This window comes from Clostridium sp. Marseille-P7770 (assembly GCF_902143525.1).
Taxonomy (GTDB): Bacteria; Bacillota; Clostridia; order Lachnospirales; family Lachnospiraceae; genus Pilosibacter.
On sequence record NZ_CABFVC010000004.1, the window covers coordinates 287,946 to 345,616 of the forward strand.

The following is a 57,671-nucleotide window of genomic DNA, read 5'->3' on the forward strand; positions in this document are numbered from 1 at the left end:
GCTAACATACGGGCTGCCTTTGCGCTTTTAATTGCTGGAAGCACATCATCAAACACAATACAGTGTTCAGGTGCAACCCCTAATTTTCTTGCGGCCAATTCAAAGACATCCGAATATTCTTTTCCCCGCTGAACCTCATCTGTTGAACATAGAGCGTCAAATAATTCTAAAATAGAATTGTTCTTTAAGCATGGAATATAGAGCTTTTCCGGCACCCCCGTAGCAACTGCAAGTTTTATTCCATGTTCTTTTAAGCGCAGAAGATAATCAAGGGCATGGGGCAGCAGCCCGACATGGTTACTGTATTCCTCGACCGCCATATTATTCCATTCCTCAATAATTCCCTCTACCGTTTCCTGCAATCCAAAAAGATCAATGGTATATTGTGCGGCTTCCTCAAAACTCCTTGCACATATTTCAGTTACATAATTTTCCGGGACGGGAAGATTTCTCTTTTTCAAAAACTGAATATCTATATGCTCCCATACATCCATTGAATCCAGAATTGTTCCATCTAAATCAAAGATTGCCGCATTAAAATCCATGTTTCTTTTCCTTTCCGCAAAATAAATCTTTCAGTTCCGCAGCAGCAGCTTTTATATCAGACTGCGCTATGATGGCAGATACAACAGCCAGCCCGTCAATTCCCATGGGCTTGAAACGCCCTGCATTTCCCTTATTGATACCGCCAATAACAACTATCGGCAAAGAAACGGCTGCGCGGATTTTCTGTAATTCTTCCATTGATACAGAATCAGCGTCGGTTTTAGTTCCAGTAGGGAACATTGCGCCAACTCCCAAATAATCTGCACCATCCTGTTGTGCCTGTATTGCTTCTGCAATGGAAGATGCAGATACTCCCAACAGCATATTTTCCCCAATTACTTTGCGGCCGGCAGCCGCAGGTAAATCATGCTGTCCAATATGTACCCCCGTAGCCTGCACAGCCATTGCAATATCTATCCGGTCGTTTATGATAAGGGGAATATGGTATTTATCCGTAACCTGTTTCACGGCAACAGCCTGATTGTAAAATTCTAATGAGGACAATTCTTTTTCTCGGAGTTGTATCATTGTGCAGCCTCCTAAAATTGCCTGTTCTACCGCTTCTGTCAGGCTATCGCAGCTCATTAGTTGACGATCAGTAACAAGATAAAGTGTATAATCAAAGTTCATTTTGCACCTGCCTATTCTTTAGATAAACCATGCTGATACAATTCGTAGAAATGGTGCGTCGGGCCACAGCCTTTTCCAATCGCAAGAGAGTGTTCGATTGCCATTGTGACATAAGCCTTTGCAGATTCGACTGCAAGCGGAACACTTTTTCCCTTTGCAAGCTGGGAAGCGATTGCAGAAGAAAAGGTACAGCCTGTCCCATGAGTATTTTTCGTATCAATGCGGGATGTTTCAAAATGGTAGAAATTTTCTCCATCAAATAGGACATCAACAGCATTTCCTATATGATGTCCACCCTTGACAACAATCGCCTTACAACCCATGGCATATATTTTTCTTGCGGCAGCCTCCATATCTGAAACTGTGGAAATCTGCATATCCGCTATTTTCTCTGCCTCTGGAATATTCGGAGTAAGTACATCGGCCAGTGGAATTACTGTGTCTATCAAGGTGGAAACCGCCGTAGGATTCATCAATGGGCAGCCATTTTTGGCATACATAACCGGGTCGATTACGACATTTTGGGGCTTATATTGTAATAGTTTCTTTGCCACCGCTTTCATACATTCTGGTGTAGAAAGCATACCGATTTTTACTGCGTCCACTTCAATATCTTCAAATACGGCGTCAATCTGTTTTTCAATCATATCCGGGGTAATATCTTGGATGTCGATAACACGGCTGGTGTTCTCTGCAACAACAGAAACAATAACACTCATTCCAAATACACCGTGAGCAGAAAAAGTTTTCAAATCAGCCTGAATACCTGCACCTCCGCTGCAATCTGATCCGGCAATGGACAATACTTTTTTCATTTTGCATTTTCCTCCATTCTCTCGTTCCGATAGGCCATCTTCCAAAAAGCAAGCTCTAACAAACTTGCTTTTTCAAAAATATCAGCCAGATACTTTTTATTTGCTACTGATAACCCGGCACATTTATGCTCTGCAAAAGCAGACCATTCTTTGCAGCTTTCTGCATATTGTTCATCCGCATAATCTTTGATAAAGTCCCAATATCTTGACTGTCTGCTTGTAGGAACAGCCGCCAATTTGCGGAATATATAGCTGTAACTTAGCATACAGGGAAGAACCGCCATTAAAATTTCTTCATTCTTTCCATGTGACGCAATCTCAAACATGAAATCAATGTAATTTTGATTTTCAGGCAAAGGGGCGATCAGTTCAATATCATCATCTGTTATGCAAAATTGCTTTAGATAATCCAGCCGCACTTCCGATTCCGTATCATTTACAAAGTTCAGCATGGAGTAGTAAAGCTGAATTTCTCTTAATGTAGCAGCATGAAAAATTGCCTTTCCGTATATGCGGGCATAGTTTTTCAGATAGATACTATCCTGAATCATATATCTCTTGAATTTTTCAAGAGGTAGCTTTCCAGTTTGCACTTCCTGCACAAATGGGGTAGCTGCACATTCTTCCCAAATGGGGATGTTGTGGGTTAAGATGTCTTTCATAAATGCCATGTTTGATCCTCCTAAGATAAAAAAATAGAGCCTCTAAAACAATTAGAAGCTCTTTCAGACGCAATACGAGCGTAAGAAATTGCTTCCCTACGCCGGTATTAGCCGACAGGTCCAGAGGTCAGGTCTTACCTTTTTCAACTTGTTCAGTTCCCTCGCAAACACATATCATATCTTATTCAATTAAAAAAGGACATTCCCAAAACAGAGAATGTCCAAAAAATACGAATCTGTATTCTTCAGCTCCCTGCGTTGGTATTAGCCAACAGGTTCAAAGGGTCAGGTTTTAACCTTCTCAACTACAAGGTAGTCCCCCTGCTTGAGTATTATTATAGTTAAGAAGTCCCCAAAAGTCAAGTCTACGCATTTAGGGCGATAAAAGTCCACGGAAATCAAGGGTTTTTCCGCATGGTCGGCAGGCAGGTGGATAAAGTTATCCTGTTCCCCTCAAAACGGGGTTCTAAATGCGGAAAAATGGACAAAAAAGAAGCGCCGGACGCAGAGGCTTTGACACCTCCGCGCCCGGCGTTTTGCTTATTCGTCTGTGAAGTGGAACCGCTGCGCCGCAAAGTCGGCGTCACTCATGGTGTCCAACTTATCGGCGGTCTGGCAGGCCAGCGCTGCCATTTTCTTGTCCATGTCCGGCAAAGCTGCCCGGAGATTTGCCGCCGTCCTGCGGCGGTCGGCGTTGTGGTACAGACAGATCAGGTTTTCTTCTTCCACGGTGAAATACATTCCTCATACCTCCATTTCTTTTGATTTTTCCCGCGCCGGGGGCTTCTTTTTCTGCTCCTCCTTGGCGGCGGCAAGCTGCGCCCGGATGGACGGCTTCTTTTGTTTCTGCGTTGTCTTTTGGGTCTGCTTGGGCTTTTTGGCCTCCGCCTTGGTTGCCTCGGCCACATCCAAAAGGGAAATCTGTTCCCCGGCTTTTGCCCTTGCTTCCAGTTCCTCCATAGACGGGGCGTTGTTCATCATGCCGTCGATCATGTTGTAGTTCTGCTCGGTGGACATTTCCGCCGTCTTGATATGGCTTTCTGGCTGGGCGGGGATGGCAAAGGCTCTTGTGCCGTTTGCCATAATAAGATACCTGCCGTCCTCCGACTGGTGGTGGAATCCATACCCGGCGGCCTCCATCTGTTCCCGGCTCCTGTCGGTCAGATAGAAACGGCCTCTCGGCGTCTGGATTTGTTCGCCGGTCATGCACTCGTCCGGCGTGAGCTGCTTTTCCGGCTGGGCGAAAAACTCCGGCACCTGCCGGTAGTCGGCCCCCTCGTCCACATAGTAGGCGGTCTGTTTTCCATCCTGCCGGAACACCACAATATCCCCCATCGAGAGGGAATGTCCCTTGTAATCGGCGGGATGTTCCATGTTGAAGCGGCGGTAAATCTCGTCCAGTGTGATGTCCTTGTCCAGCGGCGCGGAGTAGATAAGCTGGTAATTCTTCCTGTCCACCGAAAGCCCATCCGCCTGCAATTCCTCATAGGAACGATAGCGGAAGTCGCGCCCCTCCGGGCCGGGCGGCACTTGGTAGATGGAAAAGTTGGGCTGCGCCGGGGCCTCATAGTCAGAGGCAACATATTCCTCCACCGTCAGCCCGGCAGTGGCGGCCTCCTGTTCCAGCTCTGCCTCGATCTGTTTTTTGTAGTCCTGCAAGCTCTGGTCGAAGTCGGCAAGCTGCGGCGGCTCCGGCAAGTGGTACTGGCCCTGATTGAGAAGCGGGCGGCACTCTTTTACATAGTCCAAAACCGCGTTGAAATAAGCGGTCTGTTCCGGCGTCAGGGTTTCCCCGGATCGCAGGGGACGCCGGGCCTCCTGCTCCATAGTGGCCAGATTGCAATGCAGCTCCATATATGGGACGAACTCATGCAGCAGCATATCCCGCTGGGCCTTGTCCGCCTCCCATGCCTCCGGCCCCTCATGGTGCAGCACATGGTTTTTCCAGCTTTCATCCTGTGCGTAGTATTCGTGATAGCCCCGGATATGCTGGATCAGGGAACCGTCCCCGTCGCCAAAGTCCTGCCGTCCCTCGTAGCTGTCCGGCTGGCCCTGCATGGTAAAATCAATGCGGAACTTGGTCTTGTCGTACCAATGGCCCGTATAGCCCGGCTGCTCCCGTTCATGGCGTCTGGCGCTGTCCAGCTCCTTAAAAACGGCCTCGGCTTCATGCAGCGGCATTTGCTGGCCGTCTTTCAGATGGGGGCTTTCACTCCAAAGGATCGTGACAACTGGCTCCGCTGCCGGATTCTGGGCGATCTGCCGCTTGGCGTTTGCAACGGCAATCTCACTTTCGATCTCGCTTTTCACAAAGGAATCCATCTGGCCCTTTTGCAGCTCATAGCCCTGTTCACACAGGCGGTTGATAAGCCCGATTACCTTGTCGTTATCGCCCACGGCCTCGGCATAGGCCACGATCAACTGCCGTTCCTCGCTGCCCAAACGCGGGGCGTTTTTCTCTGCCAGTTCAATCAGAGCGGCAGCCCGGTCAGCCGGGGACGCCTCCGGCATGAACGGCTTTCCATTCAAAAGGCCGTCGATCCCATTCCACGCCTGCGGCTGGGGAATGGCGTTGGCCTGTTCGGTTGCTTCCAGAAAATCATCCAGCCCGTCGCCGGTCAGGGGTTCTATTGTCCCAGCCGGTCGCTCATGGATGGCAAGGATTTCTTTTCCGGCTTCCGCAAGGGACAGGTCGGGATTGTCAAGCTGGCCTCCGTCCAGTTCTTTGTAGTCGGGACCGTACAGCGTGTAATCGTAGCCGGTTTCTGATGTCTGGATATACAGATATTCGCCGCTTTCCAGACGGTAGGCGGCCTCCTGCGGGGCTTTGGCCTGTTCCAGCGTTCCATCCCCGGCAATGGTAAAGCCCTGCGCCTGCGCCGCCTCCTTGGTTCCCTGCGACACTTCGCCGGTGGATTTCAAATCCGCGTCAATGAGGGTTTGCAGCATGGCTTTTACGCTGGCGGTCATTTCCTGCTGTTGCTCCGGGGGCAGCTTGGAAAATACGCTGTCCGGGTCTGGCTGCTCGGCGGCCTGTTCCAGCGGTGCGGCCTGCGGCTGCTCCTGCTGGGCCTGCCGTTCTTTCTGAAGCTGGGCAAGGTGGCCGTCAATGGTGGTAATCAGTTCATGGGCGGTGGCCCGGATGGTTTCAAGGGAGGCTTTCAGCTCTTTCAAGTCCTTGCCGGAACTCCAACCGGCCACATAGCCAAAGGAATAATCGGAGGTGTCCAGCCCGTAGTGCTGGCAGACGGCATAGGCCACGCTTTCGGCCTGCACTTCGCGGGTGCGGCTGTCGGGACGGTCGGCCTGCTCAATGGCCGGGGCTTCCGGGTCGATGGCGTGGAGCTTGGAATGGGCGATCTCGTGGATAGCCGTCTTTAGGGTCTGTAATTCGCTCATGCCCTCCTGAATGGCGATCCGCTTTTCCGTCAGGTGGTAGTAGCCGTGGGAACCGTTCGGAATGTCCTCAAAACCAATGGGAACCGGGGAGGTCTGTTCCAGCGCCTTAAAGAATTCCCCGTAGCGTTCCACGCTGCCGGTCAGTTCTTCCACGCCGATAGAGGGCAGCGGTTCTCCCTCGGTCTGGCTCACATCAAAGACGGAAACGATCTTAAAGGCCGGAACCTGTATTTCCTGTACTTCGGTAACAGGCTTTCCGTCTTTTCCCATCACCGGCCTGCCCTGTGCGTCCAGCTTTTGCACTTCCTTTTTTGCCTTGAACGGGGCCGGGGCCAGTATCTTGATGGCCTTTTCGCCTTTCTTCACATTGCGGTGAAAATCGTCCCGCCACTTGTTGTAGCCTGCCACAAGCTGTCCGCCCTGCATGGCGATCAAGAGGGTATTGTTGAAGCTGTAACTGTGGAACTTGGACATGGTGGTGAGATAGGCTTTGTAGCGTTCACTCTCGAAAAGCTCCTGTATGCCGGTTTCCAGCCGGTCGGTGATCTCTTTCATGCGCTCAGCGCTGTTCTGGCCGTTTAAGAGAATGGGGGTGACAGGCTGCGGGGCCTTTGCGGGGGTTGCCGCCTCCGGCTGCACCTTGCTTTCCTCCCGCAGAATTTCCGGCGCAGGATAGGCCATCACCCGGTATTCCTCCGGCACTGGCTGACCCTCATGGACGCGCTGCCATTCGTCGCTGGTTCGCAGGATATAGCCGTAATCGGTAAAGGTTCCCTGTTCCTCGTTGGCGATAAAACTTCCCAGCCGGTCGGTGTCAATGGCCGGTTTCCACGGGTCGGGAACGACAAACAGCCCGGAATCATTCAGATAATATTCCCCCAGACTGCGGTTGTCCTTGGCGTTGATTAAGACAAAACAATCGGTGTTTTCAGCGTAGTCCAAAAGCTGCCCGATGGTCTGCATTTTCGCCGGGGACTGCATGACGGCGTTCAGCTCCGCAAGCTCCACGGCGTCCAGCTTTTGAAGCTGGGCAGCAAGGAAGTTCAGTTCGTCCACGCTGGCTGTCTTGATTAAGTCCTCCGGCAGTTCCAGCGGTTTTCCCTCCGGGGCGGAAAAGTCGCCAATGAACAAGTCCTGCTGGTTGTCGGCGGTGATATGGATTTCCTTTAAGGTTTCCTGTACCTGTTCGGCGGAAGTCGGCAGGGAAAGCCAGTACCCATGCGGCCCGCCGGTCTGCGCCTCGGCGCGGTTATCAAGAAAAATGGAAAATACTTCGTTCACGGGTTCCCTCCTTTCCGGGGTGGCTGTGGTCTGTTGCGGCTGTGCGGCTTCCTCCTGTGTGGGAAGTGCTGCGGCTTTTGCCGGTTCCTCCCCCTCGATGGTATAGCCGGGGAGCAGGCAGCCATTGACCTTAAAACAGTCGGCGTATTCCTTGGGGATGGCCGGGGAAATTTCGGTAAAGTAATGGTCGTGGGCTTTGATCCGGCCATTCAGGTACTTGTCCAGTTCTTCCCGGCTGGAAAAGACTTTCCGTTCCTGTCCGGCGATCTTTTCCATCGGGTTTCCGTGGGGTGCGTTGGTATAAAGACCCCAGCGGAGCGTCCACGAGTAGGGGACGGATTTTTGGGCGGCGCTGTCATACCGGGTGTTCTCGGAAATGGAGTAATCCATCTGGTAAACCATGTTGCTGCGGATATGGCGGTATTCGTCCGGGGCCTCCCACTGGTTTGCGGTGTGGGTGACGGGAAGCGTCCGGGCATATTCAAGGGCTTTGTCCAGAAACAGGGTTCTTCCGGCCTGTTCCTCCCATGCGGCGGCCTGTTCTTTCAGGCGGTCAAACACTTCCTGTTCTGCGGCGGCGCTTTCCGCCCGCAGGGAAAGAAGCTCCGCAAGGGGCAGCTTTACCATTTCGGAAAGATCGGCCTTGCCGCTTTCAAAGTAAATCCGACGCTCGATCCGCATAGTGCTGGCCGGTTCTAAATCGTCGTGGTCGTAGGAGCTGTAAGACATTTTGGGTTCACATCCTTTCTATGGCGGTGATCTGATACAAGGGGTTTGGGGCTTCCCCAAAGAGAAAATCCCCGGCCCGGCAGGTGCGCCGGGTCAGGGATTTTGCCGGGAGTGTGGCTACACTCCCTATGCTTGCTGTTTTTAGTTCTTGCCCCTCTGTTCCACGCGGTAGTTTACATACTTGCCGCCGGTATCGGCCAAAAGCACCGTCCCGTCATAGGTTTTGCCGGTTTTCATGGAGCGCAGGCCCTTTACCTTTGCCTTTCCGTCTTTAAGGAGCGCGGCGGCGATTTTCGGGGTGAACGCCTTGCCCCGTTCCTCAAAAAATCGGTCATTCTTCCACATGACAAACTGGCAGCTTCGGTTTCCGCAGTAGTAGTTCTTTTTGCCCTCGTAGACGCTTTCCCCGCAGCGCGGACATTTGCCGATAACCACACGCTCGGCTTGAAACAACTTCTGCGCGTCCTCGCTGATCTGAGAGTAGTTTGCGATCAGGCCCCTTGTCATTTCTGCAATGCCAGCCATGAAGCCCTCCGGGTCGGCCTGCCCCTTGGCAATGGCCGTCAGCTCTGTTTCCCACTGTGCCGTAAGCTGGGGAGAGGTCAGCACCTCCGGCAGCACGCAGGCAAGGTTGTGGCCGTCCTTGGTGGGAAGTAGCTGTTTGCCCCTGCGCTCCACAAAGCCCATCTGCACCAGCTTTTCTAAGATGGAGGCGCGGGTGGCCGGGGTTCCCAAACCTTGGCGCTCGGCGTCCTCCGGCAGATCGTCCGCACCGGCGCGCTCCATAGCGGAAAGGAGGGTATCTTCTGTGTAGGATTTTGGCGGTGCGGTGAAATGCTCGGTGACTGTGGCAGTTACCTTGTCAAAGGTCTGTCCCTCGGTGATCTCCAGCAGTTCCCGCGCAAGCTCCGGGGCGGTGTCGTCGGCGTCTGTTTTGAACGACGCCTTAAATCGGCGGTCAAGCTCTTTCCAGCCGGGGGTCAGGATGGTCTTTCCCTTGGCGGTAAAGGTTTTCCCGGCACAGGTGAATGTGGCGGTGACAGCCTCGTACACATGGGGCGCGGCCACGGCGCACAGCAGCTTGCAGCACACAAGGGACAGCAGTTTCTTTTCCCCCTCGGCCAGCCCGTCAAAGCCTTTCTGCACAAATTCCATCGTCGGGACAATGGCGTGGTGGTCGCTTACCTTTTTGCTGTTCAGCACCCGGCCAAACTGCGGGGACAGGTCAAGCCCCGCCGCAAAGGGAAGCAGCGGCCACAGGCCGGACACAAGGCTTTCCGCCGTTGGCAGCATATCATCGGTCAAATACTGGCTGTCGGTGCGGGGATAGGTCAGCAGCTTCTTTTCGTAAAGCTGTTGGGCATAGTCAAGGGTCTGCTTGGCGGTAAATCCAAACAGCCGGTTTGCCTCCCGCTGCAAGGTGGTGAGGTCATAGAGGCGGGGCGGCTGCTCCGTCTTTTTCTCCCGTGTTACCGACACACAAACGGCCTGCGCCGTTTCACAGGCGGCTTTCAGGGTCTTGGCGTCGTCTGCGTTTCCCATGCGTTCACTGGCCGCCTCCATGCCGCCCGCCGCGATCTGAACAATGTGGTATTTCTCTTTCTGAAAGCTGCTGATCTTGGCCTCCCGGTCAACCAGCATTTTGAGGGTCGGTGTCTGGACACGGCCCACGGTCAGGGTCTTATGGTAGAGGATGGAGAACAGCCGGGTCGCGTTGATCCCCACCAGCCAATCCGCCTGCGCCCGGCAAAGGGCCGACTGATACAGGTTATCATAATCGGTTCCCGGTTTCAGGTGGGCAAAGCCGTCTTTGATGGCCGCGTCCTCCATGCTGGAAATCCAAAGGCGCTGAAACGGTTTCTTGCAGCCCGCCATCCGGTAGACGAAACGGAAAATCAATTCCCCCTCGCGCCCGGCGTCGGTGGCACACACAAGGCCGGTAACATCGGGGCGCTCCATCAAAGAACGCAGGGTGTCAAACTGCTTTTTCTTATCGTCGGGAATGATGTACTGCCATTCCTGCGGCAGAATCGGCAGGTCGTCATAGCGCCATTTTTTGAAACGCTCGTCATAAGTCCCAGCGTCGGCAAGGGAAACAAGGTGGCCGATACACCAGCTCACCAGATAGCCGTTCCCCTCCATGTAGCCGTCCTGTTTCTTGTCCGCGCCGATCACGCCCGCAATGCTGCGGGCTACGCTTGGTTTCTCTGCAATTACTAACTGATAGCTCATACTTCGTCCTCCTTATTTCCATCTTCACTTGTCATATCCTCGTCCGGCTCCGGGGCTTCGTCCTCGTCGTCCTCGTCCTCGCCAAAGTCATACTCGGCCAGATCGTCATTTCCTGTGGTGTCGGCTTTTTCCTTTTTGAATTTCAGGAAGTAGAGGGCTGCGCCGCCGCCCAGCAGCACCACCACAAAGAACACCACAAGGCCGCCCATGCCGCTTGGCTTTTCCTCCTGCGGCTTTTCTTCCTCCGGCTGGGGTTTAGGCTCCGGCCCGTTGCAGGCGGTCAGGTTGTTTTTACAGACCGGGCAGGCCGTATTGACGGCCCCGGCTTGACACTTGGCCGTACAGTTGCAGACCTCCGGCTCTTTTTTCCCGTCCTCCAACAAGGCTTGCAGGTCGGCGTCGTCCACTTGGTTGAGGAAATGCACCGCCGTTTCCTTGTCCTCGTTGGCCCGGTCGATCAGGATATAAAAATAATTCCCGGCCTTGGTGGTGACGGTGATAAGCTGCTTATCCCCGAAAAAATCATCCACCAGCGTAGCGTTGCCCTGCGGGGTGACGGGTACGCCCACCGGCTCCATGCCGCCGGTGGTAGGTTCTTCGGTTTCCTCCGGCACTTCTGCGGGGGCCTCGGTGGTTTCCGGCAGCGGCACAGGGTCAGGGTCAGCGCCCCCGGCGTAGGCGGTAACGGTCGTGGTCGCCATGCAGAGCGCAGCGGCCACAGCCAGCGTCAAGGTGCGGAACAGTTTAGATTTCTTCATGGGCGCTGTCCTCCTGTTCAAAGTCCGGGATCGGGGCCGGGGCCGCCTGCAACGCGCCGCCGCGCACAAAGGCGGCGAACTCCTGCGGGGTCATGTTGAGGCCGCGCACAAGCTGGACGATCTGCAAGTTTTCCTGTTCGGTCTTGGCCGCTTCCAGCTCCCGAAGCTGCTTTTGCAGCTCCGCGATCTTGCCCTTGGTTTTCTCAATATCCTTTTCAATGCGCTCCAATTTGTTCATTGCCATAGTGATTTACTCCTTTCTGGCGTTTAAGGCAACCGCCCGTAACAATAAAAATGCTGCTGCCAGTAGCTTGAATTGAGGTTTGTGTAGGAAATGGGGTCTCCGCAGTGCAGCATGACCGAATTTCCCACATACAGCCCCACATGGGACATCCCGGCAGTGTCATAAGTGCCGACGAAAAATACAAGGTCGCCGGGCTTGGCCTGCTCCGGGGAAACGGGAGTGCAGATGTTGTAAAGCCCCTGCGCCGTCTGGCGTCCCACATTCCAGCCGGAATGATTGATAACCCAGCTAATGAAGCCGGAACAATCAAAGCTGGTGCTTGGGGAGCTGCCGCCCCACACATAGGGATAGCCCACATACTTTTCCGCCTCGGCGATCATGGCGGCAAAGGCTTCGTCCTTTAGCGCCTCCGGGGGGATTTCATAGTAGGTCGGCTCTTTCGGGGTGGAGGCGTGGGGATAGCTGCCGTTGGGGAACAGGTCTGGCCGGTTGCCCAAAGTCTGCATATAGGCAGCATAAAAGCCCATCTGTTCCTCGGTGAGAATGTAGATGGGCAGGTGGGACAGGTCAAAGTTTTCCAGCTTCACATTGCAGATGTAGTAAGTGTAGGGTACTTCCACGGTGTAGGTGTTTCCCTCGCTGTCCGTCCTCGTTTCGGTGCGGTAGCGGGTTTCCGTTTCGATGGTCTGGGTCAGGATGTACTGTTTTTCAAAGAGCATAGCAAGATCGCCCTGTACCTCCCCCAAAGTGAACACGCCGTTATGCAGCGCGGAGAGGATGGAGGTCAGCACATAGGGGTCATGCTTGATCTCGTCCAGATCGAAACGGTATTCGTCATAACCGGGGTGCAGGCTTTCGTAGTTGTCAAGTTCGTGCTGCAAGTCTGCTTCCAGCGCGCCATAGGCGGCTTCGGCTCCCAGCATATCGCTGTCCTCGGAGAGATAGGAGGTGGCGGCAAGGCCCGTCCCGGTGCTGCCAAACATGGCGGTGCAGGATTGCAAGCCGCCCATCACCAGCAGGAGCATAAGGCCTACGCCGCCGACGATCAGCGCCCCTTTCCAGTGCCGGGCGGCAAAGGACGCGGCCTGTCTGCTTTTCTCTGCGGCTTTCTTGGCTGCGGCAGCCGTGGTCTTGGCGGTGCTTGCCGCCCCCTGTGCGGTCTGGCCCGCCGCCCTTGCTGCCTTGGCATATTCCCGCTTGATGTGCTGTTTCTGCCAGAAGCGGGAAACGGGGTTCTTGGTCGCCTGCGCCAGCTCCGGGTTGTCCCGCAGGGATTTTTGATACGCAAACTCGGCGTTGGCGGCGATGGACTTTCGCTCGGCCTTGGCTGCGGCCCGGTAGGGTTTGAGCTTGTGGCGGTGGACGCCGCTGCGGATCATGCGGCCCGCCTGCCGTTCCGCCCGTTCCTCCCCCTTGTGGCCGCCCTCCACGCCCACATTTTCGTGTTCTACCTCATGGATTTTTCCGTGGAGGTAAAGCCCGGCTTCCTGTATGGGGCGGCTGGCCGGGTTTGGTTTGAGCTGGGGAGGGGATTTCTCCACCTTGTCAAAATACAGCCTGCTTTTGGCCTTGCCCTTGGCCTCGTCATAAACGGTTTCCTTGGTGACGACACGCTTTTTCGGCAAGGCTTCTTTGGCTGCTTCCAGCTGATCCGCCCGTTTTTCTGCCTTTTTGATATACGGGGCCAACTCCGGGGAGGCCCGTTCCTCGGCGGTAAACTGCAACCGGGAAACAGGGCCGGTGGCCTGCGCCACGGTTTCCCCGGCGTCCTTGGCCGCTTTCTTTGCCTTGTGGCGGTCGTGCAGTTCGTCCGCCCGTTCCAGTATTTTTTCCGCCGCGCCCTCCGGCTGGGCGGTGTATTCCTGCTCGGCCTCCCGGCTGGACACATTGACGCTTTCGCCGGTGGTCTGGTTATCCAGTGTCAGGCCGTCGCGGGTCATGTGCTGCGTTACCTTGTCGCGGGGTTTTAAGGGTTCCATATCCGATCACCTCCTTGCTGTCTGTTCCGGCAGCGCCCGGTTTCAATCTCTGCAATATAGCGCAGGATGGGGTACACCTGCGGGGGAACAACTGCGTTTCCCAAAGTCTTTAACCGCTTTGCCACATTCGCCGGTGGGTCGCTGATTAAGTACGGGATTTGCGCCGGTTCTTTGGCCCACATGGAATGTCCGTCCATCTCCGGGGGAATCCCATCAGCCATTCCACCCAGTCGGGATTCAGTTTCACATCCCCCGGCGGGCTGCCCAGCAGTTTGTAAACCGCCCATGACAGCCGCGCCGTCCATACGGTTCCGCTGGGATTGTATTTTCGGAAGCTCCCAGTCGGGGTCATCCGCACATCGACAGTTTTCCCCACATCCCCCGTGTCGCTGGCAAGGGGCGTGGGAAGCAGCATGGCCGATGATGAAAGTTCTTTTGCGCTCATGCCATGCGCCGACGGCGACAGCAGGAAGTACGAAAACCCTAACGGCGTAGCCTGCCTGCTCCAAGTCAAAAACCGTCTTGTCGAGCCCCAGATGGATGAAGCCAGCAACATTTTCTCCAAGCACCCAAGAGGGGTGCAGTTCCCGGATAACGCGGAGCATTTCGGGCCATAAATACCGTTCGTCCTCAAATCCCCGTTGTTTCCCGGCACTGGAAAAGGGCTGGCAGGGGAATCCCCCGGAAATAAGTGTGGTGGTTTCTCGTCCTGTTTTTTCAAAAAATGCCTCCTTTGTCACTGTGGTAATGTCCCGGAATTTTGGTACCTGCGGCCAGTGCTTTTTCAAAACTTCCATCGGGAAATCCGCCCATTCGCACTGGCATACGGTGGTAAACCCTGCGGCTTCCGCCGCAAGGTCGATCCCGCCGATCCCGGAAAACAGGCTGAAATGTGTTAAGGCGCTCATACCGTCGCCCCCTCGCCTAACCGGGTCGTCATGATCTGGTAGAGCTGGGTGTTTTTCGGGATGGGGTTCTTAAAGGGCAGGATCACATTTTCGTAAATGAGAAGCCCCTCGCCGGGTTCGGAATTGTCCACATACCGTAATTGCTGGGGTGAAATGTTCAGCCGTTCCGCAAGGATTTTGCGGTCGCCGCTGGCCTGATTGAGTAGGCAGATAAAGTCGCTGTTTTCCAAAATGTTCTCAATTTCCGGGGAGGAAAGCAGGTCTTTTACATTCTGCGTTGCACCTGTGGGAATCCCGCCCCACTTACGGAAACGCTTCCAAATCTCACAGGAAAAGGCCGCCGTCTGTTCCTCTCGCAAAAGTAGATGGAACTCATCACAAAAATACCATGTCGCCTTGCCCTTGCTGCGGTTTTGGGTGACGCGCCCCCAAATCTGGTCTTGGACAATGAGCATACCGATTTTCTTTAGCTGCTTGCCCAGTTCCTTGATGTCAAAGGCCACAATGCGGTTTTGAATGTCGATGTTGGTTCTGTGGTTGAACACATTTAAGCTGCCGGACACATACAGGTCAAGGGCCTGCGCCACCCGGTCGGCCTCCGGGATATGCTGGTCTAACAGGGCTTTGTGCAGGTCTGCAAGGATGGGCATATTTTCCGGCTTGGGGTCTGCCAGATAAGGTCGGTAGATCACCTGTACCGCCCGGTCGATCACCGTCTTTTCAATGGCTTCCAGCCCGTTCTTGCCGCCCATGACAAGCTCACAGAACGACAGCACAAAGTCGGATTTCAAGGCCAGCGGGTTTTCATCCTCGGAGTAGTTCAGGTTGATGTCCAGCGGGTTCACATAGTTTTTGCTGGTAGGCGACAGCTTCACCACCTGCCCATGCAGCCGCTTCACAAGGGGGTAATACTCGGCTTCCGGGTCACAGATATACACATCGTCCGGGGTGCAGAGGAACACGCTCAAAATTTCTGATTTACAGCTCATACTTTTGCCGCTTCCCGGTGTCCCCAGCTTTAGCCCGTTGGGACACCTCGCCCGTTTGCGGTCGAGCATAATCATGTTGCCGGTTTTGGCGTTGATCCCGTAATACATGGCGTCGCCGCCCTGAAAAAGCTCCTGCGTCACAAAGGGGACGAACACGGCCACGCTGGAAGTCGTCAGGGAGCGTTCAATCTGGATGTGGCTGGCCCCCAGCGGCAGGCTGCTCATAAGCCCCTGTTCCTGCTGGTAGTCCAGCCGCACAAGGGAGCAGTTGTACTTCTGGGCGATCCCGGCAGCCCAGAACACATCGTTTTCCAGCTTTTGCCGGGTGTCTGCGGTGTTCAGCACCAAAAAGGTAAGCTGGAACATCCTTTCATTCCGGCTCTGCAAGGTCTTTAGTAGCTCCTTGGCGTCCTGCCCGTAGGTGGCAAGGTCGCTGGGAAGTATATCCATGTCGTAACCACTTCTTACCGCCCGTTTCTGTTCCTGAATCTTCATGGCGTCAAGGTCGGTGATCTTGCGCTTGACCGTCTTAATGGCGTCGCTCTGGTCGATGGCCTGCACATGGAGGTTCACCACAATGCCGTTTTCTGTGTTGAGGAAGTCGGCCAGCATTTCATCCGACAGCTCCGGGGAGAGGATTTGCAGGAAGCTCACCGCCCCGTATTTGCCGCCCAGCCCGAACATCCGGGCATTGCCGAAGCGGAACGAGGACGGGGCGATAAAGTCCTTGGTGGAAAGCCCCGACGGGGCAAGCCACTTCCAGTCAAAAGAAAACGGCTCCCCGTCCGGGTGGAAAATGCTGTGCATGACTTCCAGCCGTTCCTTGGCGTCCAGTCCCCACGCGGAGGCCCCCATGCTCTTGAAATAGCCCAAAAGGTCGGTTTCGATCCGGCGCAGTCTGGCGCGGGCCATTTTCAGGCTGTCCGCCTCGATGGTGTAGGTCATAAATTTCCGCTTCATCAGGCCGTTGTTCCCGTTCACAAGCTGGTCTTGCAAAATGTCGGAATACTCGCTGCGGATGTCGTCGAAGTCGTCCCCCTGCGCCCGGATTTCAAAGCTCTTGGCGTACTGCTTGGGGTCGATCTTGCGGTTGATAAAGGAAAACTGCACATGAATGGAGGCGTCCAGATAGTTGTAGAGGTCGCACAGGTTTTCAAAGATGGCGGTCTTGGTGTCCGCCTGCGCCAGTTGGTAGCTGATGTCCGTAAACTCAATGCACTTGGAAAAGGTGCGGGGCGTTACCCGGCATACGCCGTCCTGATACATGGCCTCATAGGGAATACTGGCCTGTGCCGAATGGGGCTTGCCGTCGCCCTTATACTTTCGGATGACGGCCTGAATCTCTTTCTTTTCGGCGCGGGTGAGCTTGACCGGCGCTTTTGCGCTCGTTTCGTTCTTTTGCTTTTTGGACAATGGCGTTGACCTCCTTTTCCATTTGGGATTGCCGCACAAGGGCGGTATAAGCGTTGTTGGTCTGATAGGGCCGTTCCTTGGGCTGGATGAAGCAGCACTCGACGATCTGGCGCACCACCACTTCAAGGGGCTGGCCGTGTTTTTCGTAAAGCGCCAGCAGAAAGCCCGGCAGCATGGCAAACACCATAATGAGCGCCGCCGCGCTGGTCGGGACGCGGCCCCGGATCAAAAAGAAAAGCGGGACGCCTACCAGCAGCGCACCGCCAAAACAAATGAGCTGGCGTTTCGTCAGCCCGAATACTACCTTGGATTTGACCTTGGTTAAATCCTTGGGGACAGTTACATAAGCCATAAAAAGTCACCTCGTTTCTGGTACGGACAGGGAAAAATCGCTGTCCAATTCATTGCCCCACACATCCCAGCCGGGGGTTTTCTGTCTGGCAAACAGTTCTGCGCGGGGCAGGTCGCCCGCAAGGGCTATGATTTTCTCGCGGGTAATGTCTGGTTTCTTGCTGTGTTCCTCCACCGGGGAAATGATAAACTGATGGACGCTTTTGGAGTAACGCTTGGGATGGCCCCGCTTGGCAAGCAGGCAGATTTCCGCGTTTCCTCTCGTCCAATAGCCCAGTCCGTAAAACCATGTGGGGCTTTTGCGGTTCAATTTCAGCCAGACAAAGGCCACGGTCTTAAAGGAAAAGCCCCACGCCTTAATCAGACGCAGCGCCTCCGGGAGCTGTGGGAAAGTCGCCCACAAAAACAAGAGGCAGTCTTTTCCCGCCAGCGTTTCCACCGGCAGGGCGCACAGATCGTCAATGCTCATGGTGGGATAGTGATGTTCCGCCGCCCCTGTCCGTTTGCACTCATATCTCCACGGCGGGTCGGCGTAAAGGATGTTGTAGGTTTTCTTTTGTGTTTCCTCGATGGTTGGTATTCCTCCTGTCTGTCAATGTGCGGTAAATACGGCTTTCGATATGCTGCCGGTCTTGAACAGACAGAAGCAAAGCAAAACGGTATAGCCCATACAGCCCCAGATCGCGCCGGATATGTCGTCGGCGGTTCCGATCTGCTGGATCAGCACCGCATAAATCCCGACAACCACCATGATTAAAAAGGCTTGGAAGCCCAGCGCAAGCAGGGATTTCAAGTAGTTCTGGCCCATGCCGCGCCACTCTGCATTGCCCAGCGTGGCAAGGGGGATCGGCCCCAATGCGGTCACGGCGTAAATTTCAATCATTCTTCCATAGGTCACAAGGAAAATGCAGATGGAAAGAATGTTCATCGTCAGCCCCACAACAAGGGTCTGGAACCACAGGCCCAGCAGCGGCCCGATGTCCATTGCTTCAAGGCGGCTTTCCAGATCGGGCAGCAGCGTGTCAAAATCAATGCTGGTATCTCCGATAATCACCCCGGCGCTTTGGTTGACGACCTGCTGGGTGGCGTCAAACACGCCCATGACGATATTCCATGTGTTCGTCACAATGAGAATGGCAAAGGCGCTTTTGAAAATCCAGCGGAAGAACATGGAGCTGTCGAAGTCGTGCATATTGTTCTTTTCCACGATCATGTCGATCAGCTCATAGCACATCACAAGGGCGAGAATGGCCGCCGCAATGGGGACGATCACCGTTTCGGACAGGTTTTGCAGCATGGAGAAAATGCCGCCGTTCCAGTCCTGCGGGGTACTGCCCACATCCGACGCGATTTCCCCGACTTTGGTATTGACTGTGTTAAACAGGCCGGACAGGTTGCCCATGATACCGTCGATCAGGATTCCTTTGATCCATTCCCCGATTAAATCACCAATCATGTGGGGACACCTCCTTTCCCGCGCCCTCCCAGATCAGAGAGGGCGCGGAGGGTTTTCTAACACACATGGGGTTATCCCAGCAGCCCGGACAGCAGCGGAACAAGGGTCATGCCGATCAGGGCAACGCCTCCTCCGGCGACAAGCTGCTTGATTCCTTGGCTCTTGCTCGCCGGGTTGTCCGCCCCGTATCCCTCCAAAAGATTGACGCCGCCCCATACGCAAAGCGCTCCGCCGAGGCCCACAACGATGGTCTGCAAAGTATCAACTGCACTATTGAAAAATTCCATAAATTTACCTCCATAAATTCAGATTGTGATGGTGTTTGGGTGCAAAAAAAGCCGCCGTACACAGCGGCAGCCTCACAATCCGCAGACGGCCCGGAGTTACTGGCCGTCCCGCCATTCCAGCACAGCCAGCGAAAAAATTTCGCCCCATGCTTCACACAGTCTGCGGTCTATTTCCCTTGCAAGTTCTTCGGCTTCCCCGTCCGTGGGCGGGGTATCATGTTCTGCGATCCACTGGCACAGCACCGCAGCGGAAATGATTGCCCGGTAGATTTCTTTCTCATACTTGAAATAATCCGCAAATGTCCATTCGTCCGAGTGTCCCATCGGTCACGCTCCTTTCTCTATGGCCGCTTTATTCTGCGGAAAAATCTTCCTCCGACAGCTCAATGTCGTAGAGGTCAAAGGGTTCGTCCTCCGTTATCACGCGCCGCCTTTTCCGGCGCAGGGACGACAGGTAGCTGTCCACATCAAAGGTGTTCTTTTTGTCAGCGTCCGAGAGGTATTTATAGCGGGGGTGGCGGGTGATGTCGTATTTCTCACTGAAAAACGGCCTCACGCCGCGCACCTGCAAAATACACTTGCCTCCGTCCATCGTTGCAATTTCGTCTTGGCTCATCAGCTCCTTTCCGAGTTTTTGGTAGTTCAGTCCGTGGGAGGTCTGCGCGCCCCGGTTCTCGCTCTGGTTGTAGCTGTCAATGGTTTCCTTGCCCAGCACCTCCGCGATCTCCTTGGCGTTCTTGCCCCTGCCACTAAGGAACAGCGTACAGTCGCAGTTGTCGGAAATGATTTCCGCCGCGTCCTTGTAAATGGCCTTTAGCTGCGACTGGCTCTGCAAAATAATAGAAGCCGAGATTTCCCGGCTTCGGATGGTGGCGATCAGCTTGTCAAAGTTTGGAATCTGGCCGATGTTGGCGAACTCGTCCAGAATCAGCCGCACATGGACGGGCAGCCGCCCGCCGTATTTGTCATCGGCCCGGTCACACAAAAGGTTTATGAGCTGGCTTTGCACCATTGCCAGAATGAAATTAAAGGTCGTGTCCGTGTCCGACATAATCAGGAACAGGGCTGTTTTTTTGTCCCCGATGGTGTCAAGTTCCAGTTCGTCGTCCTCCATCAGCTCCCGCACCTCCCGGATGTCAAAGGGCGCTAATCTGGCTCCGCAGCTTATCAAAATGGAGCTGCGGGTCTTGCCCGCCGACAGCAGGAATTTACGGTACTGGCGCACCGCAAAGTGTTCCGGGTCTTTTTCTTCCAGCCGTTCAAACATCTGGTCTACCGGGGATTGAAATTCCGGGTCGTCCTCGCGGGCTTCACTGGCATTTATCATTTCAAGCAGCGTAGTGAAATTCATTTCATCGTCCGGCGCTTCGTACCAGATATAGCCAATGAGGGCCGAATACAGCAGGCGTTCCGATTTGATCCAAAAATCCTCGGCGCTTTTTTCGCCCTCGCCCTTGGTGTTACAGATCAGAGTGTTTACCAGCTTCAAAATGTCCTTTTCCGAATGGATGTAGCGAAACGGGTTGTAGCGCATACTCTTGGAAAAGTTAATGGTATTCAGCACTTTTACCCGGTAGCCGCACCGCACAAGGAGCTGGCCCACCTCGCCGATCAGACTTCCTTTCGGGTCGGTAATCACGAATGAGGTCGGGTAGTCCTTGGACACGCACTGCATGAGGTTGGGCTTCACAAAGAACCGGGTCTTGCCGCTGCCGGAACCGCCGATCACCAGCACATTTTTGTTCCGGGCGGTCTTGGGGTCTTTGGGCCGGTTGTTCATGGTGAGGCGTTCCGTCTGGGTCAGGAGGATGTTGTTGTCAAACACCGGGTCGATGTACGGGGCTATATCTTTGGGGCTGCCCCAACGGGCGCTGCCGTACTCGACACCCCGGCGGTATTTCTTGGCGTTCTTGCTTTTGCAGTACACCATCAGCCGCAGCGCCACCGCACCGGCCACGCCCACCGCCAGATCGAACAGGTGGAAGCTGGGGGCGGCGCTTTCAAAGGCAAGGGAAAAGCCGTCCGCAAGGTGCAATAGCTTTTCCGACAAGTCCGCCCCAGCCGCCAGCCGGTAGGTCTGTCCCAGCTTGCCGAACAGGTAAACAAACAGCAGGTAGGGCAGGTTGGCGATGATCAGCTTTTTCATTTCCGGCTTCATCGTGACAGCCCCCTTTCCTTGATTTTCTCCTTGGCCTGCTGGCTGCTTCTGGCCGCTGCCTTTTCTTTCAGGACGGCAAGGGTCTTTCGGATGGAGGGGCGCTCCTGCTGTTTGAGCTTCTTGGCCGTAAACTCCTTAAACGCCTGTTCCAGATTGTCCGCCTGCTTGGATTTGAAGATCACGATATACCGGGGCGGATGGGTAGTGCGGTCTTTCCGCAAGGTAAAATCAATGTCGTATTTCTTGGCGCAGGGCTTAAACAGGCCGATGTTGGCGTCGGTGATCTCAATGTTGGACAGGGCGGAACCGTCCTTTTTGAGCTGCCGTAAGCTCTGCTGTCCGTGATGGGCCTTGCCCGTCCCTTTCTGCCGGGCGGCCAGATATTTTCGGATGGCCGCTTGCAGCACTTGGGCGGTGAGCTTGCCCGTCTTAACCGCTAACGCTATGGTTTTCTGGTCTACTTCTTCCTGCAACTGCTATCCCTCCTTTGGAAAGTCAGCAGGCAGGCGGATGGCTTAAATCCGCACCCGCAGGCCGGAGAGGTCGTCGGCATGGATTCCCACAAGATACCAGTTCTCGGCCATTTCAATGCGGGTCGGCCTCCATCTGCCGCCCACCATCACATCAAAAGTTTCTCCGCAGTGCAGGCCGCCGTAATAGTCCGCAAGGTCAAAGCGGATGTCGTAGCGGTCTGTCTGCTCGTCAAAAATCAAAGCACCCTGTTTCATAGGGTCGGCCTCCTTTCAGATTTTGCCGGTGTTCATGTCATGGGCCACCAGCGCCGTGTAATAGCCGTTGATGGTGCTTGGGGCGTTGAACAGAACCGCCAGCAGGTATTTTTTGATGTTCCGTATTTCCGTGGTGTTTTTGCTGATACAGTCAAAGACAAACTCAATGTGAGAGCTGTTCAGCTTCATCAGCTTGGATTTCACCAGCTCGGCGGGGTAATCGTCCCCGGCAATGCGGATGGTCTTTCGGGCGCTGCATACGGTTTCCACCAGCAAGTCCACGATCTCGTCCAGCATATCCCGGTCAATCCCCTTGGCGTACTGGCAAAGGTGTTCATACTCGATGTTGTCCTTGATGATCTCCCGATAAATCTCTACGGCGCTCTGTGATTTCGCTCCCGTTCCTTTCCGTTCCGGCGGCGCAGCCGCTTCTTCCCCCAAAGGAGAGGGAGGGGAAAGGATAAGAATGGAATCGGTATTTGATCCATCCGTAATTGATTTCTCTTTACTTGATCTATCTTTATTTAATTGCGTTGGTTTTTCCTGCGTAGGCTTTTCCTGCGTTGGATTATCCAATGTTGGATTTTCCAATGTAGGTGAATCCGGCACAGGCTGGGGCTGTTCATAAATGATGTAATCCGCCCCGCGCAGGCGGCCTTGGCTGTCACGCTCACGGGAACGCACGATATAGCCCGCCTGTTCCAGCTCCCGGACAGCCGCCCGGATCGCGTCGATCTGCTCCCGGTTGATAAGGGATAAGCCTTTCAGCGTAAAGTCCCAGCTCTCCGGCAAGGACAGCATTTGCGACAGCAGCCCCTTGGCTTTCAGGGACAAGTCCTTGTTCCGCAGGTGGTGGTTGGACATCACCGTATAGCCCCGGTTTTTCTCCACTCGAAAAACTGCCATCTCGTCGTCCACTCCTTTCACTTGAAATTTCACCGCGCCGTCAAGGGCGGTGAGCTTGCCCGGCTGGTAGGGACATTCCTCATACACACAAAACTGGTACTTCCAGTGCGGGCGGTAGAAACGGCAGGTGCCGCAGTCCTCCGGCGCTCCGGCCTCGCCGTTGTCAAAATGATCTGCGCCCGGCCTCGTCTGCATGAGCTGTTCAAAGGCCCGGTCGCTGCCGGAAGTAAAGTACATAGGCGGTCGCCTCCTTTCTGTTTTTGGGCGCAAAAAAGCGGCGTCCTGATCTCCCCAAAGGGGAAAAGAGAACGCCGCTGTCTGCGGTGTCGTATTCAATTTTCGATGTGTCACTATTTGGGCGCTGGGCTTCACGGGAAGCAGAAGCGTGTCAAAGCTCAATCCGAAAGTAGTAAATCGGTAGTAAATTCAGTTCTTATATCCCGTGAAATGCCCGTATTTCCGGGCTTTTTGGAGATAATCAGAGTTGTTGTTTCTAATATTTTATATATTGGTTTGCTTTTCTTGTTTCAGCCAATGTATCACGAAATTTCATATCATTCGCACCTTAAGACTGCAAGACTATTGATCTCCCATTTCCCGGAAAATTGCTCAGACCACACCGCACGGGCGATTCTTCTGTTAGTGGGAGTTTTTACAGCACATAGCAATCATACCGAATTGCCTTCCCCTTCAATGTATAAGAAGGCTCTCTGCCTGCAAGACATTCACTTTTCAATGGCCGCTTAACGATAATTCTGGACGGACCGACTTTTAGTGCCGCATCAAAAAGATCTGTTTCCTCCGAGCATGGCGGCTCCAGCTTCTGGATCAGCTGAAGTTTTTTATTGATCAGACTGGATTTCTGTCTCGCAGGAAACATCGGATCCAGATAAATCACATCTACCGGATCCAAAAGCTTTGACATGCATTCCACACTATCTGCCTCCACTACTTTCATGCGGCCGGCGATATCCTTTAAAATCTGATTCTTTTTCGCACGACGGATGGCATCCTTCAGAAGTGCAGCGACCACAGGATTCTGCTCATATAATGTCACCTCATACCCCTGTGCAGCCAGTAAAAAAGCATCCTCTCCCATACCGGCAGTGGCATCGATTGCTTTCCGCCCTTCTTTCTCGGAGCTTGCCGCCTTTACCAGCATCTCATGCTGCAGTCTTCCATTGGTGACTCTATGCATCATTGTCTCCGCAAAGTCCCCCTGATAAGTCAGCCCGAATCCTGACAGTGACACTCCCTTGGAATCAAAATGAATCGTCAGATATTCTCCCGGCTTATCCACGATCGGCGCTCCTGTTTTTCTGGCAAAGGACTCTGCCATATCTCTCTGCCCACCTTTTCCGAGGCAGACTACGATCTTGTTGTTCATTTTATTGTTCTCTCTTTCATTTTCTAGTGAACCTTATTTGCAACTGGAATACTGCTGATTTCTTTCATCTGCCATCATAATCTTTTTCATGTCAAAAAATGTGCGTAATTATAAACTTCCTCCAAAGGATCTGGAAAAGCTCCAAATTCAATAATGGAGCGGGATTCTAAGAAATCCCACCCCAACTATCGACATAGAACCACCACAACACAGTGCCAAAGTTCCGCCATCTGTGTCAATATCAGCGGTCCTTCCGATTTCAGCCTATATGTGATCCCACACGCTTCTAGTTCTTTGCAGAACATCTCAAAATAGTCCGGCTCTTTCCATTACCGTAATATCCAGGGAAATATATTGTCATCCAACCGGATTTCTCTCAGGCCTTCTTTAATAACTTGCTTCCATAGTTCTCTAATTCATGAAAGATTCCCATGACATAGACCGTTCTTATATCTTCATTTACCCGATAAATCATAAGCTATGCCATGCCCGGTATTTTTGCCTTCCGGTATTCCTTTTTTCGAAGCACATAATCGATACATGCTGGAAATTTCCATGGATCTTCTTCCAGACGATCATAAATTTCTTCGATTCCCGAAAGAAGATGTTTGGCTGTCTGATCGCTTTTTAACGGATTCAACAGATAAGCCAGCAACTGATCCAAATGTTCAGATGCCTTCTGCGTAATTTCCAGTTTATAACCCATATTTCTCCCTCATGGATGCAAGCTGCTTTCTCGCATTCATCGTCTGCCCAGCTTCTATCTGGCTCTCCGACTCCTCCAGCTCCTTATAAACTTTTGACAACTTCATCATCCGTTCATAGTTTTCCATACTCATGAGCACCATGTCACCATACCCATTTTTCGTAATAAAGATTGGTTCTTTTGTAGAATGACACATTTCTGAAATTTCTGAAGTGTTTTTTAAATGACTAATTGGAACAATTTGCGGCATAAAAGCACCTCCTTTATGTAGTTTAATTGTACCATAATTATACCATGTATGCAATTTTATATTATTTCATTGGTTATGTGATAAACTTCCATTGTTCATTTGGAACGCCTCCTCTGGTTTTGAGTTTGGCTTGCGACATCATATTGCAGGAGGCTTTATTTAGTTGTCCTCACCGGCTGCACTTATTCCATTCTCCCAAGAACAGCTGAAAGCTTAAGTTTTTCATTTAGATGTAGAGAAAAATTGTTTCAACTCACAATCCACAAGAAGGCTGACTTTGAGGGCGGCAGAAAAGTCGATTACCTGATTTTTGTTTTAACTCACAGCCCCGCAAGGGGGCTGACTATTCAGCGTTCCTATACCAAGCCAAAGTGTTCACCTTCTCTCCAGATTCTTGTATTCTTAACCTAACCACATTGGTTAAGATGTGGTTAGCTTATTTTCTTACGAAAAGTATTTCTGATTTTTACTTGATGGCTTTTCCGGTATAGTCATCTTTAACACACTATTTTTCAGCATAGGAGTTAAATACTTTCTTCTAAAGCTTGTCCTGCTATCAAAATCAAATTCATCCATTATTTCTTGGACCGACTTCGGGTCTTTACAAAAATCGATAATCAGCTTATTCACATCCTGACCATTTTGGTTAGGATGATGGTCAGGATGCTGACCATCATCTCTCAATAACCTCAAATGCCTATCACAAGCCTTGCAAAGAACCATAATTCCAGCCTCATTAATCTCGTATTCCGGCAATGGTCCATCATACAACGCACAGGCTTCCCTAATCTTCTCAAATCCTCTTCCCCAAGCTTCAATCATACCGCTTTTGAAAAAGATATTAGCCAATTTCGGATTATAAGGCTTTGATGAATGCTTCATAAACAACTTGTCAGTAGAATCCAGATTTGGAGGCATCTCTCCATCATTCCAAATATATATCTTGTCCTCGTAAACGCTAATCTGAATTGGATTGCAACCGCTGTAATCCTTATGAACAATGGCATTCAACAAAATCTCACGGAATGCGTCCTTGTGGAACATAAATTGCTCAATTCTCTGGACACCCTCATAATCAATCAATGCCTTCATATATTTCGTGTATACCAAATCTACAGTCTTATCTACCTGCTCTATCAAAGGCCCGTGCACCTCATCCTGATACACCAAATCCGAATCCGATTTTCCAAAATAACCGATTTTGATATAAGAACCTGTTACCCACTTTTCTGGATCCTTATAAAACGCAAGCATTGCTGCTCTTATCAAATATCCATCTTCATCAATTAGGTGCAGGTTATCCATCAAGATAGTATCTTCCACACTGACTTCTTCCTTCGTAAGCCTTCCTCTTTTCACTGCCTTATCTTTGAATAGCTGTATTGCATCCTGCTTTAAATCAGATACTGTCAGTTTTGGTAGAGGCACACCATCCCATGTTCTTCCCTGCGTTTTTAACAAAGCTCTTTCCAATTCCTTTCCAGTAATCTCACGCATGGTACTTCCGGAACGATAATAATATTTTCCACGAAAACTTATTAAAGATGGATATTTATCAACAATTATCTGCAAATACTCAAGTTCGCCTTTATATAACAAATTCACATCTGCAATGATTCCCATTGTGTCCGTAATTTTATTAGGAATTCGCTCTAATAAATCTCTTGCATTATCAATACCTACAACATTACCATTGTCATCCGTACCTATGTATATTGTTCCACCGTAGGCATTGGCATATCCACAAATCCATTTTAAATACTCATCCTGCCATGATTCCTTCCACTCTATGGATTGATGTTCTTTTTCCTTCATATATCCACCAACTTTCCAAATTACTGCTTGTCCACTTCCGTAAAGAAGTATTCCAATGTATCCACAAACATATTATGCTCAAACAATTCCTTAATTTGCTCCCGATTCATCCATGCAACCTGCGCCACTTCATCTGTTGTGGCATTGCCTAAATCAACCTCTCCATCGTAATCAAACAGCCAAACATCCATAATATCATTATAAATTTTTCCATCAATGATTTTTCGTGTCTTTGTAAAAATAACTTGTCCATTTTCTGGCATCAAACCAACTCCAACCTCTTCCTTTGCCTCCCGGATTGCTCCTAATAAACTATCCTCTCCTTTTACAACCGAACCTCCTACACATTCCCACATCAAAGGATATGTCGGTCTGTTTGCAGAACGCTGCGAGATAAGGTACTCGCCCTTGGAATTACGAATCCACACATGCACCACCAGATGGTATCCGTCTATCGGTAACTGTTCTCCTCTGATATGGTCTTTTCCCAGAAGCTCTCGGTTCTCATTATACAAATCCCATATTTCTGCATCCGGTACATACTCCACAATATCCCCAAAATCTGCATGTAAAGTTTTGCAGATTTTGCTAAGAATTGTTAGGCTCACCTCTTCATCACGGCGAAGCTTTGTCATTGTATTAGGAGCAATTTCTGCCTTTTTACGCAAATCCGATTTGCTCATTTTTTTATCTACTAATAATTTCCATAATTTGTTATATGATACAGCCATAATAGCATCTCCCATTTTATTTCCCATTTCAGTTACTCAACCAACTTATCCAGCATCTCTATAAGCTTTTCTTTCTCGCCACTACCATTAGTCATAAATCTCAGTAATGGAATTTCATACAACTCCATAATATGATTTTTCAATAAATCTCTTGAAGCCTGAACGGTATCCTCTTTATGGTATTCATATCCGTCAACCTCAATCGCCAACACAGGCTTTTTACCAATTCTGTTATAAATCAGAAAATCTAAATGTGTTGCTGGATTCATTGCATACTGACATTCCTGCTCATTTAATAGTTCTGGATTCTTAATCAACATATTCAACGGAAAATGACAAACAACATCCAAGCTTGAATACTTGTTAGCGGAGATAATGTCCTCTATCAATGAATACATTAGATTTTCCGAATCATATTCTGATACTTTTTTGTGCTTCTGCAAGTATGCCCTTCTTTCCTCAGTATACTGCTTGTAAAGGTAATCAAAAATCGAATAAATCTTGCTTTCAGTAACTTCAAAATTATTATACTGAATATAATCAATCAAATCTGTTATATTGCGCTCTTTTGATTGCTCATTTCCAGTTACAACCAACATCAATTTCTTTTTGGCTCTTGATACAGCAACATTGATTAAATATGGATCATCTGCAAAATCAGATATTTCATCATCCACGGTAGATATAATAATATTCTCTTTCTCCTTGCCCTGGAACTTATGCACTGTAGCAGCATCAATATCTGTAATCTCCTTGCTTAAAGCTTCTACCTGATTTTTGTACGGTGCAATAATTCCGGTTTCTTCCGGATTTGAAACATATTTTGGTATAATCTCATTTTTAATAACATCTATCTGGCGCTGGCTATAATGGTTACGCTCATGATTTCCCACTACCGTTTTTACTACCGATAAAACATCCTCTTCACCCTTATCCGTTGTCATAATAATCAATTCACCACGATAGAATTTCTGGTTACAGAAATTGATTATTTTGGGGTGACACCTATAATGTTCCCGCAACAATGTTTGTGTTACATTTGGCATAACATCCAAAATGGATTGCAGAAAACTGTTTGTATACTGATATCCTTCACTCACATTAAAGCTGTCAAATATAACTTTTGCTTTGGCTTTTATATCACCTGTAACAACATTGGGAAGTTGCTTGGTATCCCCTACAATAACAACATTCCTTGCACAGGACAATGCCAACGCACCAGTTGCAATATCTACCTGTGATGCCTCATCCATGATAAGGTAATCATACACCACATCTGAATTCAGGCTGTTTCTTGATGAAAATGTTGTACTTAATATAACCGGATACTCAGCCAATACATCGTATGGTTCCTTCCACAAATTATCTTCACTAAAAGTTTTCCTACTACTGTTACCTTCATATTTCCTTGCCAGTTTGTCTTTTAGGACAACCATTGACTGATCGCATAAATCCTCAAGCAAATTCTTATTAACACTATTTAAATACTTTTCAATATCTGCAATTTTCCCAGACAACTCCGCCTGCTTCGCACGATAATACATTGCTTGAAAGGTTGTAATTATCTTTGAAATATCCTGCTTATAAATGCTCCAATCGGTTACTCTATATTTAAATAAGGCTTTTATCTTAAACCAAAATCCTATTGCCGTTTTCTCTTCTGAAATCAACTGGCACTCCTGCCACAATACCATCCATTGCTTTGAAGATAGTTTTTTCTTGAACTTAATACTATCTGTATGAACATCTGATTCTTTAACATATTGATTGAAATATTCCTGTTCAGTAACCAACTGTGAAAGTTCCTGCCTTAAACACGCCAGTTTTTCCTGCTTATCAAAAACACTTTTTAACTGACTGGATTGCTCTGCTATTTCCTTCTGCAAAACACTTTGATCTTCTCCCGTTTTCCACGACGAAAAATCGGGATAAGCGGCATCCTGATGCTCAACAAATAATTTCTTATTTTTAGAACTTCCTAATGTCGCAGCAATAAAACCCAAATTGTATTTTGGAGAAGATAATTTTTCATATACGTTTTCCGTTGCCGAATTATTATTGGATACTATCTGTACCGTTTTCCCTTGCATTAATATATTGGCAATAATATTCAATATCGTTTGTGTCTTCCCCGTTCCTGGAGGTCCCTGTATAACACTAATCTGATTCTCCATGGCATTTTTTACAGCCTTATACTGACTGTTATTGCATCCAAATGGGAAAATTGGAATGTATTCGCGTCCTGTTCTTTTTCCTTGCAATGATGATGGATTCAAATACTTTGCTAAAGCTACATCACTACCCACAAAAGAAATCTTGGCAAACTTCTTAGACAATAATTTTTCACCAGTCTCTTCATTCTTAAGATTACTCAAACCTGCAATTTGCTTTATATATTCAAATACATTTGATGACTGACTCTGGGCAAGACATGACTCTATAATATGCAAGTCGTTCCGACGATAATCTCTTTCACTACCATCGCCAAAACAAATGTGCCAATAAGACTCACTTCCGCTTCTAAATACATATATTGCATTAACATCAAAGAACTCTCGTCCTTCTCTGCTAATCCGATACATGTTAGGATTCAAAACCTCCGGATAAGTCAACTTTTCCACATTCAAATATGCATACGAGTATGTTTTTCCATTATTGAATTTTACATCCCATTTTTGGGTATTTCTATTATAACCACATGACATTATTTCGGATGTCTTTATTTCACCCTTGATAATGACCATATAATATCGTGTATTCATCTATTCCTCACTACTTCTTATCCGCACGCTGATTGCCCTTGAATTCCTTCTCCACATAGCAATGTTCATGTTTGCCAACCAACTTATCGCCTTCAAAATCCAGTTCGATAATATATGGCATCCAATCTATAATTCGCAGAAATTCTTCGCACCCGAAACTATTGTCATAAGAATTCAATATCGTACTAAGGGCAGTACCATGGGTTCCTATAACACTCTCTTTATCTGTATTATCTGCTAAAATCTCGTTCAACGCCTCTATATTACGATTTTAAACCATAGCAATGGATTCTCCACCATCTTCATGATAATCATGGTCAGCCCAGCGTTTCTGAAACATTCCGTAGTTGTTTCCATCAGGACCTTTTTCTCGCTCCCTCAATCTCTCATCTGTTATAATCTCTTTTGTAAAAAAATCTGCTGCCTCTGCAATAGTATCCATACTACGTTTATATGGACTACAATTCGTTACCAATACTTTCATTTTGACCTCCGTTTTCATGTACCATATTTTTATATGATATCACAGAATCACTACATCATCAATAACAATCGCAACTTCTTGCGATCGTTTCCTAGTTTGCAATATATATTTCGGGTGCGTAAAGTGAATCGTGGATATGCAGAGGAATCATCTTCCTCTGTCCCTATTCCTCATCTTATCTTCCATCTTTCCTTTATCAACATCTCTACCAACACTTTCATCATAAATCCTCTGAAATTCCTCATAAAGTTCATCTCCATCCAGTTTTATCCCCAACCTTTTCATCACATCTGAAAACATCCTTATGCTTCCACTCACATCAGCAATATCAAATCCGAATACATCTGCCTTAACAGAATCACTGACATTCTCAAAACCACCAAGCTCTGATATTCTCCTGACAATCCAGCCAACTTCGTCCACAGGCTCTTTTTCTTCATGTTCACCAATTCACTTTTACTTGTCACATTAATTATACTTTCGTCCATTCTTGTCATATTCACATCAGACAAATTAAGAATCTCTGGTATTCCTATTCCCTCTAAATCAGTCTGTTGTTTTCTCGCACTATCAGATTGCTCTTTCTGTCTGCCTATTTCATTCTGATTATTGTCTGGATTTATTACCACAACATTCGTCTCCGGCTCAACAGCCACATCTTTCTCTGACACTGCCTCATCTTCCATCCCCGGTATCTCAACATCCCTGTCTGCAACGATTTCTTCTTTCTCCGACACTGCATAATAAGCCGTATACAAATCTTCTTTCACAATTCCATCAGCAAGCTGTATTTGCTTCTTAATATTCCTTTTCTCCTGCTTCAATTCGTCCAGTTCTTCCTGCACTCCCACATGCCATATCTGATACTCATGATACTGCTCCTCGTTCTCAATATTCCGTTTCCGGCTCGAGCTTTCTCTGTATACTTTGCTCCACCAACCACAAAACGCTTCTGCTCTACAATCCTTAATCTGTATAGCTTTGCATAAAACTTTTTCTGGAATGGTGACAACTACTTTATCTGACATGTCAGATAACTTGGCGTTCAACAGCCCATACAGGATCACAAAATGGAGGTAACTACACTATGACAATAGGTGAAAGAATAAAGAAAATACGGGTATTCCGTAAAATGACAATGGATGATCTAGGCGGTGCACTTGGCTTTGAAGGAAAAAATATGTCAGTCCGTATATCACAATACGAAACTGGTGCACGTATTCCCGGCGAAGATATGATTTTGAAGCTCGCCGATGCACTGCACTGCAATTACAAAGCTATTTCTGATTACAGCCTTGGTGCTGCAGAGGATATCATTGAAACTCTTTTCTGGCTTGAAGAAAGTGCGGCTTCACTTCCAGCAAGAGGAAAAGGTACAAGATTTCCTGAGTACACTGCTCCTGGCAATTTGATTCACTTAACTGCAATGACTCCGGCAAAACCATCTGAAACAGTCAGACCAACTTATAACGAAGATGATTATGACTGTACAGGTGCACCTGTCGCATTAACTTTTGAATATGGATTGGTAAATGATTTCCTTTCGGAATGGTGTGAAATGAAAACGAAATTAAATAATGGAGAGATTTCTCCAAATGAATATTTTGAGTGGAAAATAATATGGCCTCATGCATGAAACATAATGCTATCCGCTGTGCACCATCTCGATTCCGCTTCGCTTCATCTCGATGTAGGGCGTTCGCCCTATAGGAATAGAAATCTGTTGTCTGTGGAATGCAAGCATTCCAAGCCATCAATTTTCTATTCCTGCACAGCTCACTTTAGTACCAAAATAGTACCACAAGGCAAAAAACAAGCTCGCAAACGCCCATTTTACTAGGCTTTGCGAGCTTTTGAAAATTATTCGAATTCAATCGTAGCCGGCGGTTTCCCCGTGCAGTCATACAGTACGCGGTTTACGTGCGGCACTTCGTTGACGATTCGGCTTGCAACGGTTCCGAGAACTTCCCACGGAATCTCAGCGGCCTCAGCAGTCATAAAGTCGATGGTGTTTACAGCTCTCAGGGCAATCGCGTAGTCGTAGGTTCTCTCATCACCCATAACGCCTACGGAGCGCATATTGGTCAGGGCTGCGAAGTACTGACCGATATTGCGGTCGATTCCTGCCTTTGCAATCTCTTCGCGATAGATTGCGTCAGCTTCCTGTACCATCTTTACTTTCTCCGGTGTTACGGCGCCGATAATACGGATACCAAGTCCCGGACCCGGGAACGGCTGACGGTATACGAGCTTCTCCGGAATTCCAAGTTCCAGACCGGCTTTACGAACCTCGTCCTTGAACAGGTCGCGGAGTGGCTCGATAATTTCCTTGAAGTCAACGTAATCTGGAAGTCCTCCGACATTGTGGTGGGATTTGATCACTGCGGACTCTCCGCCGAGGCCACTCTCAACAACGTCCGGATAAATTGTTCCCTGTACCAGGAAGTCAACGGCGCCGATCTTCTTTGCCTCTTCCTCGAATACGCGGATAAACTCTTCGCCGATGATCTTTCTCTTTCTCTCCGGCTCCTCAACGCCAGCTAATTTATCGTAGAAACGCTGCTGGGCATTTACGCGAATAAAGTGCAGATCATACGGGCCGTTCGGTCCGAATACTTCCTCGACCTCGTCTCCCTCGTTCTTGCGGAGAAGACCGTGATCAACGAATACACAGGTGAGCTGGTCACCGACTGCCTTTGCGAGCATAACGGCTGCAACAGAAGAGTCAACTCCACCGGATAACGCGCAAAGAACTTTTCCGTTTCCAACCTTCTCACGGATCGCCTTGATGCTGTTCTCGACAAATGCATCCATCTTCCATGTTCCGGCACATCCGCAGACTTCGTAGATGAAGTTGTGGAGCATCTTTGTACCTTCCTGAGTATGAAGAACTTCCGGATGGAACTGGATCGCATATAATTTCTTTTCCGCACATTCCGCAGCTGCAACCGGGCAGTCCGGAGTATGTGCAACGATCTTAAATCCAGGTGCGGCTTTCTCGATGTAGTCATTGTGGCTCATCCAGCAGATCGTCTTTTCGGATACATTTCCGAAGAGCTTGCTTGTCTTATCCACAGTTACTTCGATCTTACCGTACTCGCGTACCGGTGCCTTACATACATGTCCGCCGAGAACATGAGACATCAGCTGTGCGCCGTAGCAGAGTCCGAGTACCGGAACGCCCATCTCGAACAATTCCTTGCTGCATGTTGCAGCGCCTTCCTCGTAAACGCTGTTCGGACCACCTGTTAAGATGATTCCCTTTGGATTCATAGCCTTGATCTGTTCGATCGGAGTCCGGTAGGAGTAGATCTCACAGTATACATGGCATTCACGGACACGACGGGCAACCAGCTGATTGTACTGGCCGCCGAAGTCGATAACAATAATTTTTTCCTGATTCATCGGGTGCCTCCTGAAATATGTGCATGTACTTCTTGATAACTGCCCGGCAATCCGCATCGATTTGTGCCGGAATGCCAGACAGATATAAATTTTCCTATTTGGATCTAATTATAAGGGATTCATGGAAACTTGGCAAGTGCTTTCCCTCAAAACCTGTACTTTAATGAGTATGAAGGGTTACAGTACACGGGCACTCCTTGCCCGCGCACTGTAACAGGATTTTGCCGATGCTTCGCATTCCGAATCGGCAAAATCCACTACCATCACTGTATTGTACGGAATTTTCAGTTCAGAAAATTCCTACCCATGAAAAATAACTATGAAGGTTCCTGTACATAATCAGGTATGTTTGCACCTCGCACAGGCAGCAACATTATTTCTCATACGTTCCCTTTTTAAGGATTTTTCCGTCTCTCATCATAGGTACGCCCATAGCGATCACCGTATCAAGAGAGAGATCTTCATTCATGATCAGGATATCGGCATCACTTTCTTCCTTCACAGCACCCTTTTTCGGATATAATTCCAGAGCCATCGCCGGATTCTTAGTTCCGAGAGCCAGAAGTTCCTCAAAATCCATATTTTCTTCTTTTGCCATGTAGACGATCTGACGGTAGATCGTATCCACATCGGAAACACCGATCTCCACAAGTTTTCCTTCTGCGTCATAGTTAGACCAGCTTCCCTGTCCATCGGAGCTCATGGTCACCTTCTCCATTGGAACGCCTTCTTCTTTCGCTTTCTTGACAGCGTCTGCAACAGAGTGGAACTTGCTTTCAGATTCCCCACAGGTGAGGTCGATCGTTCCGCCCATCTTCGCGAACTTAAACGCATCCTCTAAGAGGTTCGCGTCACGTCCCACGTGAGTCGGCTGAAATGTTTTCGGCGGGATCGAGGTACGCTCTAATGCCTCAAATACCGGTTTTAATGCTCTCTTATCTCCGCCCATGTGAAGGCAGATAAATCCAGGTTTTCCACTCAGCATTCCTGCGGTGCGGACATCACTGGCCAGACGGATCAGTTCCTCTGTCGTGATATTCGGCGCACGGTGATCAGAGATCGCAAGCTTCACTCCAAGGATCTCATCGATAAACATAATGTCCTTGCTGACGCTTCCGGTCACGGTCGTACTCGGATAACCATAGGCTCCGCAGATCGCATAAGCGGAAATTCCCTCTTCTTTCAACGCTTTTACCTTTGCTAAAAGATTCTCCACGCTTCTGCTGATTCCGTCCGTTCCCAAAAGTCCAAGTACAGTTGTAACACCACCCTTGATCAGGCTGGACAGCTGGACCTGCGGTGTCTGAGTGTGGAAGCTTCCTTCTCCGCCGCCTCCGGTCACATGGACATGACGGTCGATAATACCCGGAGTCACGATCTTTCCGGTTCCGTCGATTACTTCACATCCCTCATATTCCGGCAGATGATCCGCAATTCTTTCAATCCTTCCTCCGGCGATCAGGATATCCTTCACTCCGAGATATTCCGGTGCGTAAACTTTTGCATTTTTTACTAACAGCATGGGCTTATTCCTCCTGTGTGATCCCTGTTTTACATAACTGCCCGATAGCAGGAAATTCAGTTCAGACAAACCAGCGTACGGCTGAACTGTAATAGAAATTACTGTCGGGCAATTATGATTTTCTTATTATTTTAGTATAACATACCGCCGGAAGTATTCCAAGTGATGATTCAAAACTTTCATTTCTTTACTCGTTACCGTACACGGGCACTCCATGCCCGCGCACGGTAACAGGATTTTGCCGATGCTTCGCATTCCGAATCGGCAAAATCTGCTGCCACAACTGTATTGTACGGAATTTTCAGTTCAGAAAATTCCTACCCATGAAAAGTAACCTTTACTCGTCTGAACTGGCATCTCCGTTCTCGAGATACCTCTTGACATACTGCCCCGTATAAGACTCCGGAACCTTCACGATCTCCTCCGGCGTTCCTTTCGCGATCACGGTACCGCCGCGATCTCCGCCTTCCGGTCCCATGTCGATAATATAATCCGCGGTCTTGATCACATCCAGATTGTGCTCGATCACAACCACCGTATTTCCACCTTCGGAAAGCTTTCTTAAGATTTCCACCAGCTTATGGACATCCGCGAAGTGGAGTCCTGTCGTCGGCTCATCAAGGATATAGATCGTTTTTCCGGTTCCGCGTCTGGAAAGCTCTGTGGCGAGCTTGATCCGCTGCGCCTCTCCGCCGGAAAGCTCCGTTGAGGGCTGTCCAAGACGGATATAGGAAAGTCCCACATCGTTCAATGTCGCGATCTTTCTCGCGATAGACGGCACGTTCTCAAAGAACTTTAACGCCTCCTCCACGGTCATGTTCAGAACATCGTAAATGCTCTTTCCCTTATACTTCACTTCCAGAGTCTCACGGTTGTACCGCTTTCCGCCGCAGACCTCACAGGGCACATAGACGTCCGGCAGGAAATGCATTTCGATCTTGATGATTCCGTCACCGCTGCAGGCCTCGCATCGGCCGCCCTTTACATTGAAGCTGAACCGTCCCTTTGAGTATCCCTTCGCCTTCGCGTCGGTGGTCGCTGCGAATAGATCACGGATCAGGTCAAACACACCGGTGTAGGTCGCCGGATTCGATCGCGGAGTTCTTCCGATCGGAGACTGGTCGATAGCGATGATCTTATCCAGCTGTTCCACGCCGTCGATTCCGTCGTGGTCTCCCGGGATCGTCCGGGCGCGGTTCAGTTTTTTCGCCAGCGCCTTATAGAGGATCTCGTTGATCAGGGAGCTCTTTCCCGATCCCGACACACCGGTCACGCAGGTCATAATTCCAAGCGGCACATCCACATCAACGTTTTTCAGGTTATTTTCCCTCGCGCCGCGGATTTTGATCCAGCCTGTGGGGTTTCTTCTCTCCTTCGGCACCGGAATTTTGATCCGGCCGCTTAAATACGCACCGGTGATCGATTCTTTACACTTCATGATCTGGGCTGCCGTTCCCACAGCGACCACATTTCCGCCGTGCTCCCCGGCCCCCGGACCGATATCCACAATACAGTCCGCCGCCCGCATCGTATCCTCATCGTGTTCCACGACGATCACACTGTTTCCGAGATCCCGAAGATGTTCCAGCGTTTTCAGCAGCTTATCGTTATCTCTCTGGTGCAGTCCGATACTCGGCTCATCCAGGATATAGGCAACTCCGACAAGTCCGGAGCCGATCTGGGTCGCCAGACGGATTCGCTGTGCCTCGCCGCCGGAAAGGGTACCGGTTGCCCGGGATAAGGACAGATAATCCAGTCCCACATCGATCAGGAAGCTGATCCTCGCCCGGATTTCCTTTAAAATCTGTTCACCGATCATCTTCTGCATTTCAGATAGCTTCAGATCATCGATAAACTCCCTGAATTTTACGATGGACATATTCGTAGCTTCGTAAATATTCAGCCCACCTACCGTCACCGCCAGGGAAGACTGCTTTAAACGCTGTCCGTGACAGGTGGTACACGGTGTGATCCGCATAAAACTCTCGTACTCTGCCTTGCTGGCCTGGGAGAACGTCTCCCGGTAACGGCGGTTTACGTTCTCGATCAGGCCCTCAAAGGCCACGTCGTAAACGCCGGTTCCGCGCTGTCCTGTATAGTGGACCTTTACTTCCTTTCCACCGGTTCCGTAGATCAGGATATCATGGATCTCCTTCGGATAATCTTTAAACGGAGTATCAAGATCAAAGTGATACTCTGCCGCCAGGGCATCCAGAATCGCCCTCGAAAAGCTTCCCGGCTTCGCGCAGGACTGCCAGCCAAGGACGACGATCGCTCCCTCGTTAATACTCAGGGACTTATCAGGGATCATCAGATCCTCATCAAATTCCATCTTATATCCCAGACCGAAACAGTCCGGGCAGGCGCCGAATGGGTTATTAAAGGAGAAGCTTCGCGGCTCCACCTCCTCGATGCTGATCCCGCAGTCCGGGCAGGAAAAGCTCTGGCTGAAGTTGATCGGCTCGCCGCCAGCTACATCCACGATCATAAGACCGTCGGACAGCTTCATCACCGTCTCGATGGAGTCCGTCAGACGCTTCTCGATCCCCGGCTTCACAACGAGACGGTCCACAACGATTTCGATATTGTGCTTGATATTCTTCTCCAGCGTGATCTCCTCAGACAGCTCGTGGAGATTTCCATCGATCATCACGCGGACATAACCGCTGCGTTTCGCCTGTTCCAGAACCTTCTCATGACGTCCTTTTCTTCCACGGACCATTGGCGCTAAAAGCTGGATTTTCGTCCGCTCTGGCAGTGTCATGATCTGGTCCACCATCTGGTCCACGGTCTGTTTCCGGATCTCCCTGCCGCACTTCGGGCAGTGGGGGATACCGATCCTCGCGTACAGAAGACGCATATAGTCGTAGATCTCCGTCACGGTTCCCACAGTGGAACGCGGGTTGCGGTTCGTGGATTTCTGGTCGATGGAGATCGCCGGGGAAAGTCCCTCGATGCTCTCAACATCCGGCTTTTCCATCTGGCCTAAGAACTGACGCGCATAGGAGGACAGAGACTCCATATAGCGTCTCTGTCCCTCCGCGTAGATCGTATCAAATGCCAGGGAGGATTTTCCCGATCCGGAAAGTCCGGTCAGGACCACCAGCTCATTTCTTGGGATATCCAGGGAAATATTTTTTAAGTTGTGCTCGTTGGCACCTCGTATTTTTATATATTGCTTCGGCATTGTGTCTCTCCTCTTTGCCATGTCTGCTTTTGCTTTATCATTCTCACAGAGTTCCGGGACTATACGTTTTCCATGGATTCCGGTTACTGTCCCGTGTTACGGTCAGTATACCACAATTCCATTTTATATGCAAACATTTGTTCGTTTCATATTTTACCACTTTTCATCTGCGCAGACCGTTTCAATCGGCATATCCATCTGTCTTTTCCCCCAAAAACGCGAGAGACCCCGGCAGCTGCCCGCCGGGGTCTCTCTTTATGGGTTTCTATGAAATTCTACATTATCTGTGTGTACTGTTTTTCAGCATTTCCCTGCTACGAGATCTTCTATACGCATATAAATTTAAGACTTCCAGAACTATTGATACAAATTCAGTCGGTAGAAGCAGCATAAACATATGGTACACCGGGATATACGTTATGAAAAGCTGTCGACATATCTTGTATGAGATAAAAGCTATAGGAACTATGAGTAGTATCCATCGTCCGTCTCTACTTCTTAAACTATCGTAAACAGCCAGTGCATATAGAATTTCAAGCACAAATATAATGCATGATACGCTTGAAATATTCGCAACATTACTTGCCAGTACTTCATCGACTAATTCTGGATTTTTTACCAGCTCATTCCAATATTCATATGTAATGACTCCTGCCGGAGGAATATATTCTTTATGTCCGTTTTTCAGAATAAAGCCAATAAAGAATATATTAAACAAAATAACTGTCAAAGATGATAAATAAAAAAATTTGCTTTCTTCATAGCTATTCATTCCCTCCTAATCATATGAGATAATGTAATAGGCACACTTTCTTTTCAATTCAATAAAAACATCGCCGTCATCATCCTTTATATAATCAAGCTTTTTGTGTCCATTCCTACCAGGAAACTTCTACATTATATCCACCATTCTGATCCTTCGTGATCTTATATTTCACGCCATCCGCGTCTGTCACGGTTCCGCTGGTCTTAACCTTACCAGATTCATTGACTACATATGTCTTTCCGTCAACGGTGACTTTCTCGTACTTCATTCCTTCTTCCGCACTCACAAGGCGTCCGTTCTCGTAGAGACTTCCGTCCTTCACACCCGTGAATCCGTCGCCTCTCTTTCCGATACTGCCGGAAGTCGTAAAGTAGAATACTTCGTTGTCATGGTTATCGTCATTGACCACAATCCGTCCGGTCTTCATCTTTCCGTCGCTGTCAAAGTAGAACTTTCTGCCATCACTCAGCTCCACAAGACCTGTCTTCATGCGGCCCTTCTTATCGAAGCAGTAGGTCTCTCCCTTGATCTTCGCTATTCCGTATCCGCAGGCCTCCGTTGTTTTATAGGATGTGGAGTATGCGCGGCCATCTTTAAAGTAGTACCAGTTTTCCTCAGCGTCATCCGGGGATGCCATATATCTCCAGCCGTTCATCTGCTGTCCGCCGCTGCGGAAGTAGCGAAGGGCATTGACATCGCTGTTGGAGAGGTCGTCACGTCCTGTAGATGTGTAATCAGACTCATTTACCCAGCCAGTCAGCATTCTTCCGCTGTGGTCAAAGATATAGGTCTCACCGGAGATCTTCAGCTCACCATCATAAATCAGCTTTCCACTGGAATTAAAGTAATACCAGTACTCACCCCAGTCATCCTCTCTGTCCGCCAGTTTTCTCCAGCCCGTCGTCATAGCTCCGGAATCTTCTAAATGATAGATCTTACCATCGATCTCCACCCAGCCGATATCTAAAACGGAATCCGTAAAGTGGTACCACACGTCATTGATCTGTTTCCAGCCGTTTGTGTACGCCTTTCCGTTTGCTCCGAAATATCTCCATCCGCTTTCGTTCCAGCGGCTGTTGTTGATGTACTTCCATGTGTTTGTGATCATGACACCATTCTCATTTACATAATAAGTATCATCGATCAGGCTGTTTGTCTGCATCACTCCATTGTAATCCATATAATACCATGCATCATTGGAGCATACCCAGTCATTCCGAACGAGGCGTCCGTTGTTGTCATTGTAGTAATACCATTTTCCATTCTGCTGTGACCAGTCCGCAAAGGAGGTCATCGCCATTCCTGCGGTTAAAATCATCGCTGCAACTGCTGCACCTGCAAAATATCTCTTCTTCATAGAAACCCTCCTCTTCTAAATATTTCCGTTTCCGGAATATACTTTTTCACTTTCCCACCGGTTTCCTTTTCATCGTTCCCACGGTGGCTATTTGTTTTCGATATCTCCGTTAGATATCTTTCGTTTTTTGTTTGTACTTGTATTATACAGAAAACTTCCTAAAAACTCTTCTCTTTTTCCTTACATTTCATTAAAAATATGACGCAAAAATGCGGCAAAAACAGGATTGCATTCCCATTTCTGCCGCATTTAAAATTTTCTTATGATTTGCCGCCGGACACTGCAGTTTCTCTTTGCGCCTTATCGCAGCACTGAACGTATATCCGACATTATTATTTTACTCTGCATCTCCAAACAGACGGTTAACTGCACTGAAGATACCTCTTAAGGATGCTCTCGTGATGTTGGAGCTGATGCCGACACCGTATGTCACCTTGCCGGTCTTCTGATCCATCAGGTGGATATAGGAAGCCGCCTGAGCCCCGGAACCGGATGTCAGCGCATGCTCGCTGTAATCGAGAACCTTGATTGAGATACCAAGCTCCTCCTCCAGTCCGCGTTTCACAGCATCGATCGGGCCGTTTCCGACACCCTCAAACTGTTTTGTCTCGCCATGGTCAGAGTAGGTAACAACAGCAACGGTTGTGAACTGGTCTCCGGACTCGAAATCTGTGATCTTACACTTGCGGAAGTGGTACGGTTCCTTGCGGTCGAGATACTCGATGCGGAACTCTTCCATGATCTGATCCGGCGCAACCTCACCCTGCTTCTCTGCGATCTTCTGGATCACATCCGCGAACTCCTTGTGCATGCCGCGCGGAAGCTTGAATCCAAAGAAGCTGTCCATAACGAAAGCAACACCGCCCTTTCCGGACTGGCTGTTGATACGGACCACCGGCTCGTACTCTCTTCCGATATCGGACGGATCGATCGGCAGATACGGAACCTGCCAGATCTCGCTCTTTCTTTCCATAAGCGCATGCATTCCCTTGTTGATAGCATCCTGATGGGAGCCGGAGAACGCAGTAAATACCAGCTTTCCAGCATACGGATGACGCGGATCGATATGCATCTTTGTGCAGCGCTCGTAAACCTCCGCGATCTTCTTGATGTCGCCGATCTCAAGCTCCGGATCGATTCCCTGGGAGAACATATTGTAGGCGATGGTCAGGATATCCACGTTGCCGGTACGCTCACCATTTCCGAACAGGGTTCCCTCAACGCGGTCAGCGCCTGCAAGCATTGCAAGTTCTGCAGCAGCGACACCTGTTCCGCGGTCATTATGCGGATGAACGCTTAAAATGATGCTCTCGCGGTTCTCCAGATGTTTGCTCATCCACTCGATCTGATCTGCGAATACGTTCGGTGTCGTCATCTCGACAGTGGACGGAAGGTTGATGATCATCTTATTGTCCGGTGTCGGACCCCACGCTCTCTGGACCGCGTTGCAGATATCAAGCGCATAGTCCATCTCTGTTCCGGTAAAGCTCTCCGGGGAATACTCCAGGATCACTTTTCCGTCATAATCTTTCATGTACTTCTTTACCATATCGACACCGTCGATTGCGATCTGCTTGATCTCCTCGCGGTCCATATGGAATACAACATCACGCTGTAAAGTGGATGTAGAGTTGTAAATATGCACAACTGCCTTCGGGATTCCCTGAATGGACTCGAAGGTTCTCTTTAACAGGTGATCACGGCACTGGGTCAGAACCTGAACCGTCACATCGTCCGGGATCAGCCTGCGTTCTACGAGCTGTCTTAAAAAGTCAAATTCGATCTGGGAAGCGGCCGGGAAACCGATCTCGATCTCCTTGAAGCCCATCTGCACCAGCATATTGAACATTTCGATCTTCTCTTCAACGACCATCGGCTCTACAAGTGCCTGATTGCCGTCGCGCAGATCCACACTGCACCAGATCGGCGCTTTCTGGATCTCTTTATTCGGCCACTCCCTCTCCGGGTAATTCATGACCGGTACTCTCTGATATCTCTTATAATTCATCATAGTTTCTTTCCTCCGCTTTTCTGATAAAAGTCATTTTCATTCCTGCATTTCATGAATTTTTGTAATCATGCAGTCTTTCCAGGCACTGCAGTTTCCCTCCAGCTTCATAGTCGCAGGCCACGGAGTCGGTAAACCACGCTGTACTTCTCAATTATAAACAATGTTACGCTTTTAGGTCTAACCCCATTTTCATCAGTCCTTTTTTTGTGAAATTCAATCGACGGACGCATTTTCGACCGTCCATTTCCGTTTTTTCATTATATCACTGTAAAAAAGGAATCGCAAGAATCTATGCCATAACATTTAGATATAGGAGATATGCAAATATTGCTGTTCACGCCTTGCACAAACAGTAACTGATTTTGCCGATGCTTCGCATTCCGAATCGGCAAAATCCACTACCACCATATGTAAAATGAGGCAGCGAATTTCCTCACTGCCTCATCGTTCATCTTTTATATTTCAAGCAATCAGCCTTCCACCACATGCCCTTTTTTCTTCAGCACGTCGATCACCTGATCCACATATTTCTCACAGATCTCCGGTGTCTCCGCCTCGACCATCACGCGGATCAGCGGTTCAGTCCCGCTCTGGCGCAGAAGAAGTCTTCCGTCATTTCCGAGCGCCTCGTCAACGGCTTTTCCGGCTGCCTGTACATCCGGGTCGTTTAACGCCGCCGCTTTGTCTGCTACACGGACATTCTTTAAAAGCTGCGGAAGGATCGTAACCTCAGAAGCAAGCTTTCCAAGTGTCTCCTTCTTCTCCAGCATGACTTCCATGATCTTTAAGGAAGTTAAGATACCGTCACCGGTCGTCGCATATTTGCTGAAAATAATATGTCCGGACTGCTCACCGCCGAGACAGTTTCCGGTCTTTGACATGTTCTCATATACATACTTGTCACCGACCGCTGTCTTCTCATAGCCGATACCCTCGCGGTCCAGCGCTTTGTAGAGACCGAGGTTTGACATGACCGTCGTGACAATCTTATTGTTGCGTAAAAGTCCCTGTTCCTTCATGTACTTTCCACAGATGTAGAGGATCAGGTCGCCGTCCACGACATTTCCGTTCTCATCCACCGCCAGGCAGCGGTCTGCGTCACCATCGTATGCAAATCCGACATCCAGGCCTTTTTCCTTCACGAATTTCTGAAGATTTCCGATATGCGTGGATCCACAGTCGCGGTTGATGTTGAGGCCGTCCGGCTGGTCGTTGATCACATAAGTGTCTGCACCGAGGGCATCAAATACGCTCTTCGCAACGGAGGAAGCACTTCCGTTGGAACAGTCGAGACCGACTTTCTTGCCCTTGAAGGATCTCGTCGCAATGGAGATCAGATAGCCGATGTAGCGGTTTCTTCCTGCCGCGAAGTCCTGCGTTCTTCCGATATTTTCTCTCTTTGCAAGCGGGATCTCTTCCATCTCTCCGTCTAAGTACTTCTCGATCTCTGTGATCACGCTCTCCTCGAGCTTCTCGCCGTTGCCGTTCATGACCTTGATGCCGTTGTCATAGTACGGGTTATGGCTGGCAGAGATCATGATCCCGCAGTCGAAATCTTCCGTGCGGATCACATGGGACACGCTCGGAGTTGTCGTCACATGTAAGAGATAAGTGTCCGCTCCGGACGCTGTGAGTCCCGCTGCCAGGGAATACTCAAACATATAGCTGGAACGTCTTGTATCTTTTCCGATCACGACTCTGCAGCGGTCTCCCTTTGCCTGTTTTCCGTAATACCATCCAAGAAATCTTCCGACTTTATATGCATGCTCCACGGTCAGATTTACGTTCGCCTCTCCGCGGAAGCCGTCGGTGCCAAAATATTTTCCCATTCCTCAATCCTCCATGACCCGCGAACCTTATAGAGAACCGGATATTGCCGTTGTCCGATATCCCGGTTCTCTATAAGGTCCGCAGTTTTCTATCTATATACAGATTATGATAATACCAGGGTCAAAAGGTCAGAAATCCGATGCAAGTTTGCCTGCAGGAAGATTTTTGACCTTGGGACCCGCCCAAAACATGAATAAGCAGCCATTTTCCGCAAAAAAAAGAGCGAATTATGAATATTTTTGAGGATTTAATCCCTCCTACCAGGTAATTTCCTTCAGATATCTTGCAACGGCATCCTTCCACTCCGGAAGACGCTCAAAGCCGTTCTGTGTGAGTTTTTCCTTGCTCATACGGCTGTTCATCGGGCGTTTTGCCTTTGCAGCCGGGTACTCATCGGAGTGGACCGGTGTCACCTTGACATCCATTCCTGCTGCACGGAAGATCTCGCAGGCGAACTCATACCAGGAGCAGAGTCCTTCGTTTGTCGCATGGTATCTGCCGTATTTGTCCGTCTGAATCATATCCACGAGAAGTCTTGCGAGGTCGTAAGTGTAGGTCGGGGAACCGATCTGATCGTCAACGACCGAAGCAGCTCCGCGCTCTTTTCCGATCCGGAGCATGGTCTTGATGAAGTTCTTTCCGTTTACGCCGAATACCCAGGCGATACGGACGGTAAAGAATTTCTCGACCAGCTCCTCGACTGCGAGCTCGCCCTCATATTTGGACTGTCCGTAGACATTTAACGGATGTCTCTCGTCATCCGGCTCCCACGGGCGGGTTCCCTGTCCGTCGAATACATAGTCCGTGCTGATGTACATCATCTTGATGCCGAGTTTTTTGCAGACTTCCGCGATGTTTCTCGTTCCGCCTGCGTTGACTTTCATGCACACGTCCACATTGTCCTCAGCCGCATCGACAGCAGTGTAAGCTGCGCAGTGGATCACTGCATCGACATTGGCCTCCGTGATCACGCGGTCACATGCCTCTTTATCGGTGATATCCATCTCAGCGAGGTCCACTCCGATCGGAGTGATCCCGCGTTTTTCCATCTCGTTTACTACGTCATGACCAAGCTGGCCTTTTACACCTGTCACTAAAACTCTCATATCTGTCTGTTCCTTTCGTAAAAAATCAGCCCTGCCCCAGAATCCTCGGTGCAGGGCTGATTTATGATCTTACTTACTTTAAATCTTTACCAAGGCGGTCGCCGTACATATTATCGAAGTAATTGCTGTACTCACCACTTAAGATGTGCTTCCACCAGTCCTCGTTGTCCAGATACCACTGGATCGTCTGCTGGATACCGGTATCAAAGTTGTACTTCGGCTTCCAGCCAAGCTCTGTCTCAAGCTTTGTCGGGTCGATGGCGTAACGTCTGTCGTGGCCCGGGCGGTCTGTTACGAATTTAATGAGGCTCTCCGGCTTATTTAATGCCTTTAAGATCGTCTTAACGACCTCAAGGTTTGTTCTCTCATTGTGTCCGCCGACGTTATAAACCTCACCGACACGTCCGTTGTGGATGATCAGGTCGATGGCCTCACAGTGGTCGGAAACATGGAGCCAGTCGCGGACATTCTCGCCTGTTCCGTATACCGGAAGCGCCTCGTCTGCGAGGGCACGGCTGATCATCAGCGGGATCAGCTTCTCCGGGAAGTGGTACGGACCGTAGTTGTTAGAGCAGCGGGAGATCGTCACCGGAAGTCCGTAGGTTCTGTGGTAGGCGAGAACGAAGAGGTCAGCGCTTGCCTTGGAGGAAGAGTACGGGCTGGAGGTGTGGAGCGGTGTCTCCTCTGTGAAGAAGAGGTCCGGGCGGTCCAGCGGAAGATCTCCGTAAACCTCATCGGTGGAAACCTGATGGTAACGCTTGATTCCGTAGGTGCGGCATGCGTCAAGCAGCGTTGTAGTTCCCATAACATTTGTGCGGACAAAGCTTTCCGGATCTACAACGGAACGGTCAACATGGCTCTCCGCTGCGAAGTTTACAACGATATCCGGTTTCTCTTTTTCGAAGAGGTCGAATACGAATTTACGGTCTGCGATATCGCCCTTTACGAACTTGTAGTTCGGCTTATTCTCGACCGGCTTTAATGTCTCAAGATTTCCGGCGTATGTTAAGAGATCGAGATTTACGATCTGGTACTCCGGGTATTTGTTTACCATATGGTGGATGAAGTTGCCGCCGATAAATCCGGCGCCGCCTGTTACGATGATTTTCATGTGTTTATTTCTCCTTCATGAACATGATCCTGACTGCAAAATTTTCATACAGAAATACACTCAGCTCATGTTCCATCCTTTCCTGTATCAATTCAGAAGCTTTCACTCAAACGCTTTGTGTTTGGGCGTGAGTGCGCTGAAATCCTGCTGTTTCTTTTCGTTTTACTTATCTGCGTGTCCCGGCAGTTTGTCGATATATTTTCCGTCGATAACATCCTTTAAGTACTGGCCATACTGGTTCTTCTTGTAGATCTCGTATGCGGCCATAACCTCTTCCTTGGAGATCCAGCCGTTTGTGTAGGCGATCTCTTCCAGGCACGCGATCTTTCTGTGCTGGTGGGTCTCGATGGTCTTGACGAAGTTTGTGGCCTCAACTAAGGACTCGTGGGTACCGGTATCCAGCCATGTGAAGCCCTGACCTAAGAGTGTTACATCAAGCTCACCGTTCTCAAGATAGATCCGGTTCAGGTCTGTGATCTCAAGCTCGCCTCTTGCGGATGGTTTTAAGTTCTTTGCGTACTCCACAACGCGGTTGTCGTAGAAATAAAGACCGGTTACGCAGTAGTTGGACTTCGGCTTCTCCGGCTTCTCCTCGATAGAGATCGCTTTTCCGGTCTCGTCGAACTCAACGATACCGAAACGCTCCGGATCATCTACATAGTAGCCGAATACGGTTGCGCCTTTCTCCTTCTCTGCGGCTGCGCGGAGACGCTTCTTTAAGCCCTGTCCGTGGAAGATATTATCTCCTAAGATCATCGCAACAGAGTCACCATTGATGAATTTTTCACCGATGATGAACGCCTGGGCAAGTCCGTCCGGGCTCGGCTGTACGGCGTAGGATAAGTTCACGCCGAACTGTTTTCCGTCACCTAACAGTGCCTCGAATCTCGGGGTATCGTCCGGTGTGGAGATGATGAGGATATCTCTGATTCCTGCGTTCATCAGCACGGATAACGGATAATAGATCATTGGTTTATCATAAATTGGTAAAAGCTGTTTGGAAGTTACCTTCGTGAGCGGATACAGTCTTGTGCCGCTTCCGCCGGCAAGTATGATTCCTTTCATATGCTCTCCTTTTCTCATCTGTTTTTTGGCACACTACGCCCTATACTAGGGACATTATAGCATAAGTGACTTATATTTTAAAGGGACTTCCTCTTATAAATCTCTTAAAAAACAGGAAGATTTTTGTTAGTTTTTACAAAATGATGTGCTTTGGAGCCCGCCGAGAGTCCTCCATGCTCCCGCTACCATATTGTCAGTCCGCCCTGTGTCCACATTTTTCACCAGAAAACCGCCCCACTTTTCCATGCTTTCGCTCTCCACCTTGTATTTTACACGCTGTACCCAAAATGCTGGACGCTTTTCCTGATCATGCGATGTATTTTCTTCTTACATACATTGCTCCGTCTGCTGAACAGTCACAATATTTTCCCCATCTTCCGCTTAAAAATCAGAACTTTTCCTAATTGCATAACTTAAAAAAATATGTTAAAACGTGTATTATATTTTTTCTTTACATAGAAAGATCTCCATGTTCTGCAATTTCATTTATTTTCAGGAGGATGTATCTACATATGAATAACCGTCTTTTCAGCCGGAAAGACCTGGTGCGCCTGATCATCCCGCTGATCGTAGATCAGTTTCTTCAGGTTGCCGTGGGACTTTCCGACTCGATCATGGTGGCGCGTGTCGGGGAAGCTGCCGTCTCCGGAGTTTCCTTAGTCGACACGGTCATGCTGCTCATCATCAATATCTTCACGGCTCTCGCCACCGGCGGCGCCGTCATCGCCGGCCAGTATCTCGGCAGAAAAGATCCGAAGACCGGATGTGAGGCGACCGCCCAGCTCTTCAACTTTACGTTCCTGTTCTCGATCTTCATCATGATCCTTGGATACCTCGGGCAGAACGTGATCCTGTACCATGTCTTCGGAAAGATCGAACCGGAAGTCATGAAGGACAGCCGTACCTATCTGCTGATCGTCCTGTCTTCCATCCCGATGATCGCCATGTATAACGCCGGAGCCGCAATCTTCCGTGCTATGGGAAATTCCAATATCGCTATGAAGACGTCGCTCCTTATGAACTCCATCAATGTGTTCGGAAATGCTTTGTTGATCTTCGGATTTCACTGCGGTGTCGAGGGCGTTGCGATCCCGACGGTCGTGTCACGAGGTGTTGCCTGCGTGGTAATTCTTGTCCTGTTGAATGACCAGAAACATGAACTTCACATCCTGCACCCGTATCCGTTTAAGATCAAGTGGAATGTGTTAAGAAAGATCCTTTACATCGGCATCCCGAACGGCCTGGAAAATAGTATGTTCCAGCTCGGAAAGATCGCCGTTTTAAGTCTCGTCTCCGGTCTCGGAACCGCATCACTCGCGGCAAACGCAGTCAGCAACAATATCGCAAACTTCGCGATCCTGCCGGGAATGTCCTTCGGATTCGCACTCCTCACGGTCTGCGCCCAGTGCGTCGGCGCAGGAGATTTCGAGCAGGTAAAATATTACACAAGGCACATGATGCGCGTGGAGTATCTCTGCCTGATCGCATCAAACCTGATCGTGATCCTGGCACTGCCGTTTATCCTGTCGGTCTACAATCTTTCCGACGAAGCCGCCCGATACGCAAACGATATTATCCTGTATCATGCCGCCTGCGTTGTGACGATCTGGCCGCTGTCCTTCACACTGCCGAACACACTGCGCGCCGCGGCCGATGTAAAAGTGACCATGGTCCTCTCCATCATCTCCATGTGGGTGTTCCGGTTCGGTTTCAGCTATCTGCTGACTATGGAGTTTCATATGGGAATCTTCGGTGTCTGGGTCGCGATGACGATCGACTGGCTCGTGCGCGGGATCTTCTTTGTCTGCCGGTATAAGAGCGGGCGGTGGCAGAAGATCATTTTCTCATAAAAGAGAACGTGCCTTGGCGCATTCTCGCGCCTCTCGCGGTCACTTGCGACAGTTTACATCTTCGCGCGAGTGCGCATCTTTGGCACGTCAGTGCCTTTTTATGCAACAGGAAATTCCCCGGAATTTCCTGTTACATAAAAAAATACCTTCGAAGATTATTTCTGATCCTCGAAGGTATTTTTTAATTAGTTCTCATTCATCTTCGCAAGCTTCGCCGCCTGATCCGCCGCGATAAGGCTGTCGATCAGTTCCTGAATATCGCCGTCCATGATGGCATCGATCTTATAGAGTGTCAGCTTGATCCTGTGGTCTGTCACACGTCCCTGCGGGAAGTTGTAGGTACGGATCTTCTCGGAGCGGTCGCCGGTACCGATCTGGCTGCGGCGCTCTGCCGCTTCCTCATTCTGACGTCTCTCAAGCTCCATATCGTATAACTTGGAACGCAGTAAGCGGAAGGCTTTTTCCTTATTCTGCAGCTGGGACTTCTCAGTCTGGCTGTAGATCACGATTCCTGTTGGAATATGGGTTAAGCGCACCGCGGAGTCAGTGGTGTTGACACACTGTCCACCGTTACCGGACGCACGCATGACATCGATACGGATATCTTTGTCATCGATCACAACATCGAACTCCTCTGCCTCCGGCATGATTGCAACCGTCGCAGTGGACGTATGGATTCTTCCTCCGGACTCGGTCTCCGGGACACGCTGTACACGGTGAACACCGCTCTCGTATTTTAACTTGGAGTAAGCGCCATGACCGGTGATCATGAACTCGACTTCCTTCATGCCGCCGATCCCGCTCTCGCTGACGTTGATCATCTCTGTCTTCCAGTGCTGGCTCTCCGCGTAATGCACATACATGCGGTATAACTCGGAAGCGAATAACGCTGCCTCGTCTCCGCCTGCACCGGCACGGATCTCAACAATAACGTTTTTCTCATCGTTCGGGTCCTTCGGGAGAAGCAGGATCTTTAACTCCTGTTCCAGCTCCTCGATCCTCTTCTTCGCGTCGGCAAGCTCTTCCTTCGCAAGTTCCTTCATCTCCTCGTCGCTCTCCTCGTCGAGAAGTGCCAGGCTGTCATCCACATCCTGTTTCGCCTGCTTGTACTGCTTGTACGCATCAACGATCGGTGCCAGGTCTGCCTGCTCCTTCATCAGCTTGCGGAATTTTCTCTGGTCTTCCGCCACCGACGGGTTATTTAATTCCAGCATCAGTTCTTCGTAATGCCGTAACATATCATCCAAACGGTCAAACATCTATAAAACCTCCTCATACGCCTACGGTCTGCCAGGCTCCGCACACGACGCGGTCTTTTCCTGCCAGATCCTGAATCACTCTTGTATCCTTAAAACCATGGTTATCCAGCAGTTCCTTCACCGCCATCCCCTGGTCATATCCGATTTCAAAATACACATGTCCTCCCGGCGTCAGATGTTTGGCACATTCTTCTGCCAGAATTCTGTAAAAATAAAGTCCGTCCGCAGTCCCGTCAAGAGCACCCCGGGGTTCATGGTCCCGTACTTCCGGTTCCAGCTCCTCGATAACTGCGCTGGGGATGTAGGGTGGGTTGGAGACGATCACGTTGAATCGTTCTGTCTCCGGAAAAGCACTGAACATGTCACTGTGGCGGAATGTTACACCTGTCTGCGGCACCGTGCAGACTTCAGAAACCATGCGTTCTTCAGAATTATCCTGTTTATTCTGATTGTTTATCAGATTCGTGCAATTCTGTATTTGTTCTGTCCTGCTGCTGACTGCATCGTTGTTTACATCGCTGTTTTCAAGAATCTCTTCTGAATTTCTTTTCGCAACCTTCAACGCCTCTTCCGAGATATCCGCGCCTTCCACGCAGGCATATCCGCCAAGCTTCTTTAAACTCACGGCAATACATCCGGATCCAGTGCACATATCAAGAATCGAAATATTCTTATCTTTCTGCTCATTTAACACAAGCTCCACAAGTGTCTCTGTGTCCTGTCTCGGGATCAGCACATGTTCATTCACGAAAAATGTGAGTCCCATGAACTCCTGCTGTCCTAAGATCTGCTGGAGCGGGATGCGGGACGCGCGTTTTTCCAATGTGTTCTCATACGCTGACATTTTCTCTTTCAGCCACAGTTCTACACAGTCCAGCGCGTTTTTGCTCTCCAAAGAATTACCAGTCTGCTCTTGAGCAGCCATTTTCTGTGCCGTGCTTCCGGTGATGTTCTCCCTTGCACAAAGAAAATACTGCGCTCTGGAAATTCCGAAGATCTGTTCAAACAGGTACCAGGCGTCAAGATCCGCCTCCACGATCCCCGCATTCTTTAAGATCTTTTTTCCGTAGTTCAGGACATCTGCCCAGATCTTAAATTCACGCACGCTATTTCCCGCGCATGGATCATCTCCGGACCGGCCTGTTCCAGCCCCGACAGCGTTCTTCATCTCGCTCATGCCGTTATCTCCTGCGCGTTCTTCCCTGTCTGATCTTCTCTCTCAAAATATCCTGCCGGATACTGCTCCGGGAAATTTTCTTCCAGATATTTCTTCCAGTCAAACACGGTCTCTACCGCGACGATCGCTACCTCGATCATCGAGTCATCCGGTTCCTTTGTCGTAAGTCCCTGCATCCACATGCCAGGACGACTGACGATGTCCATGATCTTCGAATTGCTGGTTCCTGCAAGGCGGAGCACCTCATAGGAGACACCCGCGATCACCGGGATCAGGACGATCCGGCTGACGATCCGAAGCCAGATCGTATCCACACGGACCACCATGAAGAACAGGATGCTAATCACCATAACGATCAGAAGAAAGCTCGTTCCGCAGCGCTTATGCTCTTTAGAGCTTTTTCTTACATTCTCCACGTTGAGCACAAGACCATGCTCTAAACAGTTGATGCATTTATGTTCCGATCCATGGTACATGAACGTCCGCTTGATGTCCTCCATCCGTGAGATCACCTTAATGTAGGTGATGAAAATCGCAATTCGGATACAGCCTTCAAGAATCGCCATCACAGTCTCAGAGTGGATAAATTTCCGGAAGATTCCCGCGATCAAAAGCGGGAGTACCATAAAGATCGCAATCGCCATAAAGATGGAGAATACCATCACCGCCGACATAACGACATTATCTACTTTTTCACCAAATGTATCGATCAAAAATTTCTCGAACTTTCCCGGCTCCTCGTCCTCCTCATCGTCCTCAAAGAAGCTTGCCGACCATGTCAGGGAACGCATTCCCAGGATCATGGAGTCCGCGAAACTAAAGATTCCTCTCACAAACGGCAGGGAGAAAAACTTTACTTTTTCTGTCATGCTCACATAGGTATCTTTCTTGACAACGATCTCGCCGTCCGGCTTTCTGACAGCCGTGGCGTAGTTGTCCTTGTTCTTCATCATGATACCCTCTAATACTGCCTGTCCCCCGATACCGGAATATTTCAAGATTTTACCTCCATATATGTCTCATAGTGTCATACACGAATCGCTCCGCACTTCGTGCTCCCGCGATTCTCCACAAGCATTCACAATCCGCTCATTTTTCTTACGAAAAATGGCTGCTTGTTCATGTTTGTGCGGGAATCAAAGAGAAAAAATCCCCTGCAAGCAAGCTTGCGTTGATTTTTTCTCCTTGATTCCCTGTATGACAAAAAAGGCTGAGTTTTCAGAGTTATCCAAAAGCTCAACCTTTCACTAATCAAACCTTATTTGTCTGTTTTCATACCATACTTACGGTTGAACATCTCGATACGTCCGCGAGCGGAAGCAGCCTTCTGCTGACCAGTATAGAATGAATGGCATTTGGAACAGATTTCTACGTGAATGTCTTTCTTGGTAGAACCAGTTACAAATTCATTACCGCAGTTACAAACGACCTTGGCCTGATAGTAATTTGGGTGGATTCCCTGTTTCATGATTTTCACCTCTTTAAAATTTTTGGTACATGACTGACAGTCACGTTACGTTAATAAAAAATAATACAGCTTTACAGCCATATGTCCTGTTCCGCCAGAACAGCTTAATTATTATAGCATATGCATACTGCTAATGCAAGTATATTTTCCGCGGTTTTTCATGATTTTTGCAGGTTATCCACAGGCTTTTTTATTCTTAGTGCCTTTGTCCACATATTCACAAATAAATTGCCCCGGGAATGGACCGGTTTTGCTCAAAAGCAGCCGACCTGCAGGTGCCATGATCCTATCTGGCAATGTTCTTTTTATAGAACTCTTCAAATACATCTGCTGCAAGACAGACGGTTTCCAGACAGCGCACATCGTCTTTCTTATAGATCTTTACCAGCTCTGAGCAGTCTGTGTTTCCAAGCTTCTTTCGGAATTCATCTACAAGGTCTGCGCATGTATCCTTAAAACCATCGGTCGCATGGGCACGGGTATTTACCGTCAGCCGTCCCAGCGCTGCCATCGCACCGCATAATGCACCGCAGGAGGAGCCGCATCCCATTCCGCCGCCAAACGCACTGACCAGCTTGAAATCGTCTTCCGTAAGACCGATCCCGTATTCCTCGTCAATACATCTTAAGATCGTCTCCGCACAATTGTAATCCTGTTCCAGATAGTATTTTCTTACGTTATCTCTCAGCATAATTTTCTCCTTTTTATAAAATTAATGGCTTTCCCATGTGCGCTGTCATCCTTCCAGTTTTCTCCCTCCAGACAATACTCTCCACCCCCCTGGCAGGAAGCGGACGAGGAATTTGGCGAGAATGTAAGAGACAATAACTGCGATTGCCGGAAGCAGGAAATAGACGACCAGAGAGATTCCGGCGGCTGTTGTCGTACCTGCAAGACTTCTCGTCACGACGGCAGTTCCTTTGTTTACGAAACGCACCACGATAAAGTGGATCGCATAGAGGAACATACTCTGGCGCATCCATGGACGGATCTTCGGAAGGCGCACTCCACAGGCAAAGGCCCAGCACGTCATCGGCACAGCCATACGATAAAAACAGGTCCAGAGGACGGCCGCTTCGGGTGCCATCATCCTCCTGTAACAGAATACAGAGATCATGACTCCCGCCAGACCTTCTGCAAAACAACGCCTTCTCACATGAGCCGGGATGACACTGGCTGCATTTCCATCTTTATCCTCTGGGGCAGCTTTCTTTTTTTTCGTTCCATGATCTGCCTTCCATCCGGCTGCCTCTTCCTCCATGCTTCTCTCCACCAGCCCGCGCCGATGGACTGCAAAGTATGCGGCAACCGAATAGTAAAGCAGGGCATCCGTATTCGGATGGCGCATATCCAGGTGGAGATGCACCGCAAACACAAGTCCCACGATCCAGAAAAGACCGACCGCCCGATTCTTAACAAGTGCATAGATCATCGGTGACACGATGATCAGGAAAATCAGCTGATAAAGATACCAGAAGATTGGCGCATACGCATACTGCGAGACCGCCCGCCAGATCTCCTGCACAGAAAATGGAATGATGTCACGTCCGACCACGGATCGTATGGCGAGAAACCGGGATGCTGCCATATAGCCCAGATAGTAGATGATATTCCAGACTACATAGGGGATCAGGACGCTGAAGATCCGGCTCTTCCATTTTCCGGTCAACTTCTCCCAGGAAAAGTTCCGGAAAAATAGGTAGGATGACAACAGGAAAAAGCCCGGAACGGCGATCTGTCCCAGCCTCACCGACACGAAATTTTCGATCCGGTCCGCAAGGCTCCATATCCCATCCTGCGCCCCGCCGGAAAACAGATCCACATTATAAGAGTGGACCCAGATCACAAATATGCTGAATAGAAACATCAGCCATGATATCTGGTCATGAAATCGTTTTTCTCCGTTGCCTGTCACCATACGCACTCCCCGCAGTTTTCTTTTATCTTACCATATAAAATATGACATTTCCAGACAGACTATCAAAGAATCCAAAATCAAATCGAACGTCCGTGAGGTTTGACAGATCTCTCATTTCGCATTAATATTTGTGATGTCAGGGGCAAAAGGTCCGAAGCCCGACACCAGCCTGCCTGCAGGAGGATTTTTAACCCTGATCCCCGCCCAAACATGTGTAAGCAGCCATTTTTCAAAGAGAAACGGGCAAATTACGAATATTTTCAGGATACGATCCTTTTGAAAGAAGGTCCTTATATGTACAGTTTTCTCCAGTCCATCCTGCGCATGACCGCATGGCCGATGACACCCCCGGTGCCTTATTCTGCCTTTCACATTCTGCTGACCGTCTTTGGGGCAGGATTTGCGGTCTCTTTTGCGCGGTTTTTCGGGAAAAAAATACGGTCCATGGCATCGCCTGAACCGTATTTCCGCCATATTCTCTTTTCCTGTGGAGTACTTCTTGCACTCATGGAACTCTATAAGCAGGCATTTTTATATGTCATCGAATTTCACGGGCATTTCGACTGGTGGTATTTTCCATTCCAGCTCTGCAGCATTCCCATGTACATCTGTCTTGCTGCACCGCTCCTTCACTCCGAAAAAACACTTCGCCGCGCCGCCACCTTCCTTCAGGATTTCGGGCTGCTGGGCGGAATCATGGCCCTGGCTGTGCCTCCAGGACTCATGCATCCGTACTGGACGATGACGCTCCATGGCTTCCTCTGGCATTTTACTCTGCTCTTCCTTGGACTTTTATCCTGTATGTCAGGCATCGCCGCACATGAACGACGGGATTATATGGATATTCTTCCGTTCTTTTTCCTATGCTGTGTAATTGCCTGTGTGATCAACATCGCCGCAGGTCCCACCGCTGACGCTGACATGTTCTACATATCCCCATTCCATCCGTCCTCGCAGCCGGTTTTCCACGAAATCGCGTGTACGGCTGGTATCTTCTGGGGGAATCTGCTGTATGTCGTATCCATGATAGCAGGAGGACTTCTAATGCACAAAATTTCATCGCAGCTTTTATAATTAACAAAAACGCTCCGCGAGGATGCGCAGTGATTCTGTATGGAATATGTCAGCTTTGCTGACCAGAATCACGCGCCATGTCTCACGGACGTTCGACTTGAATAATCACCTGCACAACCTACCACTGGCAGCGTTTACCTGATGTACGTCTGCGAACATAAAAGACCGATATCTCTTTCCATCACAGTGGTTTGACATATCGGCCTTTTTGATCATATCCTAATCTAAGACTTTTATTTCAAGCACTTATTAACCCACTCAATAAAGTTCGTCACAGAGTCCCCAGTGCTCTCTGCCATCGTATGGCCTTCCCCCCAGATTGTCGCAAAATCCACATCTGCGCCATAATTTTTCAACGCCAACGCCAGATTTACTTCTGTTGTGAGAGAAGTGTCACTCTGGGCGATTCCGGTGCGGATACGCCAATAGTCGGCAACGGTGGATTTCTGGTAACCGTCGTAATAGCTGGACAGATAGTACAGGGGATTATACATATTTCCACGCTCAGTTACAGTATTTCCCTGTGAATCGGTCTTTTCCATCGCCTCTGTGAATGCCGCGCCGTAGGTCTCGTCGTCCTTTAAGAGGTCTGCCAGTGTGGCGTCAAAGTGGGATGTCGTTCCATCGCCATATCCGAATAAAGTGTTTTCTGCCTGACTCTCATCCAGGGCGTCGAACGCACCGATTCCTTTGGAGGCACGCTTGCATGCGTTCGTGAAATCCGCGATGCTGGTGATCGTCGCCGTGTTGGTTGCGCTGTCATAGTTGACCCATGTACCGTCCGCATTCAGGGCATCGATGTAGTCCTGGGCAGTTTCGTAGGTACCGGAGAGTGTCACGCCGCCTGTGGAGAGATTGCGGTCTACTCCGTCCATGGCGTAGAAATCAGGAGCGCCGTTTCCTTTATCCGAAGCTGCATCTCCGTCCGGTCGTCCATCCTTCTGACCGTCTTTCTGCAT

General features: G+C 49.5%; 51 protein-coding genes, 1 pseudogene and 1 riboswitch (2 of these 53 cut by a window edge). Of the genes and pseudogenes, 3 read left to right on the forward strand and 49 right to left on the reverse strand.

The window, feature by feature from the left end:
• The 32 genes and pseudogenes from FN001_RS11460 to FN001_RS11600 all read right to left on the reverse strand — a co-directional run.
• On the reverse strand, nucleotides 1-545 hold the 5' portion of the coding sequence (locus FN001_RS11460; RefSeq protein ID WP_142411908.1) for an HAD family hydrolase. Its footprint begins 112 nt before the window's first position; 545 of the gene's 657 nt are visible here — the first part of the coding sequence; its start codon is at nucleotides 543-545; the stop codon falls past the left edge of the window.
• Nucleotides 535-1,176 carry a thiamine phosphate synthase gene (thiE, locus tag FN001_RS11465; protein WP_142411909.1) on the reverse strand — a complete coding sequence of 214 codons (642 nt, stop codon included), beginning with the start codon at nucleotides 1,174-1,176 and terminating at the stop codon, nucleotides 535-537. The genes FN001_RS11460 and thiE overlap by 11 nt, the downstream gene beginning before the upstream one ends.
• Nucleotides 1,177-1,187: 11 nt before the next feature.
• Entirely contained in the window at nucleotides 1,188-1,991 is an 804-nt protein-coding gene (gene thiD, locus FN001_RS11470; RefSeq protein ID WP_004611583.1) for a bifunctional hydroxymethylpyrimidine kinase/phosphomethylpyrimidine kinase, read from the reverse strand.
• Nucleotides 1,988-2,662 (reverse strand): TenA family protein, encoded by a 675-nt coding sequence (locus FN001_RS11475; RefSeq protein WP_112115377.1) that lies wholly within the window; start codon nucleotides 2,660-2,662, stop codon nucleotides 1,988-1,990. Before FN001_RS11475 ends, thiD begins: the two co-directional genes overlap by 4 nt.
• A gap of 224 nt (nucleotides 2,663-2,886) precedes the next feature.
• Nucleotides 2,887-2,986: riboswitch (TPP riboswitch) on the reverse strand.
• Nucleotides 2,987-3,193: 207 nt separating this feature from the next.
• Nucleotides 3,194-3,394 carry a transposon-transfer assisting family protein gene (locus FN001_RS11480; RefSeq protein ID WP_142411910.1) on the reverse strand — a complete coding sequence of 67 codons (201 nt, stop codon included), beginning with the start codon at nucleotides 3,392-3,394 and terminating at the stop codon, nucleotides 3,194-3,196.
• 3 nt (nucleotides 3,395-3,397) lie between these two features.
• Nucleotides 3,398-8,062: an LPD25 domain-containing protein gene (locus FN001_RS11485; RefSeq protein WP_142411911.1), complete on the reverse strand. Its 4,665-nt coding sequence runs from the start codon at nucleotides 8,060-8,062 to the stop codon at nucleotides 3,398-3,400.
• A 141-nt stretch (nucleotides 8,063-8,203) separates the two neighbouring features.
• A complete protein-coding gene (locus FN001_RS11490) occupies nucleotides 8,204-10,294 on the reverse strand; it encodes a DNA topoisomerase 3 (RefSeq protein ID WP_142411912.1) in 2,091 nt (696 codons plus the stop codon).
• The gene (locus tag FN001_RS11495) at nucleotides 10,291-11,052 is read right to left on the reverse strand and encodes a DUF4366 domain-containing protein (protein WP_055200130.1); all 762 of its coding nucleotides are present in this window, start codon (nucleotides 11,050-11,052) and stop codon (nucleotides 10,291-10,293) included. Before FN001_RS11495 ends, FN001_RS11490 begins: the two co-directional genes overlap by 4 nt.
• Complete coding sequence (locus tag FN001_RS11500) at nucleotides 11,039-11,296, reverse strand: DUF4315 family protein (protein WP_003509287.1); 258 nt, start codon at nucleotides 11,294-11,296, stop codon at nucleotides 11,039-11,041. The genes FN001_RS11495 and FN001_RS11500 overlap by 14 nt, the downstream gene beginning before the upstream one ends.
• 23 nt (nucleotides 11,297-11,319) lie before the next feature.
• A complete protein-coding gene (locus FN001_RS11505; RefSeq protein ID WP_142411913.1) occupies nucleotides 11,320-13,275 on the reverse strand; it encodes a C40 family peptidase in 1,956 nt (651 codons plus the stop codon).
• A complete protein-coding gene (locus FN001_RS11510) occupies nucleotides 13,263-14,183 on the reverse strand; it encodes a DNA cytosine methyltransferase (RefSeq protein ID WP_117485244.1) in 921 nt (306 codons plus the stop codon). Before FN001_RS11510 ends, FN001_RS11505 begins: the two co-directional genes overlap by 13 nt.
• Nucleotides 14,180-16,585, reverse strand: a complete 2,406-nt coding sequence (locus FN001_RS11515; protein ID WP_006060478.1) for a VirB4-like conjugal transfer ATPase, CD1110 family — start codon at nucleotides 16,583-16,585, stop codon at nucleotides 14,180-14,182. The genes FN001_RS11510 and FN001_RS11515 overlap by 4 nt, the downstream gene beginning before the upstream one ends.
• Complete coding sequence (locus FN001_RS11520; protein ID WP_003509300.1) at nucleotides 16,488-16,937, reverse strand: PrgI family protein; 450 nt, start codon at nucleotides 16,935-16,937, stop codon at nucleotides 16,488-16,490. Before FN001_RS11520 ends, FN001_RS11515 begins: the two co-directional genes overlap by 98 nt.
• Nucleotides 16,938-16,943: 6 nt before the next feature.
• Nucleotides 16,944-17,477: an MT-A70 family methyltransferase gene (locus FN001_RS11525; RefSeq protein ID WP_463680978.1), complete on the reverse strand. Its 534-nt coding sequence runs from the start codon at nucleotides 17,475-17,477 to the stop codon at nucleotides 16,944-16,946.
• 51 nt (nucleotides 17,478-17,528) lie between these two features.
• Entirely contained in the window at nucleotides 17,529-18,392 is an 864-nt protein-coding gene (locus FN001_RS11530) for a VirB6/TrbL-like conjugal transfer protein, CD1112 family (protein ID WP_005946756.1), read from the reverse strand.
• Between the two features lie 71 nt (nucleotides 18,393-18,463).
• Nucleotides 18,464-18,679, reverse strand: coding sequence for a Maff2 family mobile element protein (locus FN001_RS11535; RefSeq protein WP_002566673.1), 216 nt, complete (start codon nucleotides 18,677-18,679; stop codon nucleotides 18,464-18,466).
• Nucleotides 18,680-18,775: 96 nt separating this feature from the next.
• Nucleotides 18,776-19,003 (reverse strand): hypothetical protein, encoded by a 228-nt coding sequence (locus FN001_RS11540; protein WP_005946702.1) that lies wholly within the window; start codon nucleotides 19,001-19,003, stop codon nucleotides 18,776-18,778.
• A gap of 28 nt (nucleotides 19,004-19,031) precedes the next feature.
• Entirely contained in the window at nucleotides 19,032-20,837 is a 1,806-nt protein-coding gene (locus FN001_RS11545) for a VirD4-like conjugal transfer protein, CD1115 family (RefSeq protein ID WP_118591929.1), read from the reverse strand.
• Nucleotides 20,834-21,310: a PcfB family protein gene (locus FN001_RS11550; RefSeq protein ID WP_003509387.1), complete on the reverse strand. Its 477-nt coding sequence runs from the start codon at nucleotides 21,308-21,310 to the stop codon at nucleotides 20,834-20,836. The genes FN001_RS11545 and FN001_RS11550 overlap by 4 nt, the downstream gene beginning before the upstream one ends.
• Nucleotides 21,311-21,352: 42 nt before the next feature.
• A complete protein-coding gene (locus tag FN001_RS11555) occupies nucleotides 21,353-21,565 on the reverse strand; it encodes a DUF5348 domain-containing protein (protein ID WP_003819042.1) in 213 nt (70 codons plus the stop codon).
• A 15-nt stretch (nucleotides 21,566-21,580) separates the two neighbouring features.
• On the reverse strand, nucleotides 21,581-22,708 hold the full coding sequence (locus FN001_RS11560; RefSeq protein ID WP_071441261.1) for a DUF6017 domain-containing protein: 1,128 nt from the start codon (nucleotides 22,706-22,708) through the stop codon (nucleotides 21,581-21,583).
• Between the two features lie 415 nt (nucleotides 22,709-23,123).
• Nucleotides 23,124-23,858: a class I SAM-dependent methyltransferase gene (locus FN001_RS11565; RefSeq protein ID WP_118605188.1), complete on the reverse strand. Its 735-nt coding sequence runs from the start codon at nucleotides 23,856-23,858 to the stop codon at nucleotides 23,124-23,126.
• 478 nt (nucleotides 23,859-24,336) lie between these two features.
• Entirely contained in the window at nucleotides 24,337-24,564 is a 228-nt protein-coding gene (locus tag FN001_RS11570; protein WP_142411914.1) for a type II toxin-antitoxin system RelE/ParE family toxin, read from the reverse strand.
• On the reverse strand, nucleotides 24,554-24,814 hold the full coding sequence (locus FN001_RS11575) for a type II toxin-antitoxin system Phd/YefM family antitoxin (RefSeq protein WP_118297493.1): 261 nt from the start codon (nucleotides 24,812-24,814) through the stop codon (nucleotides 24,554-24,556). Before FN001_RS11575 ends, FN001_RS11570 begins: the two co-directional genes overlap by 11 nt.
• Nucleotides 24,815-25,258: 444 nt before the next feature.
• Nucleotides 25,259-26,629: an ATP-binding protein gene (locus FN001_RS11580; RefSeq protein WP_142411915.1), complete on the reverse strand. Its 1,371-nt coding sequence runs from the start codon at nucleotides 26,627-26,629 to the stop codon at nucleotides 25,259-25,261.
• Between the two features lie 20 nt (nucleotides 26,630-26,649).
• Nucleotides 26,650-27,177: an NUDIX hydrolase gene (locus tag FN001_RS11585; protein WP_486463517.1), complete on the reverse strand. Its 528-nt coding sequence runs from the start codon at nucleotides 27,175-27,177 to the stop codon at nucleotides 26,650-26,652.
• Nucleotides 27,160-27,360, reverse strand: a pseudogene (locus FN001_RS18760) (helix-turn-helix domain-containing protein); the annotation flags it as partial. The gene FN001_RS11585 and the pseudogene FN001_RS18760, both read right to left, overlap by 18 nt.
• A 32-nt stretch (nucleotides 27,361-27,392) precedes the next feature.
• On the reverse strand, nucleotides 27,393-30,122 hold the full coding sequence (locus FN001_RS11590; RefSeq protein ID WP_185911911.1) for an AAA domain-containing protein: 2,730 nt from the start codon (nucleotides 30,120-30,122) through the stop codon (nucleotides 27,393-27,395).
• Between the two features lie 10 nt (nucleotides 30,123-30,132).
• Nucleotides 30,133-30,375 carry a hypothetical protein gene (locus FN001_RS18485; protein ID WP_243121999.1) on the reverse strand — a complete coding sequence of 81 codons (243 nt, stop codon included), beginning with the start codon at nucleotides 30,373-30,375 and terminating at the stop codon, nucleotides 30,133-30,135.
• Between the two features lie 18 nt (nucleotides 30,376-30,393).
• Nucleotides 30,394-30,606 carry a histidine phosphatase family protein gene (locus tag FN001_RS18490; protein WP_243122000.1) on the reverse strand — a complete coding sequence of 71 codons (213 nt, stop codon included), beginning with the start codon at nucleotides 30,604-30,606 and terminating at the stop codon, nucleotides 30,394-30,396.
• Nucleotides 30,607-30,753: 147 nt separating this feature from the next.
• A complete protein-coding gene (locus tag FN001_RS18495; protein ID WP_015552546.1) occupies nucleotides 30,754-30,906 on the reverse strand; it encodes a hypothetical protein in 153 nt (50 codons plus the stop codon).
• 14 nt (nucleotides 30,907-30,920) lie between these two features.
• Nucleotides 30,921-31,634 carry a hypothetical protein gene (locus FN001_RS11600; protein ID WP_243122001.1) on the reverse strand — a complete coding sequence of 238 codons (714 nt, stop codon included), beginning with the start codon at nucleotides 31,632-31,634 and terminating at the stop codon, nucleotides 30,921-30,923.
• Nucleotides 31,635-31,693: 59 nt separating this feature from the next.
• On the opposite strand from FN001_RS11600, the gene FN001_RS11605 reads away from it, so the two are divergent.
• Complete coding sequence (locus FN001_RS11605; RefSeq protein WP_142411916.1) at nucleotides 31,694-32,242, forward strand: helix-turn-helix domain-containing protein; 549 nt, start codon at nucleotides 31,694-31,696, stop codon at nucleotides 32,240-32,242.
• Nucleotides 32,243-32,466: 224 nt separating this feature from the next.
• Here FN001_RS11605 and guaA read toward each other — a convergent pair whose 3' ends face one another.
• The 10 genes from guaA to rfbA all read right to left on the reverse strand — a co-directional run bounded on the left by guaA (nucleotide 32,467) and on the right by rfbA (nucleotide 47,966).
• Nucleotides 32,467-34,011, reverse strand: coding sequence for a glutamine-hydrolyzing GMP synthase (gene guaA, locus FN001_RS11610; protein ID WP_142411917.1), 1,545 nt, complete (start codon nucleotides 34,009-34,011; stop codon nucleotides 32,467-32,469).
• 373 nt (nucleotides 34,012-34,384) lie between these two features.
• Nucleotides 34,385-35,533 carry a beta-aspartyl-peptidase gene (gene iadA / locus FN001_RS11615; RefSeq protein WP_142411918.1) on the reverse strand — a complete coding sequence of 383 codons (1,149 nt, stop codon included), beginning with the start codon at nucleotides 35,531-35,533 and terminating at the stop codon, nucleotides 34,385-34,387.
• A 337-nt stretch (nucleotides 35,534-35,870) separates the two neighbouring features.
• Nucleotides 35,871-38,720 (reverse strand): excinuclease ABC subunit UvrA, encoded by a 2,850-nt coding sequence (uvrA, locus tag FN001_RS11620; RefSeq protein ID WP_142411919.1) that lies wholly within the window; start codon nucleotides 38,718-38,720, stop codon nucleotides 35,871-35,873.
• A gap of 280 nt (nucleotides 38,721-39,000) precedes the next feature.
• Nucleotides 39,001-39,492 (reverse strand): hypothetical protein, encoded by a 492-nt coding sequence (locus tag FN001_RS11625; RefSeq protein ID WP_117504601.1) that lies wholly within the window; start codon nucleotides 39,490-39,492, stop codon nucleotides 39,001-39,003.
• Nucleotides 39,493-39,598: 106 nt separating this feature from the next.
• A complete protein-coding gene (locus tag FN001_RS11630; RefSeq protein ID WP_142411920.1) occupies nucleotides 39,599-40,843 on the reverse strand; it encodes a hypothetical protein in 1,245 nt (414 codons plus the stop codon).
• Between the two features lie 337 nt (nucleotides 40,844-41,180).
• Nucleotides 41,181-42,854, reverse strand: coding sequence for a 2-isopropylmalate synthase (leuA, locus tag FN001_RS11635; RefSeq protein ID WP_118600140.1), 1,674 nt, complete (start codon nucleotides 42,852-42,854; stop codon nucleotides 41,181-41,183).
• A 470-nt stretch (nucleotides 42,855-43,324) separates the two neighbouring features.
• Nucleotides 43,325-44,683 (reverse strand): phosphoglucosamine mutase, encoded by a 1,359-nt coding sequence (gene glmM / locus FN001_RS11640; protein WP_142411921.1) that lies wholly within the window; start codon nucleotides 44,681-44,683, stop codon nucleotides 43,325-43,327.
• 258 nt (nucleotides 44,684-44,941) lie between these two features.
• Nucleotides 44,942-45,790, reverse strand: coding sequence for a dTDP-4-dehydrorhamnose reductase (gene rfbD, locus FN001_RS11645; RefSeq protein WP_142411922.1), 849 nt, complete (start codon nucleotides 45,788-45,790; stop codon nucleotides 44,942-44,944).
• A 73-nt stretch (nucleotides 45,791-45,863) separates the two neighbouring features.
• Nucleotides 45,864-46,901 (reverse strand): dTDP-glucose 4,6-dehydratase, encoded by a 1,038-nt coding sequence (gene rfbB / locus FN001_RS11650; RefSeq protein WP_015552506.1) that lies wholly within the window; start codon nucleotides 46,899-46,901, stop codon nucleotides 45,864-45,866.
• 162 nt (nucleotides 46,902-47,063) lie between these two features.
• Entirely contained in the window at nucleotides 47,064-47,966 is a 903-nt protein-coding gene (rfbA, locus tag FN001_RS11655; protein WP_015552504.1) for a glucose-1-phosphate thymidylyltransferase RfbA, read from the reverse strand.
• A 512-nt stretch (nucleotides 47,967-48,478) separates the two neighbouring features.
• On the opposite strand from rfbA, the gene FN001_RS11660 reads away from it, so the two are divergent.
• A complete protein-coding gene (locus FN001_RS11660; protein WP_142411923.1) occupies nucleotides 48,479-49,816 on the forward strand; it encodes an MATE family efflux transporter in 1,338 nt (445 codons plus the stop codon).
• Between the two features lie 185 nt (nucleotides 49,817-50,001).
• Here FN001_RS11660 and prfA read toward each other — a convergent pair whose 3' ends face one another.
• From prfA to FN001_RS11690, 6 genes are all read right to left on the reverse strand, one after another.
• Nucleotides 50,002-51,075, reverse strand: coding sequence for a peptide chain release factor 1 (prfA, locus tag FN001_RS11665; RefSeq protein WP_142411924.1), 1,074 nt, complete (start codon nucleotides 51,073-51,075; stop codon nucleotides 50,002-50,004).
• Nucleotides 51,076-51,088: 13 nt separating this feature from the next.
• On the reverse strand, nucleotides 51,089-52,252 hold the full coding sequence (locus FN001_RS11670) for a HemK/PrmC family methyltransferase (protein WP_243122002.1): 1,164 nt from the start codon (nucleotides 52,250-52,252) through the stop codon (nucleotides 51,089-51,091).
• Nucleotides 52,249-53,250 (reverse strand): DUF1385 domain-containing protein, encoded by a 1,002-nt coding sequence (locus tag FN001_RS11675; RefSeq protein ID WP_142411925.1) that lies wholly within the window; start codon nucleotides 53,248-53,250, stop codon nucleotides 52,249-52,251. Before FN001_RS11675 ends, FN001_RS11670 begins: the two co-directional genes overlap by 4 nt.
• Before the next feature lie 260 nt (nucleotides 53,251-53,510).
• Complete coding sequence (rpmE, locus tag FN001_RS11680) at nucleotides 53,511-53,720, reverse strand: 50S ribosomal protein L31 (protein ID WP_015552500.1); 210 nt, start codon at nucleotides 53,718-53,720, stop codon at nucleotides 53,511-53,513.
• Between the two features lie 286 nt (nucleotides 53,721-54,006).
• Nucleotides 54,007-54,411, reverse strand: coding sequence for a C-GCAxxG-C-C family (seleno)protein (locus FN001_RS11685; protein ID WP_142411926.1), 405 nt, complete (start codon nucleotides 54,409-54,411; stop codon nucleotides 54,007-54,009).
• A gap of 45 nt (nucleotides 54,412-54,456) precedes the next feature.
• Nucleotides 54,457-55,638, reverse strand: coding sequence for an acyltransferase family protein (locus FN001_RS11690; protein ID WP_142411927.1), 1,182 nt, complete (start codon nucleotides 55,636-55,638; stop codon nucleotides 54,457-54,459).
• 339 nt (nucleotides 55,639-55,977) lie between these two features.
• Between FN001_RS11690 and FN001_RS11695 the strand changes: the two genes are divergently transcribed.
• Complete coding sequence (locus FN001_RS11695; RefSeq protein ID WP_486463518.1) at nucleotides 55,978-56,712, forward strand: TMEM164 family acyltransferase; 735 nt, start codon at nucleotides 55,978-55,980, stop codon at nucleotides 56,710-56,712.
• Between the two features lie 233 nt (nucleotides 56,713-56,945).
• Here the strand turns inward: FN001_RS11695 and FN001_RS11700 are convergent, their stop codons facing one another.
• Nucleotides 56,946-57,671, reverse strand: the 3' portion of a protein-coding gene (locus tag FN001_RS11700) for a subtype A tannase (protein WP_142411929.1). It continues 1,167 nt past the right edge of the window; 726 of the gene's 1,893 nt are visible here — the last part of the coding sequence; the start codon falls outside the window, past its right edge; the stop codon is at nucleotides 56,946-56,948.

Bases quoted from the DNA above. Each gene is read 5' to 3' on its own strand.
- FN001_RS11540 (WP_005946702.1), bottom strand. From the start codon at position 19,003: ATGGGACACTCGGACGAATGGACATTTGCGGATTATTTCAAGTATGAG.
- FN001_RS11560 (WP_071441261.1), bottom strand. From the start codon at position 22,708: ATGTACTTTACTTCCGGCAGCGACCGGGCCTTTGAACAGCTCATGCAG.
- FN001_RS11630 (WP_142411920.1), bottom strand. From the start codon at position 40,843: ATGAAGAAGAGATATTTTGCAGGTGCAGCAGTTGCAGCGATGATTTTA.
- FN001_RS11485 (WP_142411911.1), bottom strand. From the start codon at position 8,062: ATGTCTTACAGCTCCTACGACCACGACGATTTAGAACCGGCCAGCACT.
- FN001_RS11695 (WP_486463518.1), top strand. From the start codon at position 55,978: ATGACACCCCCGGTGCCTTATTCTGCCTTTCACATTCTGCTGACCGTC.
- FN001_RS11685 (WP_142411926.1), bottom strand. From the start codon at position 54,411: ATGCTGAGAGATAACGTAAGAAAATACTATCTGGAACAGGATTACAAT.
- FN001_RS11625 (WP_117504601.1), bottom strand. From the start codon at position 39,492: ATGAATAGCTATGAAGAAAGCAAATTTTTTTATTTATCATCTTTGACA.
- prfA (WP_142411924.1), bottom strand. From the start codon at position 51,075: ATGTTTGACCGTTTGGATGATATGTTACGGCATTACGAAGAACTGATG.
- FN001_RS11670 (WP_243122002.1), bottom strand. From the start codon at position 52,252: ATGAGCGAGATGAAGAACGCTGTCGGGGCTGGAACAGGCCGGTCCGGA.
- FN001_RS11490 (WP_142411912.1), bottom strand. From the start codon at position 10,294: ATGAGCTATCAGTTAGTAATTGCAGAGAAACCAAGCGTAGCCCGCAGC.
- FN001_RS11545 (WP_118591929.1), bottom strand. From the start codon at position 20,837: ATGAAGCCGGAAATGAAAAAGCTGATCATCGCCAACCTGCCCTACCTG.
- iadA (WP_142411918.1), bottom strand. From the start codon at position 35,533: ATGCTGTTAGTAAAAAATGCAAAAGTTTACGCACCGGAATATCTCGGA.
- FN001_RS18495 (WP_015552546.1), bottom strand. From the start codon at position 30,906: ATGTTTTCAGATGTGATGAAAAGGTTGGGGATAAAACTGGATGGAGAT.
- FN001_RS11575 (WP_118297493.1), bottom strand. From the start codon at position 24,814: ATGCCGCAAATTGTTCCAATTAGTCATTTAAAAAACACTTCAGAAATT.
- FN001_RS11475 (WP_112115377.1), bottom strand. From the start codon at position 2,662: ATGGCATTTATGAAAGACATCTTAACCCACAACATCCCCATTTGGGAA.
- FN001_RS11600 (WP_243122001.1), bottom strand. From the start codon at position 31,634: ATGTCAGATAAAGTAGTTGTCACCATTCCAGAAAAAGTTTTATGCAAA.
- FN001_RS11555 (WP_003819042.1), bottom strand. From the start codon at position 21,565: ATGAAACAGGGTGCTTTGATTTTTGACGAGCAGACAGACCGCTACGAC.
- FN001_RS11495 (WP_055200130.1), bottom strand. From the start codon at position 11,052: ATGAAGAAATCTAAACTGTTCCGCACCTTGACGCTGGCTGTGGCCGCT.
- FN001_RS11660 (WP_142411923.1), top strand. From the start codon at position 48,479: ATGAATAACCGTCTTTTCAGCCGGAAAGACCTGGTGCGCCTGATCATC.
- FN001_RS11570 (WP_142411914.1), bottom strand. From the start codon at position 24,564: ATGGGTTATAAACTGGAAATTACGCAGAAGGCATCTGAACATTTGGAT.
- thiE (WP_142411909.1), bottom strand. From the start codon at position 1,176: ATGAACTTTGATTATACACTTTATCTTGTTACTGATCGTCAACTAATG.
- guaA (WP_142411917.1), bottom strand. From the start codon at position 34,011: ATGAATCAGGAAAAAATTATTGTTATCGACTTCGGCGGCCAGTACAAT.
- rfbD (WP_142411922.1), bottom strand. From the start codon at position 45,790: ATGAGAGTTTTAGTGACAGGTGTAAAAGGCCAGCTTGGTCATGACGTA.
- FN001_RS11520 (WP_003509300.1), bottom strand. From the start codon at position 16,937: ATGGCTTATGTAACTGTCCCCAAGGATTTAACCAAGGTCAAATCCAAG.
- rpmE (WP_015552500.1), bottom strand. From the start codon at position 53,720: ATGAAACAGGGAATCCACCCAAATTACTATCAGGCCAAGGTCGTTTGT.
- FN001_RS11480 (WP_142411910.1), bottom strand. From the start codon at position 3,394: ATGTATTTCACCGTGGAAGAAGAAAACCTGATCTGTCTGTACCACAAC.
- FN001_RS11500 (WP_003509287.1), bottom strand. From the start codon at position 11,296: ATGGCAATGAACAAATTGGAGCGCATTGAAAAGGATATTGAGAAAACC.
- FN001_RS11530 (WP_005946756.1), bottom strand. From the start codon at position 18,392: ATGATTGGTGATTTAATCGGGGAATGGATCAAAGGAATCCTGATCGAC.
- FN001_RS18490 (WP_243122000.1), bottom strand. From the start codon at position 30,606: ATGAAAGTATTGGTAACGAATTGTAGTCCATATAAACGTAGTATGGAT.
- leuA (WP_118600140.1), bottom strand. From the start codon at position 42,854: ATGATGAATTATAAGAGATATCAGAGAGTACCGGTCATGAATTACCCG.
- uvrA (WP_142411919.1), bottom strand. From the start codon at position 38,720: ATGCCGAAGCAATATATAAAAATACGAGGTGCCAACGAGCACAACTTA.
- rfbA (WP_015552504.1), bottom strand. From the start codon at position 47,966: ATGAAAGGAATCATACTTGCCGGCGGAAGCGGCACAAGACTGTATCCG.
- thiD (WP_004611583.1), bottom strand. From the start codon at position 1,991: ATGAAAAAAGTATTGTCCATTGCCGGATCAGATTGCAGCGGAGGTGCA.
- FN001_RS11580 (WP_142411915.1), bottom strand. From the start codon at position 26,629: ATGAAGGAAAAAGAACATCAATCCATAGAGTGGAAGGAATCATGGCAG.
- FN001_RS11565 (WP_118605188.1), bottom strand. From the start codon at position 23,858: ATGAACAACAAGATCGTAGTCTGCCTCGGAAAAGGTGGGCAGAGAGAT.
- glmM (WP_142411921.1), bottom strand. From the start codon at position 44,683: ATGGGAAAATATTTTGGCACCGACGGCTTCCGCGGAGAGGCGAACGTA.
- FN001_RS11590 (WP_185911911.1), bottom strand. From the start codon at position 30,122: ATGAATACACGATATTATATGGTCATTATCAAGGGTGAAATAAAGACA.
- FN001_RS11535 (WP_002566673.1), bottom strand. From the start codon at position 18,679: ATGGAATTTTTCAATAGTGCAGTTGATACTTTGCAGACCATCGTTGTG.
- FN001_RS11505 (WP_142411913.1), bottom strand. From the start codon at position 13,275: ATGGAACCCTTAAAACCCCGCGACAAGGTAACGCAGCACATGACCCGC.
- rfbB (WP_015552506.1), bottom strand. From the start codon at position 46,901: ATGAAAATCATCGTAACAGGCGGCGCCGGATTTATCGGCGGCAACTTC.
- FN001_RS11690 (WP_142411927.1), bottom strand. From the start codon at position 55,638: ATGGTGACAGGCAACGGAGAAAAACGATTTCATGACCAGATATCATGG.
- FN001_RS11605 (WP_142411916.1), top strand. From the start codon at position 31,694: ATGACAATAGGTGAAAGAATAAAGAAAATACGGGTATTCCGTAAAATG.
- FN001_RS11510 (WP_117485244.1), bottom strand. From the start codon at position 14,183: ATGAGCGCCTTAACACATTTCAGCCTGTTTTCCGGGATCGGCGGGATC.